The organism is Nocardia seriolae NBRC 15557 (genome assembly GCF_007990715.1).
GTDB classification, from domain to species: domain Bacteria; phylum Actinomycetota; class Actinomycetes; order Mycobacteriales; family Mycobacteriaceae; genus Nocardia; species Nocardia seriolae.
Genome location: NZ_BJWY01000022.1, coordinates 1 through 57,671, shown reverse-complemented (window position 1 = coordinate 57,671; position 57,671 = coordinate 1). Strand labels below are relative to the sequence as shown.

Genomic DNA, 57,671 nt, shown 5'->3' with positions numbered 1-57,671 from the left:
CGACACCGCCCGCATCGTCTACGAGGTCTCCGGCGACGCCGATGCCGCCGCCGACTCCCTGCGCATGATGCTGCACCCGCGGTGGCTCGAGATGAGCTCGGCTCTCCTGCCGCTGACCGAGGAGCAGTTCGCCCGCGAGTACCGCGCCGCGCTGCCCGGGGCGCGCATCATCCCGAATCTGATTCCCACGCTGAGTGCGGCGGTCTGGGACGCCGCCTGAGGGCGAGACCGGCACCGGAGAAGGACCGAGAGGACGAGCGATGAGTGTGCTGAACGTGCCGAGAGTGCATTTCGCCGGGGTCGCGGTGACGCGGCTGCCGACCGGGCCGCGGTCCGGTCTGCTCGACATGGCCGAGAACCGTCCCCTGATCGGCACCGGTCATTTCCCGCTCGATCGGCCCGCCGCCGATTACGCGGAATTCCTGGAAGCCGCGGGTGGACGATTCGACGCGTCCGGTGCCGCGACTCCGGACGGCCCGTTCCACACCGTGAAGGGCTGGAACTTCGGTGGCAACGGCCATTTCTGGATCGACGCGAAAGTCGTTTCCTGCGAGCGGATTTCCGGGATCGTCGATACCGCCGACCCGCTGGTCGGCCGGCAGGTCGACTTCTGGGGGCATTACTGCGAATACACCGCCGGCTCGGCCAACCGCGCCCGGATCTACGACGTGGACCCGGCGTCGAACTGGACGACGACGGTGATGGTCGGTCAGCTCGCGCTCGGCAGGCTCGGACGCTCCCATGAGGTCGGCTATCTGGTCACCGGTGAGGTGAACGGGTGCTGTCCGCCGCGCTGGCAGAACCGCGCCCATCTCCGCGACGTCGGGGACCACCCGCTCGCTTCGTGGTTGTCCCGCTCGGTGGTCTACCAGTTCGCGATCGGCGCAACCGAAGGGCTGCGATGGCTCGACCGTGCCGACGTCTCCCCGGCGCTGAACGCGCTACGGACACTGATCGACTCCGGTGGCGCCGACGGGATCACGGTCCAGTTCGCCCTGACCGACATGGCGATGCCGGCGGCGGCCGATCAACCGGACCGCTGGGCGCTGCGTGGAACGATCGGTCCTTGGCGGGCAACCGAATTGCGAACCTATCCTGCCGGTCGGCTGCTGACCGCGCAGTCGATTCGCGCCGCCGGCGCGGACGCGCGGCCGCACGTGGCGAGTGTGCGCGTGGCCGAGAACACGGTCGTCGCCAATTTGATCACCGCGATCCCGGCCCGGCACCGGGCCGAGTCCTCCGGTGCCGGCGCGGCTCCGCGGCCCGGTCCGTTCGTCGATCTCGGTGACCTCGAATTACGAACGGAGAGTGGTGATCTCGTTGCCGTGTTCCCGCGCGATTCCTACCTCGGCGAGCGATATCACCTGACTTCGGGAGTGCTCACGGTGCCGCGGCTCGATGGCGGGCACGGAAACCCGGACTCGCCGCTGTGCCTCACGGCGTCGGGCCGAGTACTGCTGGAGGAGACCGAAACGGTCGTACAGTCCGATGACGCCTGTCTGTTCCTCGAACATCCCAACCACCGTACCGGTGAGGATTTCGCCGTCGGCATCTCGCTGCGCTCCTATGTCCGAGGTGAGCCCGTGGCCGTCGAATCCATTCGGCTCCTCCAGTACTTCAACCCGCGTGCGCTGCCGCTCGATGCGACGGCCCAGGCGCCGGCCGCCCGGCCCGGCGATATCGCGATCGCGGGACTGCGCGGGCCCGGTTCCGCCGAGTACACCTCGGAGCTGACGATCGGAACCGGCCGCGACGGCCGCGCACGCGTGACGGTGCGCGGACTGCGTGCCGGAACCACCCGAATCCTGTTGCTGCCGGCGGGCGCCGCATCGCCAGCCCCGGAGAACGCCACGGCCGCATACGACAACGACGACGAACTCGGCTATTGGCCTGCGGCGGGCAGTATTTCGGTGCGGGTGCTGCCCGACTACTGGTATCTGGACGAACTGGCGGACGACGAGGTCGACTTCAAGGTGCTGTACCGCGACGTCCTCGCCTACTACGCGCTGCTGTATTCGTTCATGCATTCCGAGGTGTTCAGCCTGGCCGACGAGTTCAAGGTCGAGCCCTACGCGCGACTGATATGGCACGTCTGCGACCCGGCGCACCGCGATCGGACCTACTTCATGCCATCCACCCGCGACATCGGCGCACCCCAGTTACGGCTGCTGCTGCGCTATTTCCTGTCGAAGGAAGCACGGCGGCAGACACCGCCCGGGCAGGTGCCGGGCCGGTGCACGACGGGCACGATCACCACTCGCGAGCAGCTGTGCACGGCCCTGGACCAGGCGCTGTCGGTCGAGCTGGCCGTGATGATCCAGTATCTGTACGCCGCCTACTCGATACCGACCCATGACGCCGCGGAACGGTATGTGGCAGAGGGTGTCTGGAGTGCCGAACAGCTACGGCTGGCGTGCGGCGCGGGCCCCCGAACATTGGACAACGGATTCCGCGGTGCGCTGATGACCGTGGCCAGGGAGGAGATGATGCACTTCCTGGCGATCAACAACATCCGGATGGCGATCGGTCTGCCGTTCCGGGTGCCCGCGATCGACTTCGGCCGCCCGGGTCCGCAGCTGTGCCTGCCGCTGGAATTCTCCCTGGCTCCGTTCGGACTCGACGCGGCACAACGCTTCGCCGAACTGGAACGACCCCACGACCTGGTGCCCGGGATCGCCGGTGACACGTCGACGCCTCCCGATCCATACCGGTACGGCTCGCTGAGCGAGCTGTATGCCGCGATCCGGGACGGAATACAGCGGGTGCCCGGAGTTGTGATCGCCGAGCGTGGGCAGGGAGGCGGCGGGCACCACCTGTTCGTGCGGGAGTCGATCAACGCCGTCCACCCCGACTATCAGCTGGAAGTCGACGATGTCGCCAGCGCCGTGTTCGCCATCGATTTCGTGACCGAGCACGGTGAAGGCGGAAAGATCGCCTCCACCATGCCCGCCGAGGAGTCCCACTTCGACACCTTCGTGCGGGTGGCGGACCTCCTGGCCGGTGAGCGCACGAACAATCGGCGGCCGGACCGGGTTCCGTGGAATCCGGCCTATCCGGTCCTGCGCAACCCGACACTGGATGCCGCGCACCCGGCCCGGGACCTGGTGTCCCACCTGCCCGCGCGGCAGGCCATGCGGGTGTTCAATCGGTCGTACCAGCTGATGGCGCAGCTCATGGTGCAGCACTTCGGATCCAGCCCGACCGGGAATCTGCGGCGCTCACGCCTGATGAACTGGGCGCTGGACATCATGGTCGCGGTGCTGCGCCCGGTCGGCGAGTTGATCGTCGGCCTCCCCTCCGGGCGGCCCGGCCGCACGGCGGGGCCATCGTTCGAACTCGATCACGAGCCGCTGTACATCGCGCGCACCGGAATCGCCATGGAGCGCCTGGCTCGAGAAGCCTGTGAGACAGCGGAATTGGCCCGCCGATGCGACGGACTGACCGCGGCCGTGCCCGATCTGCTGGAGTTCCTCGCCACACAGTTCCGAGCCTACGGCGCCGGCGAACTCTGACTCACCAATCCAGGAGCATGCGATGACGGAAATCGATCGACAGCCGTGCCGGGAAGACGAATTCGAGCTCACCCGAGCACAAATGGAGCAATGGATGGCGCTGGATCCGGTCGACGGATCCGCCGGCAATGTCGCCCACTGTGTCGAACTGACCGGACCGATCGACTTCGCCCTGCTCGGACAGGCCTGTGTCCGCGAGTTCGGCGACTGTGGCGCGGGAACGATCAGATTCGGTGTGCGCGAAGGGGTTCCATACCAATGGCTGTCGGACTCCGCCGGGCCGCCGTTGCAGCCGGTGGATCTGACCGGCGCCCCGGACCCGGTGGCGGCCGCGTATCGATGGATGCGCGCCGACTACACGAAACCTCTTGCCATGAACGGCAATCCGTTGTCCTTCCAAGCCCTGCTCACCGTCGGGCCGGACCACCACTTCTGGTATGTGCGATCGCATCACGCGGTGCTGGACGGGTACGGCGGGTTCGCGGTCACGCTCCGAATCGCCGCACGGTATTCCGCGCTGGCGCAGGGACAGGAGCCCCCGCCCTACGGCGGGCTGTCGATGCGAGAACTCGTCGCGCTGGAACGGGACTATCTGATCTCCAGCGACCACGCCGCCGACCGTGGATTCTGGAACGGGCGAATCGCCGGTCTGGGCGCGGCCGTCCCGGCAGGCTCGGAGGACGGCGAGGCGTCGGAGCACGTGGCCTCGGGCCGGCTTCCGGCTGAACTGAGCGATCGGCTGGACGGCATTGCCGCGGCCGCCGGGACCAGCATCGTCCGGGTCCTGGTCGCGGCGATGTGCGGCTTCGAATCAGCGATGACCGGGCAGGAACGGGGCGTCATCGCGCTGGCGGTGAGCGGTCGCAGGACCACCGAGCTGAAGATGTCGGCCGGCATGCTGTCCAACGCGGTCCCGATCGGGCTCGACTGCGGATACCCCGCGACGCGCGACGTTCTGGTGCGCAGCGCGGCCGTCGAAGTCGCCACGGCACTCACGCATTCGCGTTACCGGTACGAGGACATGCGCCGCGACGCGGGGGTGGCGGGGGAAGGACGCCGGGCGTTCGGCCCGACGGTCAACTTCCTGTTCTTCGACACCACGATCAGCCTGGGCTCGACCGTCGGCAAGCATCGCGTCCTCACCTCGGGCAATACCGAAGTGCTGCACTACGACATCTACCGGACCGGAGTGAACTCGCCGATCTCGATCAATCTGATCGGAAACACCGCGTGCCATTCCCCCGGCGAGGTCGAGGAACTTCTCGGACGATTCCTGAACTATCTCGGCGAATTCCTCACCGTGCCGGGAGATACCCCCCTCGGGCGGATCGGATCGATCGACGACATCGAATCGACGCGGATATTGCGGTGGGGTGACGGGGGCGAACTCGATACCGCATACGGGATGGATACGCTCGCAACGCTTTTCGCCGAACGCGTGCGCACCTCCCCGGACGCGGTGATGGTCCGTTGGGCGGGCGAATCCTGGACCTACCGGGACTTCGCCGGACGGGTCAATCGGCTGGCCCGGTACCTCATCGCCTCGGGAGTGGGCCCCGAAACCGTGGTCGCGGTCGCGATACCCCGTTCGATCGACATGCTGATCGCCACCTACGCCGTGCTGATCGCCGGCGGCGCGTACCTGCCGATGGACTGCGGGCATCCGGCCGACCGGCTCACACACATGGCCGAGACGGCTGGGCCGCACTGCATTCTGTCGATCAGCGGCGGCGGTTCGCAGGCATCGGCGGCTGGCGCGAAGGTCGTGCACACGGATCGGCTCGAGCTGTCGATGTTCAGCGGCGACCCGGTCGGCGACGCGGACCGGATCCGCCCGCTGCGGCCGGAACATCTCGCATATGTCCTGTTCACCTCGGGCTCGACGGGGCGGCCCAAGGGGGTGATGGTCGACCATGCGGCGATCACCGCTCACTTGGCGTGGATGCAGTCGGCCTACGAACTCGGTCCGCATGACGTGGTGCTGCACAAGACACCCACCACCTTCGATGTGTCGGTCTGGGAACTGTTGTGGCCGATGCTGTCCGGGGCGCGGATGGTGATCGCGGCTCCCGATCGGCACACCGAGACCGGCTACCTCAGCACGCTGATCGCCGAAGAGCAGGTGACGACCGCGCATTTCGTGCCTTCGGTGCTGTCGATGTTCGCCGCGGAAACCGACATGTCGGCCTGCTCGAGCTTGCAGCGGATCCTCTCGTCCGGCGAGTCGCTGCCCGCCGGGCTGGCCGCCGGGGTCCGGGCGGCCGGGATCGAGGTGCACAACCTGTACGGACCGACCGAGACGGCCATCGACGTGACCGCGCACCGAGCCGCGGCCGCGGACCTGGTGTCGGTGCCGATCGGCAAGCCGGTCACCGGTACCCGGGTGTATGTCCTCGACGCGTGGCTGCGCGCGGTGCCGGTGGGCACCCCCGGCGAACTCTATGTCGCCGGAGTCCAATTGGCGCGCGGATACGCCGGACGGGCGGGCCTGACCGCGGACCGATTCGTGGCCTGCCCCTTCGAGGCCGGCGGGCGGATGTACCGCACCGGGGATCTGGTGCGCTGGAACGCGGACGGGGCGCTGGAGTATCTGGGCCGCACGGACTTCCAGGTGAAGGTGCACGGTGTGCGGATCGAACCCGGCGAGGTGGAGGCCGCGTTGCTGGCGCACGAGGCGGTCGAGCGCGCCGTGGTGGTGGTTCAGCACGATGATCGCACGAAGGATCCCCGTCTGATCGGGTATGTGCTGGCGGCCGACGATTTCGGGCCGGCCTGTGAGCAGTCCGCGGTCGGGCAGTGGCGGGCGGTGTACGACGAGCTGTATTCGGCTGCGCCGCAGCAGGATGCGAATATCGAGGAGATCGGATTCGGCGATGATTTCGCCGGTTGGATCAGCACCTACACCGGGCAGCCGATCCCCCTCGACCACATGCGGGAGTGGCGCGACACGACGGTGGATCGAATCCGTGCACTGGGCCCGCGGCGGGTGCTGGAGATCGGCGTCGGCTCCGGTCTGATCCTGTCGCGACTCGCACCCGGATGCGTGGAGTACCGGGGCTCGGATCTCTCCGCGGCCACCATCGAGCGACTGCGGAGGCAGCTGAACCGACAAGGCGGGGAATGGGTCCGGGACGTCTCGCTGTCCGTGCGTGGTGCCGACGACTTCAGCGGTTATCCCGATGGCTATTTCGACACCGTCGTGCTCAATTCCGTGGTGCAGTACTTTCCGAGCGCGGGATACCTGCGGCGTGTGATCGCCGGAGCGCTGCGTGTCGTCGCGCCGGGGGGCGCGGTGTTCATCGGTGACGTCCGCCATCTGGGGTACCTCGACGAACTCGAGACCGGGGTGCGGCTGGCCAGGGCGACCGACTCGGACATCGGCGCGTCACGAGGACGGGTCCGGCAGGGACCGGCCGATCAACACGAACTCCTGCTGGCGCCGGAGTTCTTCCTGCGGATCGCGGACGAGCAGTCCGAGCCGGTCCGGCACGAGATCCTGCTCAAGCGCGGGATCTCGATCAACGAACTGACCCGCTATCGATACGACGTTGTTCTGCATCGGAATCCGGAAAATGCGGTGACCGTGGGGGATTCCCTGCTCGTCGAATACCGCTGTGCGGACGATATCCGCACGCTGCTGGGACGAGGGGTGGAATGCGTTCGGGTGCTCGACATCCCACACGAAGGGTTGATCGGCGAGGTTCGTGCCGTGACGGCGAGCGCCGGCGCGGGTGCCGCCCGGGCGGATCGATGCGGGAACCCCGAATACCGGCTCGCCGACGGACGACGCCCCAGCGGCGGGCTGCTGCCCGACGATCTGTATTCGCTGGCGGCCGACCGCGGATATTCGGCGACCGTCACCTGGTCGATGCGATCGGGGCACATGGAGGCCGTTTTCGCCGCGGAGAACGGATCCGGCGATCGTCGGATCGTCGGGGGTTACGCTCCCGAATGGTGCGACACGGCCGCGACCGCCAATCGTCCCATGGCGGGGGCACTGGCCGAGAACGTCCGCGAGTTCGCGGCCACCAGGTTGCCCGGATACATGATGCCGTCACTGGTGATGGTCCTCGACGAGTGGCCGCTGAACGCCTCGGGCAAACTCGACCGGGCGGCCCTGCCCGCGTCGGCGGTGGAACTGGCCGACTACCGGGCGCCGACCGACGCGGTCGAGGAGTCGCTGTGCCGGATCTTCGCCGAGGTTCTCGGAGCGGAACGAGTCGGGCTGGACGACGACTTCTTCGCTCTCGGCGGGGACAGCATCCTCTCGGCGCGGGTGGTGGCGCGGGCCCGGAGCGGCGGCATCGCACTGACTCCCCGTGATGTACTCGACCACCGCACCGTCGCACGGCTCGCGCTTCGCGCGGCGACCGGGATCGAGGTGTCGTCGCCGGCGGAGATTCCGGGTGGCGATATCGGCGAAATGGTGTTGCCGCCGGTTGCCCAGTGGCTCATGGGACTCGGCGGGGCCGTCGACCGCTTCCACCTCTCGATGCTGATCCGATTGCCCGAACAGATCACCCGCGAGCAACTGGTATCCACGCTCGCCGCGGTCGTCGACCGGCACGCCCTGCTCCGAGCCCGGTTGTGCCGCACCGAGATCGGCGGTGACGCCGAATGGCGGTTGGTCGCCCGGGCGGCCGGATCGATCGATGTGCCCGCGTTGCTGCGCCGGGTGCCGGTGGACAGCGATACCGGCATCCCCGCGGACGTCTGGGAGGCCGCGGTGAGCGAGCTGGACCCGCGATCGGGGACCGTATTGCGCGCGATCTGGCTGGACCGGGGGCCCGATTGTGCGGGCAGGTTATTGCTGGTCGTCCATCACCTGGTCTTCGACGGGGTGTCCTCACGCATCGTGGTGGAGGATCTGGCCACCGCATGGCAGCGCGTGACGGCCGGGCAACCGGCCGCGCTCGAACCGACCGGCACATCCATGCGAACCTGGATGCACACGCTGCACGAGGAGGCCGTGGCCCGCACGCCGGAACTCGAACTGTGGCGGTCGATGATCGACGGCGCGGATTGCCTGCCCGGCGTCCGTGCGCTCGATCCCACGGTCGATGTCACGTCCACGATCGAACGCATCCAGGCCGGGCTCGATCCGGATACCACCTCCGCGATTCTCGGCCCGGTCCCGCACGCCCTGCATGCCCAGGTCGACGAGGTCCTGATGGCGGCCCTGGGGGTGGCGGTGGCGCAGTGGCAGCACGGCCGTGGCGGTGCGGTGTCCTCGGTGCTGCTGCGTCTGATCGGCCACGGGCGCGAAGACCTCGCGGGTGCGGACCTCTCGCAGACGGTCGGCTGGTTCAACTCGATGTACCCCCTGCGGATCGACCTGTCCGGGCTGGATCTCGGCGCTACGGCGGTCGGCGGTCCCGAATTGGAGACAGTCGTCGCGGCCGTGCGGGATACGGTGCGCACTATCCCGGAAAAAGGCATCGGCTACGGCCTGCTGCGGTACCTGAACAGCGATGCGGCACAACGGTTGCCGGGCCCCATGCCGGGCCGCATCTGCTTCAACTATCTGGGGCAAGTCCAGACGGGCGCGGACACCGCCGGCGCGTGGACGCCGATTGTCGAGGGCTTGTACGAATCGATGCCGGATCCACGCCTGCCCGCCGCGGCGGCACTGGACATCACCGTGGTCGTCATCGACGGCCGCATGATCGGCGATTTCGGCTTTCCCGGCACGCTGCTGCGACCGGAGGAGATCCGCGAGCTGGGAGAGCTGTGGACGGCGGCTCTGACCGCGTTGGCGAGCAGGTGTCCGTGATCGGCCGCGCACTATCGGCGAACGCCGATGATTCCGATGATGCGCGGAAATTCTGAGGGGCACCGCACAAGACGCTCTTGGCCTTCTCACAGTCGGATCGCCGATGCTGAGGTGTGGGGTGTGGGTGTGGAGGTGTTCGAATGTGGTCAGGACAAGAGGTCGTGGTGGAGAAGGTCGGACGGAATGCGACATCAGGGCGCCCGCTGCGGGGCCGTACCGAACACCTCGACCGCATAGACAGGAGTCTCGACACGGCGGCGGCCAGTCGGCGCTGCCGGATACTGCTGCTGGAATCTCCGGCGCGCAGCGGCAAGAGCCGACTCCTGCACGAGGCGACCCGGCATGCGGAACAGCGGGGCTACGCCGTGATCGACGGCGTCTGCGATCGGTCGAGACCCACCTCGACTGCCACGCCCGCGGCACGGCTGGAATCTCGCATCAACGACTTGCTGCGGCACAGCCCGGTACTGGTCGCCGTCGACGATCTGCAGTGGGTCGAACCGCAGACCATGGCGCTGATCGCAGGATTGGTGAGCAGGTTCGCGGGGGTTCCGCTGGTGTGGATGCTCACCGTGCCGTCGAACGAACTTGTCGCGCCACACAATCGGCTGCTCGAGCTGATCGGCCACGATGAACGAGCCGAATGGCTGCCGCCGTTGGGCGTGCTCCCGGAACCGGTGATCGCCGAGATCGTCGGCGATGTGCTTGCGGCCGAACCGGATACGGCACTGGTCTCGCTCTGCGGATGTCTCGATGCCTCGGCGGGGGCAGTGGTCGAATTGGCCGAGGGGCTCGCGGCGGACGCCGCGGTCCACATCGACAACGGTGTCGCGCGACTACGGGGCTACGGGTGTGCCGACGATTCGGTGGTGCCCGCGCCGGGTGAGGCGCTGTGGGTGCCCCGCCGCTTCCTCCGGTTGGTTTCGGACCGGCTCGCGGGGCTGTCCGCGGTCAGCAGGCAGACCGTACAGGTGGCTGCGATCCTGGGCAGAACCTTCTCGGCGCGCGACCTGTCCGACATGCTCGGATGCGCGCCCGCGGATCTGCTGGGTCCACTGTCGGAAGCCATGGCCGCGGGCCTCGTCGCCGACGAAGTCGAGGATTTCAGGTTCCGGCGCGCGGTTCTGTGGCAGGCCGTGCTCGCCACCGTGCCCGCCCCGCTGGTGTCGTTACTGCACCGCCAGGCCGCGACGATGCTGGTGGATCGTCAAGGCGCGCACACCGAAGCATCGGCGGTGCACCTGCTTTACTGCGCGCGTCCCGACGACGCCGCGGTCGTCGGAACCATCGCGCGCACTGCCTGCCGATTGCTGACCGCGGCACCCGAAACGGCTGCCGCGCTCGCGCTGCGGGGCATGCAGATCACACCCCGGCACAGTAGCGCGCATCTCACCTTGGCGGGGACGGCGATGACCGGACTGCTGCGTTCCGGGCGACTGGATCGCTCCGCCGAGATCGCCGAGCACATTATGGATTCGGCCGACGACCGGCCCGGTTTCGCCGTCGATCGGGCGCGGGCCGGTCTGGCGACGGTGATGGTGCTGCGTGGCGAGACGCGCAAAGCCCTCGACCTGGTCGCATCGCGTGAGATCTCGACCGTCGATGTGCGGCAACGCCTTTCGCCGCGCATCGAGCTGGTGCGGCTGGCGGTCTGTGCGTTGTCGCGCGTCGAGGAGGCCGAGGAGACAGCCGAGACGATTCTGGACGGTTCCGCACACCGGCCCGCTGACATGACCATGGCGGCGCTGTCATTGCGTGCGAGCTCCGCGTGGCGGCGAGGACGACTCGATGACGCCCTGTGCGCCATCGACCAGTCGGCCGCCCTGTACGCGCGAGACAGCGGTTATGCCCTGTCCTCCTATCCGCTCTGGCAGCAGGCATGGATGCTGATGCGCGTGCAGCGCCACGCTGCCGCCGAGGTCGTGATCGGCTCTGTCGCGGCGATCGTAGGAGCCGCCAAGAGCAAGGTGCTCACGCCGGTTCTGTTGTCCCTTCGTGGTTGGTTGCGACTCTCCAAGGGCGACTTGACCGGTGCGGAGGCCGACGCGATCGAAGCACTCGAGTCGTGCAGCCGATCCCGGATGCTGTTGCCGGTTCCGGTGTTGCACGCACTACTGGCCTTGACCGCACTTCGCCGTGGTGAGCTGGTCGCCGCTGCCGAGTGCGTGCGTACGTTGGACGAGTCGCTGCCCGACGACGAGCTGCATCCGCTGTGGTCGCTACGCTGCCTGGTCTCCGCGCAGGTACGGGCCGCCTCCGGCGAACCAGAGATCGCGCTCGAGATGCTGCTCGACGCGGGCGGTGCCGACCAGCTGCTGATCGCGGATCCCGTCTCCGCGGCATGGTGCGTGCGGCTGGCGCTGCGGACCGGCCGAGCGGCGCTGGCCGGGGAGGTACTGGACGCCGCCGTGGAGTTGAGTGAGGCCAACCCGGGTCAAGCTTGCCTCCGCACGATCGTCGCGCATTGCCGGGCGCTGGTGGAACACGATGCCGCGGCCGCCAAAACCGTTGCTGCCCTGTATGACGAGCCTTGGGTCGCGGCTTCGGCGGCCGAGGACACCGGTGTGCTGAGCATCGACGACAGAGATGCCGCGATATCGGCATTCGGGGCGGCAATGGCGGCATACGAGGCCATGGGCGCGGATTGGGACGCCGCGCGGATCCGCGGTCGCCTGCGCGATCTCGGTGTTCGCCGCCGACATTGGAGCCATATGTCGCGTCCGTCGACCGGATGGGCCAGCCTGACCGACACCGAGGAGAAGGTGGCCAGGCTTGTGGCCGCGGGCCTGACCAATCGGAAAGTCGCCCGTGAACTCTTCATATCCCCGCACACCGTCGGATTCCATCTGCGACAGATCTTTCGCAAGCTCCAAGTTCGCTCACGAGTCGAACTGGCGCGGCTGGCTCCGGCATCCATCGTGACCTCACCCGATATCCGAGACCGATCCGTTTGAGAGTGCCGGCCGCGCGGTCTCCGAGGCTCGCACGGGTCTGAAACGAATCAACTCCGCCCGGTTTCGGCAGGACATCCCGAACCCGCTCCCGTGCCACGGGTGGCACAAGTGCGTGTTCAAGTGGTGCGCGAGGCGGGACTTCAACACGTAAACCCGGTCCACGAGCCGGGGGCTCGTGTTCATGGGCACTGGAATACGCGAAATCGCAGGGCATCAGGTTCCCTTGGCGGAGCTCTGGTTACGGTGCGGGCGTGCTCCACAGTGTGCTGATGGGAAGGCATGCCAGTCGGTCGCCGAATGGGAGTTGCTGGTCGCCGCAGTAGAGGACGTAGCCTGCGTGGAAGCGATCGCCGAGGCGGCGTTGCAGGATACGGAGGGCGCGGAAGTCGTCGGTGCGCACGGTTTCGGCGGCTTTGACTTCGATGCCGATGATGCGCCCGGCGTTGTCCTCGAGGATGGCGTCGACCTCGTAGCCGTCGCGGTCGCGGTAGTGGTGCAATTGGGCCATGGTGTGGCTCCAGGTGAGTTGACGGGTGAGTTCGCCCAGGACGAAGGTTTCGACGAGGCTGCCGATCACGGCGTCGTTGGTGATGCCGGTCAGCAGATGTGCAGCAAGACCGGCGTCGGTGAAGACCAACTGATTCGACGACAATCTGCCGACAATCACGCCGATGATCTGCCGACATGCACGCCGATGATCTGCCGACAATGTCGTCGATGATCTGCTCCGACCTGTATCCCGATGTCACAGTTCCCGAGCACGCCGATCGATGGGTTGCGGCGACGCAGTATCGGATGTCGCGGGCAGGCGAACATCGCATCGCCTCAGCGATCGATCTCATCATCGCCGCGACTGCCGCACACCACGGGTTGACTGTGCTGCGCGACGACAACGACTTCGCGACCGTCGCACGCCACGCACCCGAGGCAAATCGCCCGCAGGAAGATCCTGATCTTCACGGCACCGCAGTAGCCACGGAAGACCGAATCCGCCGGAGAGCCTGAACCAGATGAGACGGCGAGCTCTCGCAGCCGAACCCGGACGGCACCGTCGACACCCAGCAGGTGATCGGTTCGGCATACAACGACAAGGGTGAACTGGTCCTGCCGCAAGGCAACGGGAAAGCGTTCAACCCAGCGACCGGCGAGCTCGGGACCATCACCGACAGGATGCTCGGGGACGCTACACATGCGGCACCGATGTACTCGGTACAGAGTGAACGGAGATCGCAGCCATGAGCGCGTGGTGTTGTTGATCGGCTGTTCATCGCGGGGCATTCGCCGTTGATGGGTGATTCTCATGGTCCGTCCATGACGAATTCGACCCCCCACCGCCGGCCGCCCTGCACGAACCGTGGGGGTGGGTCAAGCGGCCGCTGGTCCTGCTGGTAGCGGCGACGCCGGTCGTCATGTCGTCACCGGCCGGATTCCCGGTACCGGCCGGGAGTGGATGCCATCGTCCATGTCGTCGCCGAGCGTGCGGGTCGGCTGGGATCGGGTTGAAATCGAGCACATAAGATCGGGTGATCCCATGTTCCGCTGAGAGAAGCCGATGGATGTCGCTGAATTGAGTTTCAAGGTGCTGGGCCGTGTCACGGTTCGGCGCGGTGGCCTGACGTTGGCGTCGGGGCGTATGCGAACCCAGGCTGTGCTCGCCGCGTTGTTGTTCGCGGGCGGGAGACCGTTGACCGCGGCACAGCTGGTGGATGCGGTGTGGGGGGAAGAGCTGCCCGGCAACGCGGTCGGCTCGCTGCGGTCGCATGCGCTGCTGTTGCGGAAACTTGTTGAACCGGAGCGTATTCAGCGTGGTGCGGCTTCGGTGCTCGTCTCGGTCGGCGACGGATACGAGTTGCGGGTTCCGCGCGACTCGATCGATGCCTTCCAGGCGCACTCCCTCGCCACCGCTGCCGAGGATGCCAGGGCCGCAGGGGATTTCGAGCAGGCCCGGAAGCTGCTCGCCGAAGCGTTGTCGTTGTGGCAAGGGGAAGTGCTGGCCGGCGTGCCGGGTCCGCTGGCGGCGGATCAGCGGCGGCGCTTGTCGGAACTGCGAGCGGCGCTACTGGAGTCGCGGCTCGATGTCGACCTGCGACTGGGTCGTCATGAACAGGTGATAGACGAACTGTCCGCGGCCAGTGACGAGTTCCCCTTGCGGGAGCGCTTGCGGGGCTTGCGGATGACGGCGCTGTATCGCTGCGGGCGGCGTGGCGAGGCACTGGCGGTCTATGCCGACACCCGCCGCCTGCTGGTCGACGAGCTCGGCATCGACCCCGGCCCGGAGCGGGCCGAACTGCACCGGCGCATCCTCGAGGACGATCTGCCATCGCCCGTGGCGCGTCCCGTGTACAGCGTCGGCCGCCGCGAGGGTGTCCGACCGGCTCAATTGCCCAGGGGTATCGCCGATTTCACCGGCCGCGAGGCATTGGTGCGAGAACTGAGTGAGGCGTTGACGCCTGCCGAGCTCACCCCGCCCGTCGTGGTGATCACCGGTATGGGCGGTGTCGGCAAGACGACGCTGGCCACTCATGTCGCGCTCGAGATCAGGGACCGTTTCCCGGACGGTCAGCTCTACGCAGATCTGCACGGCGTGGATGAGCGACCTGCCGAGCCGGTCGGAGTCCTGGGCGCTCTCCTGCGGGCATTGGCGGTGGCGGACAGCGACATTCCACCCACCGAGCCCGAGCGGGCGGCACTGCTGCGCAGCCTGCTCGCCGACCGGCGCATGCTGATGGTGCTCGACAATGCGGGCACCCTGGATCAGGTGAGACCTTTGCTGCCGAGCGGGCCCGGCTGCGCGGTCCTGGTCACCAGCCGAGCGGTGCTGCCGCTACCGGACGCCGCGTACCACCGACTCGGCGTCCTGTCCGCCGCCGAAGCGCGAAACTTGCTGGGACGGATCATCGGTGCGCGGCGAACGGCCGCCGAACCCGAGGCCACCGACGCGGTGATCGCCGCCTGCGGCCGGCTGCCGCTCGCGATCAGGATCATCGGTGCCCGGCTGGTGACGCGCCCGCATTGGAGCATCGCCGCCGTGGCGCAGCGGCTGGCCGACGAACGGCATCGCCTCTCGGAGCTGCGTTGCGGCGACCTCGCCGTCGATGCCTGCTTCAACTTCGGGTACCGGAATCTTCCCGCTGTGACCGCACGAACGTTCGTGGCGCTGGCGGTCCCGGCGGTGCCGGACCTGTCGGTCACGGCGGCGGCTTCGATCCTGGGTGTCGATATCGCTGCGGCAGTGCAAGTCTGCGAGTCCCTGGTCGATCTCGGACTGCTGCAGTCCGTCGGAACCGATCGCTACAGTTACCACGACCTGCTGCGATTGTTCGCCCACACGATCGTCCCGGACATCGACCGGGAGCAAGTGCTGTCGCGGCTGCTGGACTACTACCTGGCGACGGCGAAAAACATAGTCCGCCAACGCTATCCGGGTCATCGACTCGACTATGTCCGGGCGACGACGCATCCCGGCGAAGCCATCGTCTCCGAGACCGACGCACACGCGTGGCTGGACGGCGAACGCACGACGCTGATCGCCCTGCATCGCCAGATCGCCGCGGACCATCCGGCATTGGTGTCGTCGAGCGTGGACGTGGCGATGCTGATCAGCGAGTGCATTGATCCCTCGGCCCAATCCGGGCAGTTGGCGGACGCTCTGCGGCGACTGCTGTCGGTTGCCCAACGATATGACGACCGGGATACGGAACTGCGGGCCCGTGCGACGCTCGGGCTGGTGTTCGCATTGGATCTGAGCCGCGGAGACGAGGCCGTCGCCGTGCTCGAACCGGCACGGAAGGCGTTGCGCCCGAGCGGAAACAGTCTGCTACTGGGCTTCGTCGAACACGTGCTGGGGGCCGCCGCGCTGAGCCTTGGTCGCGAACCCGAAGCGATCGCCCACATGGCCGCGGCAGTCGAGATCTTCCACGAACTGGACGACCCGGCGTGGGAGGGCTGGGCATGCGCGACCCTCGCCGATCGGTACGGCGACGCCGCGCAATGGGATCATGCCACCGAGGTCGCCGAGCGAGCCGTGCGATTGGCGGCACGGCTCGGTGGCGCGGCCTTCGACTCGCTGGCGCGTTGTCAGCTGGCCCGGGTCGTCCTGATGCGCGACGACGACCCCGAGCGGGCGGTGTCGATGTGTGAGGATGCGGTGCGAGCGGCCCGTGCACATGGGCGCCGGCTCCTGCTGGGGTGGGCCCTGTATCGGCTGGCGGAGATCAGCCTGTACTGCGGACGCCTCGATATCGCCGAATCGGCTGCGGCCGAAGCCGTCTCGGTCCTCACCGAGGCGGCGGACCCGTTTCGGCGTGAACAGGCGCTGCGTTGTCGGGCGAGCGCGCTGGCCGGACAGGGGCGCATCGAGGAGTCTCATCGGGTGCGCGCGCAGATCGACGAGTTGACCGCGCGAAGCGGGCGAGAACCCCAGCCGTCGAAAAGAATCGACGTCGTGTGCTCCACCCGAACCGCCACTGCGGGCAGGCCCGACCGGGTGTGACCCGAACCCGGGACGGCCCAGGCCATTACGCCAGGTCGGACGGGTCGTTCATTCGTGGCTCAACGATTGCTCGAGCAGCTCGCACAGGATCGAACGCGACACCACGTTCCACGGTCCGATCGGAGCAACACGCCATGACTCTCGCCTCCGTCCCCATTCCCGCCGTCACCGGCATCGAATCCGTTGACGTGATCGGGAATCCGTGCACGGCCGGGGGGCGAGGGCTGCGTACAGCGGTCACGGCAGCGCACCACCTCGCCGCCCGCGGTGTCCGGGTGCGGCGGCTGCGCGGCACCACCCCCGAGACGACGATCGAACTGGTGCGCCGACGCCTGAGCAGGCCCGACCGCCCGGACGCCATCGTCTGCGCGGGCGGCGACGAGCTGATATCGCTGGTGCTGCAAGCGATATCAGCCACCGGGGTGCCGCTCGGCATACTGCCGACCGGACAGCGTGACGACCTCGCCGCCGAACTCGGCATCCCGTTGGGCGACCCGCAGGCGGCCGCCGATGTCGTCCTGGCGGGGAACCGCCGCGAGATCGACGTGGGCGTTGTGGACACCGCACCGGGATCACGAGTCGCCACGGGCCGTACCTGGTTCGCCACGGTCTTGTATGCCGGCACCGATACCCGGATCGCCGACCGCACGAATCGGAGCTGGTTCCCCTCCCGCCATACCTCGCTGATCGAGCTCGCCAGCGGTACCGCTCGTCCATTCCGCATCGAATTGTCTTGCGGCGGAAACCTTTCCGCGCCGACAGTAATCGAAACGGAAGCGCTGATGGTGGCGGTCGGCAATACCCGTGTCTGCGGAGGCAAGTTGATCTGCCCGGACGCGCGGCTCGACGACGGTCTGCTCGACGTCACCGTGATCGGGGCCGTGAATCGTATGGAGGCGACCTGCCTGCTCACCATGCTGGCCGCCGGACGGGCGATCTCTCATCGCGCCGTCGCCTATTACCGGGCCGCGGTGGTATCGGTGCACTGCCCCGAGGTGCACGCGATCGTCAACGGTGCACCGCTGAGCGCACTGCCGGTGACCGTCCGGGCCGTTCCCGCGGGCCAGTCCATTCTGGTGCCCTGAGCCCGCACCGTTCACGAACACCGATCTCGTTCGAAATTCTTTGCCGTACAGGCGAAGCCATGCATCACAACCCGAAGGAGAAGAGCATGAGATTTCGGCTGGGCACCATCGACCGCAGTTTCGTGCCGACCAAACTCACCGTATCGTATGTGGCGATCTGCACCGGCGAGGTCGATGCCGACCTGCTGCGGCGGGCCTTCGCACTCACCTGCCGCCGATATCCGATGCTGAGCGGAAGAGTCGAATTCATCGACGGCGACTGTCATCTCCGCATTCCCGACCACGGCAACGACGCCACCGAGACAGTGCACGCCAGCGTGTCCGACTGGCTCGCCACCGGTCTCGGCGCATCGACCCCGCAGTACTCCTGGCGAAACTGGAGATCGTGCGCGACCACACGACCACAGCCGTCGCGCTGCACGTATCCCACGCCATCAATGACGCCCACATGGGATTCGAACTCCTGACCGAACTCTGGCGGACGGCAGCGACTCTCGGCGCGACCACCGCGATCCCCACTCCCGTGCCCGCCTTCCCACGCAGCCTGGAGGACCTGCTCGCCGAACGCGGCATCGCTGTCCCCGAGCCGGCCATGCCCGATCTGACCGGCCTGTACAGCTTCGCGCCGTCGGAAACGCACGGCCGACCGGGTCTGCGCGTGGCGCCCGACCAACGGATCGCGCTGTCCGACACCGACACCACCACACTGCTGCACCACGCGAGGGCGCAGGGAACGACGCTGTACGCACTGCTCAGCGCGGCGATCATCCGGGCCGAACGAGCCGTGATCGGTGAAACATCCGGCGCCGCAACCGCAGACGAGCTACCGATGGTCATCGGGCATGCCGTCGACTTGCGTCCGCACCTGCAGCCGCCCACACACCCCTCCGACACCACCAACGGCCTCGGATGCGCGCCCACCGTCACCCGCTGCGGACCCGACACCGATCTCCATATCTTCGCCAAAGAGGTGAAGGCCCAGATCGTGCACAGCATCGACAGCGGGACGGCGTTGACAACCATGCTGGCCGCCTCCCGGATCCCCGAGAACGGCGCGCGCGACTACGCGGCGAACATCATCACCAACTGGGGAGTGGTTCCGGCACTGGACTTCCCGAAAGGCATGCGAGTAGTGGACTTTCGCGGGTTCGTCACCGGCGACTCCCTGCCGGAGATCAGCTATTTCGTCTACACCTTCCAGGGCCGGCTGAACATCGAGTTCGCTTACTCCGAGTCCACCCATCAATACTCGCGGATCACCGAACTGCGCCGCACCATAGCGGCCAACCTGAAAATGCTGATCCATGGCCTTGCCCACCGGAGCTGACCGGACCCGGAGCTGATCGAACCCGGACGCCTGAGGGCGCCGGAATCGGAAGCACTCGACGAAGCGCTGCGATAACCACCTGAACCCGCACCGATCCGGTGTGATCCCGTGCCACGACACCACCGGTGGTTCAGCGTGTTCGGCGTCGGCGGCGCAGCGAGGCCACCGCGGTGATCCGCGGTGGCCTCGATCGACACGCAGCGGCGCCGCAGCACCGGGTGCGCGTCAGATCACGAAGAAGCCCACGACACAACCGATGACGGCACCGGCGACCAGTCCGATCACCGTGCCGACGACTCCGAAGAGGCCGGCGCCGACCGCGCCACCGGCGATGCAGCCGATGACGCCGATGTCCTTGAGTTGGGTCTGGGCGATCTCACGCACACCGTCGTTGTAGGTGGTCTCGCTGACCGGGCCGCGGCTGTCGGTCGGCCAGACGGTGAGGGTGCTGCCGTCCTCACCCACCTCGGCGCGCAGTCGCACCGGGTAGCCGCCGAGCTCGTAATCGGTCGGAATCTGCTCGACCACCGTGCCGTCCGGAGCCGAGACCGTCACCAGGGACTCGTCCGCCGACATCTCGAATTTGCCCGCGCTCAAATGCGTGACCACGCCCTGGTGGTCATCGGACAGCGTCGAGGTGTAGGCCAGCCCGTGATCCTGACCGCCCACCACCAGCGGCCGTTCCGCCTCACCATGGGCGGTGGCGGCCGTGACGACGGTGGCGGCGATGGTCAGCATCGACATCGCGGCAAATTTTCCTGAACTGCATGCGCACGCCTCTCATTCGGGATGGAGCGCCGACGCTTCCGCTCCGGCGCCTCCGTGAATCGGGGACACACACTCAGATCGGTAACTCGGCTATCGCTAGCACAAATCAAACCGATCGGTACCAAAACCTGGCGCGACGTACCGGAGTTTTCGGTGCTGTAGATCCGTACTCGGCCTGCGGTGTGATCAGTGTCCGATGGCCCCGATCAGAGAACCAGGTCGGTGAGTTGTTCCCAATCGATCTGGATTCGCACGGGCAGGTCGACAGCGAAACCGGTGCCGGGCTTGAGAGTTCGGGCGAGGCGGTAGTGACCGACGCTGTGGTCGAGGCCGTAGGTCTCGATGGAGGTCACTTCGGTATCGGACACGCTGACGAGCCAGTACCAGGGGATTCCGGCGGCGGCGTATTCGCTCATCTTCTCGAGCCGGTCGGTTTTGACGTGGCTGGATTCTATGCCCGCCGCGGCTGTGGCCGGCAGGCCGAGGCCGCGATGCCGCAGATCGGAAATCCTGTCGTGAGGCCGAACGCCCGGGACAGCGCGCCGAGACCATTGGGCGGATCGACGGGAGGCGCGGACCAACGGCGGGATGATCAGCGGCGGCGTCCTTTTCGTTTGCTGTGCCGACGGCTGGATCGAGGTGCCCGTGCCAGCGGATGCACCGCGGCATGACCGGGCCGTCGGTCGGTGAGCTGGGCGTCGGCCAGGGTATGCAGTTCGTCGAGGCCGATGCGGTCGGGATGGCCGGAGTCGAGCATCGCCGCCACCATGTCGCGCACCTGGTCCGCTGGGAGCTCGGCGAGGGCGCCGGTCACGGCGTCGGCGCCGCCGACCTCGAGCAGGGTGATGAACTGCTCGGCCATCGTGCGCAGTCCTTCCTCCGGGTCGAGCTCGCCGAGGCTGATCTCGCCGCTGTCGATCAGCATCAGCGTCGCGATCGGGCCGAGTTGCGTGTCCGCGCGTAACCGGTGCAGGAAGGCGGATCGGTCGGGAAGAGTTTGGGTCAGCACGTCGAGCATTGCGCCCGCGCGGGTGCGGAAAGGGCAGTCGCGCACTCCGTCCAGCAGCCGGGGCAGTCCGTGTTCCAGGCCGCCGTGCGCGGTCAGCCACCGACCGATTTCCGCTTCGGCCGCTTCGGCGCTGTAGTGCTCGGCGATCGTGCCCAGCAGTTGGGCGGGTTCGGCATGGGTCAGTTCGCCTACCAGCGGGGCGTGACGGCCTTCGCGGAGCATGCGGGCGCGCACCGCCCGGGTCGCCAGCGGCGTGAGCGAAATCAGCTCGACGTGTTCGGCGTCGGGGGCCAGCGCGGTGCGCAATCGGTCCTGGACGTCGGGCGGCAGTGACGCGGGGTCGTCGGGGTCAGGCTGCCGGTCGGGGTCCAGATCGGAAAGGAACATCGGATCGGGTCGGCCGACGGTCAGCTCGGCCGCGCCGAACTCGACCAGTTGGCCGAGCAGTCGCCGCAGATCCGCGCCTATTCCTTTGCGCCATCGCAGGGTGGCCTCGGGACCGAGTGCGTCGAGGTAGAACATGTGGGTGCAGGCCGACCAGACGCTTTCGGCCAGCCGGATCACCGGCATCGGCTCGGGCAGCCCGTATACGGTGTTGAGCACGTCGGGCAGCACCTGGTCGAGGACGCTGTCGAGCATCCGGGTGTGGTCGGGCGACCACGAGTTCGGTGCTATGAGGATGTCCGGGGTGGGCAGCGCGTCGAACGCGGCTGTCCACAGCGCGAGCCCGTCGCGCAGCAGTGGCGCGTTCTTGGCCACGCGTACCAACCTGTTCTTGACCACCCGGACGAGGCGGAGCGTCTTGGCCAGCTCGATCAGGCGAGTGAGGCCGACCAGTTCGGTGCTGCTCTTGGTGCGAAAGACCTGCTCGCCGATCCGAGGGTCGAAGGTGTCGCCGGAGTTCAGCAGGGTCGCCAGTTCGCGGGCGTCGGCGAGTTTGACGTTGCCGGTCGCGGTGAGCGCTCGACCGTCGCCAACCCAGTCGGTCAGCGCACGTAACCGACCGACTACCCGGGTGTGCTCGGCGGCCGCAGCGAGTTCGTCTTCGGCCGGAAGCGATACGGGAAGCTGGGGCATCGCACGGTCGGGCCGGTCCAGGCTCTCGCGGGCGTGGCGAGTGGCGATGTGGGTGAGAACTGCATCGTCATAGTCGATTCGGCCCGCGTCGGCGTCGTCGAGGAACCTCCCCATGGCGGCGCCGTCGGTGGGATCGACACCGTGACCGATGGCGGTCATCACCCAGAATTTGGCCGGACCGAAGTTGCGTTCGTCGGTCATGGCCGCAGGGAACTCGGCGGCGGCCTTCGTGATGGCGGCCTCGAGGTCGGTCAGCGGATCGCCGGTGGGATCGGCCAGCCCGGTCGCGCGCAGGTAGTCGAGGAGCAGGCGCAGGGTTTCCGGCAGCCCGGCCGCGTCCCGCGCACTGATCGACAGCGTCCGCGGCACGTACGACAGCAGGAATTCCGCGACCAAGTCGCTGGTCCAGTCACCCAGCCGCCCATCGATGCCGTGGTGGCGGAAGTCCAGGGCGGCGGCCATCGCGAACGGATCGAGCGAGTGACCCCGGTCGCTTGCCCGGGCCGTGCATCGTCGGATCAGCAGATCCTTGGCCACTTCGAACGCTTCGCCGTCCTCGGGCTCGAAGTAGGTGCGCATCAGTGGGTTCACAGTCCTTGTTGTCGGGAATGCGTGCAGGGCGATGCTAATCGAGTCGACGAGTATGACGAGCACACGCTCGAACGAGGGCGCCTCTGCGAACTCGCGTTGGATGAACCTGACCGGATCATCGCGCGCGGCCCGTAGCGGTGCCGCTGGATCGGTCGCGCCGTCCCGGCCAGAGACAAGGATTGCGACAGGTTAACTGAGTGATTCCCTCGGCAGCTCACCGAGCCCCTGCGCGCCCGCGTGCCGAGCGCAACCGCGCCTGAGGGCTCGAAGCGGCGGAAGTTGTTGCCTCACTGCTGATTTAGCAAGCTTGGTGGTGAAAGATGGTGCAGCACAACATCTTTGTGCGCGAGGCGGGACTTGAACCCGCACGTCCGAGGACACCAGAACCTAAATCTGGCGCGTATGCCAATTTCGCCACTCGCGCTAACGGTACGACCGTCCAAACTTTACCGGGTCTAACGGGGATCGCGAAGCACCGGGAGGGCGTGGCGTACTGGGCGGTAACCTTACCTGGTGTTATAACGATTTGATAACACACAACGTGAGGGGGGCTCACATTTCCTTCGCGGGTGCAACCGGACTCACCAGCGGGTTCAAACATGAGGGAGGGTCATGTTTCGGAACATTCTGGTACTGACGTACGGAAATACTCGGGGGTAGTGGGTTGGGCGAGGGGCAAACATGAGGAGAGCCTCATGATTTTGTGGAATCCTCGGCGTCTACCAGGGCCTGCGGGCCGAGGGGATACCTGCGCACCGTGAGCGCGGCCCAGTCCTGTGGATGAGGGTCGCCAGGAGAAGGAAGTCGATTGTCTTGACGATCAACGAGAGCACCGGGACCGGATCGAAGGCCAGGGCGGCGGGGAAGTCACGGGAGAGTGGGGTCAGGTCGTCGCTGCTGGACCGGTTGCTGGGGGGCGCGCCGTACGCTCTCGCATTCGGCGGGCAGGGCGCGCAGTGGCTCAGTGAGCTCGAGGAGATCGGGCGCGATTCGGCGCTCGAGCCGGAGCTGACCGCGCTGGTCAACGAGGCGGCCGCCAAGCTGGAGCCGGTCGCCTCCCAGCTGCTGGTCGTCCGGCCGGTCGGGTTCGACCCGGTCGCGTGGATGCTGGAAGAAGAGATCGCCGATCCGGAGCAGGGGGAGGTGTCGGGAGCGCCGTCAGCGCAGGTGTTGCGCTCCGCCGCCGTCTCCATGCCCGGTGTGTTCCTGACCCAGATCGCCGCGCTGCGCGCGCTGCGCCTGCAGGGGCTGGACATCGTCGCGCACGCGCCCGCCGCCGTCATCGGCCACTCGCAGGGCCGGATCGCCGCCACCGCCGCCGAGGAACACGGGCAGCGCGATGCCGAACTGCTCGCGGTGGCCCAATTGATCGGTGCTGCGGCCGGTTTGGTCGCGCGCCGCCGCGGTTTGCTGCCGGTGGGGGAGAAGTCCCCGATGGTCGCGGTCTCCAATGTCGACCCCGAGGCGCTGAAAGCCGTTGTCGCCGAGGTTATGAACGGTGTCGCCGCCGAGAAGGCCGCCGTGCTGTCCATCCGCAACGGCCGCCGTCGCGCCGTGCTGAGCGGCCCGGTCGCCCAGCTGGATCGCGTGCGCCAGCGCGCCGCCGAGATCAATGCCGAGCAGGCCAAGGAGCGCGAGGCCAAGAAGCGCGGCGGTTCGGTGTTCGCCCCGGTCTTCGAGGACATCCCGGTCGAGGTGGCCTTCCACCACCCGGCGCTGCAGGAGACCGTCGAGCTGGTCAAGGGCTGGGCCCAGCAGTGCGGCCTGGACGCCGAGCTGGCCGCCGCCCTCACCCAGGAAGTACTGGTCGACCCGATCGACTGGGTCGCCATCGTCGACGAGACCGTCGGCCAAGGCGCGCAGTGGATCCTGGACCTCGGTCCCGGAGACCTGCTGTCCCGCCTCACCTCCGGCTCGCTCAAGGGCACCGGCGTCGGCGTGCTCGCCGCCTCCACCCGCCCGGGCCAGCGCAGCCTGTTCACCCCCGGCGCGGCCCCCGAGGTCGCCCCGGCCTGGGGCGAGTTCGCCCCCAAGCCGATTCGCCTGCCCAACGGCCGCATCGTGGTCGAGACCGCGTTCACCAAGCTGACCGGCCGGTCGCCGATCCTGCTGGCGGGCATGACCCCCACCACGGTCGACGCGAAAATCGTTGCGGCCGCGGCCAATGCGGGCCACTGGGCCGAGCTGGCCGGTGGCGGCCAGGTCACCGAGCAGATCTTCGCCGACCGCGTCGAGGAGCTCAAGAGCCTGCTGCACCCGGGCCGCGCCGTGCAGTTCAACTCGCTGTTCCTGGACCCGTACCTGTGGAAGCTGCAGCTGGGTGGCAAGCGCATCGTGCAGAAGGCCCGCTCCGCCGGGGCCCCGCTGGACGGCGTCATCGTCACCGCCGGCATCCCGGAACTCGAAGAGGCCGTTGCCCTCATCGAGGAGCTGACCGAGGTCGGCATCAGCCACGTGGCCTTCAAGCCCGGCACCGTCGCGCAGATCCGCGCCGTGCTGCGCATCGCGGACTCGGTCCCCGGCTACCCGGTCATCATGCACATCGAGGGCGGCAAGGCCGGCGGCCACCACTCCTGGGAGGACCTCGACGACCTGCTGCTCGAGACCTACGCCGAGCTGCGCGGCCGCGACAATGTGATCGTCTGCGTCGGCGGCGGCATCGGCTCGCCCGAGCGCGCCACCGAATACCTGACCGGCGAATGGTCGCAGCAGCACGGCTACCCGGCCATGCCCCTCGACGGCGTGCTGGTCGGCACCGCCGCCATGGCCACCCTCGAGGCCACCACCGCCCCCGAGGTCAAACAGCTGCTCGTCGACACCCCCGGCACCCCCGACTGGGTCGGCGCGGGCACCGCGAGCGGCGGAATGGCTTCCGGCCGTAGCCAATTGGGCGCGGACATCCACGAGATCGACAATGCCGCCTCCCGCACCGGCCGCCTGCTGGACGAGGTCGCCGGAGACGCGGACGCCGTGGCCGAGCGTCGCGAGGAGATCATCGCCGCGCTCAATGGCACCGCCAAGCCCTACTTCGGCGACGCCGCCACCATGACCTACCTGGAGTGGCTGGAGCGCTACGTCGAGCTGGCAGCCTCTCTGCCCCAGACCCACCCTGATCTGGACCGCCGCAAGGACTTCGACTGCGGCGGCGACTTCTCCGATGCCATCGCCGACGCCACCCGCTCGGTGTGGCTCGACATCACCTGGCGCGACCGGTTCGCGGAAATGGTGCGCCGCACCGAATCCCGCCTCAACCCGGCCGACCGCGGCGAGATCGCAACGCTTTTCGCCGAGGACACCGCGTTCGAGACCCCGGTCAAGGCTATCTGCACCCTGAAGGAGCAGTACCCGACCGCCGCGAACACCGTCCTGCACCCCGCCGACGTCCCGTTCTTCGTGAGCCTGTGCAAGATCCCCGGCAAGCCGGTCAACTTCGTCCCGGTCGTCGACCAGGACGTGCGCCGCTGGTGGCGCTCGGATTCGCTGTGGCAGGCCCACGATCCGCGCTACACCGCCGACCAGGTGTGCATCATCCCCGGCACCGTCGCCGTCGCGGGCATCACCCGCGTGGACGAGCCGGTCGGTGAGCTCCTGGACCGCTTCGAGCAGAACACCGCCTTCTCCCTGGTGCGCGCGGGCATCGTCCCGGCCGCCGTGGACGGCCGCCGCCGCGCCGAGGTGGCCGACGGCCTGCTCGACATCGTGCTCGCCGCACCGGACGTGCAGTGGGCCGGACGCACCACCGTCAACCCCATCCACCGCCTGGGCAACCTGGACGAGTGGGAGATGAACGGCAAGGGCGCCAAGCACCCGCGCACCGGCGCGACCCTGTCCGCCACCGAGGGCACCGAAACCGATTCCGCCTACGTGGAATTGGCCGTCCCGTTGCTCGGCAAGGACGCCGTCAAGATCCGCATCACCGTCCCGGTCTCCGTGTACAACGGTGGCGCGCCGGTCATTACCGAGGACGACGCCTCCGCCGCGATGTCGGCGCTGCTGGCCGTCGCCGCGGGCAAGTCGCTGCCCGAGGTCAAGACCATCGACGGCGCGCAGGTCGCGCACGTCAACCTGGCCTGGAGCCCGGACCTCATCGCCGACCACGCCGGTGTCACCGGCTCCGGCCTGCCGGACTCGCTGTCCACCATCGGCCGCACCGTCCCCGACGTGCTCGTGGGCGCTTGCTGGCCCGCCGTTTTCGCGGTCCTGGGCGCGACCCGCACCGCCGATGAGCAGTCCGTCATCGAGGGCATGCTGGACCTGGTCCACCTGGATCACCAGATCGAGCTGCTGGGCGAGCTGCCCGCCGAGCACGCCGTGCTCGCGGTCCGCGCCGAATCCGCCGAGGTCCTCGACACCGATCTGGGCCGCGTGGTCGAGGTCAAGGTCGCCGTCGGTGTCATGCGCGACCACGGCCTGGACACCCCGCCCGTCGCGAAACTGGTGGAGCGCTTCGCCATTCGCGGCCGCACCGGTTCCGCCGAGCTGTCCGACCCGCCGCGCGCCGCCGGATCGCTGTCCGAGGATGCCTCCGATACCCCGCGTCGCCGCCGCCGCGACGTCGCCTTGGTCGCCCCGCGCGCCATGGGCGCCTTCGCGCAGGTCTCGGGCGACTTCAACCCGATCCACACCTCCGAGAATGCCGCGAAGCTGGCCGGTCTGGGCAACCCGATCGTGCACGGCATGTGGCTCTCGGCCGCCGCTCAGCACGCGGTCTCGGCCATCGACCTGAGCGACAAGGTGCCCCCGCGCACCATCACCGCCTGGACCACCCGCTTCCTGGGCATGGTCCGGCTGGGCTCGCCGGTCGACGTGCGCGTGGAACGCGTTGCGGTGGACCACGGTTCGGAGATCGTCGAGGTCTCCTGCCGCATCGACGGCAACCTGGTGATGACCGCCACCGGCCGCATCGCGCCGTCGAAGACGGTCTACGCCTTCCCCGGACAGGGCATTCAGGCCAAGGGGATGGGTCTGGACGCCCGCACTCGTTCCAAGGCCGCCAAGGACATCTGGGACCGTGCCGACAAGCACACCCGCGAGGCCCTGGGCTTCTCGATTCTGGCGGTGGTGCGCGACAACCCGACCTATCTGAAGGCGCGCGGCGTCGAATACCGCCACCCGCAGGGCGTGCTGCACCTGACCCAGTTCACCCAGGTCGCCATGGCGACTCTCGGTGTGGCTCAGGTCGCGGAGCTGCGTGAGGCCGGTGCCTTCATCGAGGGTGCGATGCTCGCGGGCCACTCGGTCGGTGAGTACAACGCGCTGTCCGCCGCCGCGGGCGTGCTGCCGCTGAACGCGGTGCTCGAGGTCGTGTTCCAGCGCGGTTCGGCCATGCACGAGCTGGTGCCCCGGGATGCCCAGGGCCGCAGCGACTATCGCATGTGCGCCATCCGCCCCTCGCAGATCGGCATTGCCGACGACCAGGTCATCGACTGGGTCAAGGGCATCGGCGAGCAGGCCGGGGAGTTCCTCGAGGTCGTCAACCTGAACCTGCGTGGCGCGCAGTACGCCATCGCGGGCACCGTGAAGGGCTGCGAGGCGCTCGAGACCGAAATCGAGCGGCTGCGGGCCGAAACCGGCGGCAAGCGCGCGTTCGTGCTCATTCCGGGCATCGACGTGCCGTTCCACTCCACCGTGCTGCGCGCCGGCGTGCCGGAGTTCCGCGGCAAGCTGCTGGATCTGCTGCCGCAGGACCTGGACCCGAGCCTGCTCATCGGCCGCTACATCCCGAACCTGGTGCCCCGCCTGTTCAACCTGGAGCGTGACTACATCCAGGAGATCGCGGACCTGGTGCCGTCCGAGCCCCTCGCGGAGGTGCTGGCCAACTGGGACGAGTGGGCCGCCAAGGAGGTCGAGCTGTGCCGCGTGGTCCTGGTCGAGCTGCTGGCCTGGCAGTTCGCCAGCCCGGTGCGCTGGATCGAGACCCAGGACCTGCTGTTCACCGATGTCGAGCACGGTGGCGTCGGCGTCGAGCGGTTCGTCGAAATCGGTTTGGCCGCCACGCCGACCGTGGCGAACCTGGCGTCGAACACGCTGAAGCTGCCGCAGTTCGGCAGCGCGGTGGTCGAGGTGCTCAACATCGAGCGTGAGCGCGGCATCGTCTACTCGACCGACACCGACCCCGCGCCGGTGGAGGAGCCGGAGGAGACTCCCGCCGAAACCGCAAGTGCCGCAACGGCCCCCGCCGCTGCCGCCGCCCCGGCCCCCGGGGCCGTGCCGACCGGTGGCCCCACCCCGGACGACATCTCGTTCTCCGCCGCCGACGCCACCCGCGTGCTCATCGCGCTGTGGACCAAGCTGCGCATGGACCAGATCGGCCCGGTGGACACCATCGAGGGCCTGTGCGACGGCGTCTCCTCGCGCCGCAACCAGCTGCTCGTCGACCTCGGCGCGGAGCTCTCGCTCGGTGCCATCGACGGTGCCGCCGACGCCGACATGGGCGCGCTGTCCGGCACGGTCGAGCGTCTGGCCCGCACCTACAAGCCGTTCGGCTCGGTGCTCTCCGACGCCATCGGCGACCACCTGCGCAAGGTCTTCGGCCCGTCGGGCAAGCGCCCGGCCGCCATCGGCGAGCGCGTCAAGAAGGTCTGGGGCCTGGGCGACGGCTGGGCCAGCCACGTCACCGCCGAAGTCTCCCTCGGCACCCGTGAGGGCGCTTCCGTTCGCGGCGGCGACCTGGGCGGCCTGGTCTCCGGCGGACTTTCGGACGCCGCGTCCGTGGACGCCGCCATCGATGCCGCCGTGCAGGCCGTGGCCGCGCGCCGCGGAGTCGCGGTCTCCATGCCCTCCGTCGGCGGCGGTGGCGGCGCGACCGTCGACGCGGCCGCGCTGGGCGAGTTCACCGAGCAGATCACCGGCCGCGACGGCGTGCTGGCGCAGGCCGCCCGCGTGATCCTGGAATCCCTCGGCCACGCCGAGCAGGCGTCCGCGCCGGAGGCCACCGAGGACACCCTGGTGGACCTGGTCTCGGCCGAATTGGGTTCGGACTGGCCGCGTCTCGTCGCGCCCGCCTTCGATGCCCGCAAGGCCGTGCTCATCGACGACCGGTGGGCAAGCGCCCGTGAGGATCTGGCCCGCCTGTGGTTCGGCAACGACGGCTCGCTGCCGGTCGAGCCCGAGGTGGACGGCTACTACGGTGCCGGTGAAGCCGTTGCGGCCCAGGCCAACTGGTGGCGCAACCGGGCCATGAAGGAGGCCCGCTCGGTGCTGGCCGGGGTCTACGGCGCGATCGCCGAGGCCGCCGTGTCCGCCGCGGAGCCGGGCATCTGGTCCTCCGACATCGCCGTGATCACCGGCGCCAGCAAGGGTTCCATCGCGGCGGCGGCCACCGGCCGACTGCTCGCGGGCGGTGCCACGGTCGTGGTCACCACCTCCAAGCTGGACGACGACCGCCTGGGCTTCTACAAGCAGCTCTACCGCGACAACGCCCGCAACGGCGCCGCCCTCTGGGTGGTCCCCGCGAACATGGCCTCCTACAGCGACATCGACGCCCTCATCGAGTGGGTCGGCAACGAGCAGGTCGACAATGCCGGTGGCGCGAAGGTTCTCGTCAAGGAGGCGATGACCCCCACGCTGCTGCTCCCGTTCGCCGCGCCCCGCGTGGCCGGTGACCTCTCCGACGCCGGCGCCCGCGCCGAAATGGAGATGCGGGTCCTGCTGTGGTCGGTGGAGCGCCTCATCGGCGGCCTGTCCAAGATCGGCGCGGACCACGACGTGGACGCGAAACTGCATGTGGTGCTGCCGGGTTCGCCCAACCGCGGCATGTTCGGCGGTGACGGCGCCTACGGCGAGTCCAAGGCCGCCCTGGATGCCATCGTCGCCAAGTGGCGCGCGGAGAAGTCCTGGTCGGAGCGGGTCACCCTGGTGCACGCGCTGATCGGCTGGGTGCGCGGCACCGGCCTCATGGGCGGCAACGACCCGCTGGTCGAGGCCGTCGAGAAGGCGGGCGTGCACACCTGGTCCACCCTGCAGATGGCCGACGAGCTGCTCAAGTGGTGCACCTCGCGGGCCCGCGTGGTGACCGCGGCCGGACCGCAGCAGATCGACCTGACCGGCGGCCTCGCCGGAGCCAAGCTGGATCTGCCGGAACTGGCCCGGGAGGCGCGCGAGCAGGCCGAGGCCGCCGCGGCCGAGGAGTCGGAAGGTGTTGACGCCAACACTATTTCGGCGCTGCCCGCCCCGCCGACCATGTCCTCCGAGCTGCCTACCCTCGAATGGGGTTCGGTCACCGCCGATCTCGACGACATGGTCGTCATCGTCGGCGCGGGCGAGCTCGGCCCCTACGGCTCGGCGCGCACCCGCTTCGAGATCGAGGTCTCCGATCAGCTCTCCGCCGCGGGCGTGCTCGAGCTGGCCTGGACCACCGGCCTGGTCACCTGGGAGAACGACCCCAAGCCCGGCTGGTACGACACCGAATCCGGTGAGTACGTCGAGGAATCCGAGCTGGCCGATCGTTACCACGACACCGTGGTGGAGCGCTGCGGCGTGCGCCGCTACGGCGACGACGGTGCCATGATCGACAACGCGGCCCCGCTGCTCACCTCGGTGTTCCTCGACGACGACCTCACCTTCGTGGTCAACAGCGAGGCCGAGGCGCGCGCCTTCTACTCCGCCAACCCGGAGCAGACGGTCGTCACCCCGATCGAGGGCACTGGCGACTGGCAGGTGATCCGCAAGGCGGGCACCGAGATTCGCGTGCCGCGCAAGGCCAGGCTGTCGCGCACCGTCGGCGGTCAGATCCCCACCGGCTGGGACCCCACCCGCTGGGGCATCTCCGCCGATATGGCGGGCTCCATCGACCGGGTGGCGCTGTGGAACATCGTCTGCACCGTGGACGCGTTCCTGAGCTCCGGCTTCAGCCCGGCCGAGCTGATGAGCTGGGTGCACCCGGCCATGGTGGCCAACACCCAGGGCACCGGTATGGGCGGCATGTCGTCGATGCGCTCGCTCTACATCGACAACCTGCTCGGCGAGTCGCGGCCCAACGACATCCTCCAGGAGGCGCTGCCCAACGTCGCGCTGGCGCACGTCGTGCAGAGCTACGTCGGCTCCTACGGCGGCATGATCCACCCGGTCGCGGCGTGTGCGACCGCGGCGGTCTCCGTCGAGGAGGGCGTGGACAAGATCAAGCTCGGCAAGGCCGATCTGGTGGTCGCCGGTGGCTACGACGATCTCGGCATCGAGGGCATCGTGGGCTTCGGCGACATGTCGGCCACCGCGGATTCGGCCGCCATGTACGCCAAGGGCATCAGCGACCGTTACTTCTCCCGCGCCAACGACCGTCGCCGCGGCGGCTTCGTTGAATCGCAGGGTGGCGGAACGGTTCTCCTCGCCCGCGGCTCGGTGGCGCTCGAGATGGGCCTGCCGGTGCTGGGTGTCGTCGCCTACGCGCAGTCCTTCGCCGACGGCGTGCACACCTCGATCCCGGCCCCCGGCCTGGGTGCCCTGGGTGCGGGTCGCGGTGGCCCGGAGTCCAAGCTGGCCAAGGAACTCCGCAAGCTCGGCGTCGCCCCCGACGAGATCGCGGTGGTGTCCAAGCACGACACCTCCACCGCCGCAAACGATCCCAACGAGTCCGAGCTGCACGAGCGCCTCGCCACCTCGCTGGGCCGCTCCGAAGGCGCTCCGCTGTTCGTGGTTTCGCAGAAGGCCCTCACCGGCCACGCCAAGGGCGGCGCGGCGGCCTTCCAGATGATCGGCCTGTGCCAGGTGCTGGCCCAGGGCGTGATTCCGCCCAACCGCAGCCTGGACTGCGTGGACGAGAAGATGGCGCAGTACCCGCACCTGGTGTGGCTGCGCGAGACGCTGAACGTGGGAGATCGCCTGCCGCTCAAGGCCGGTCTGGTCACCTCGCTCGGCTTCGGCCATGTGTCCGGTCTGGTCGCCATCGTGCACCCGCAGGCGTTCGTCGAGGCCATCGCCGACGCCGAGCAGCGGGAGGCGTACCAGCGCAAGGCCGAAGAGCGTCAGCTCGCGGGCCGCCAGCGCTTCGCCGAGGCCATGTGCGGCGGGGCCCCGCTCTACGAGCGGCCCGCCGACCGCCGCCTCGGTGGCGACGGCACCCCGGCCAAGAAGTCCCGGCAGCTCGAGGCCGATGTGCTGCTGTCGCAGCAGGCCCGCCTGGGCAGCGACGCGGTCTACGTCGCCGTGCCGAAAGGCCCTGCCTGCCAGTAAAGGGCTCTGCCTGCCCGTAATGAACGGGCCCGCCGGAATGTAGCCCCCGGCGGGTCAGACACAGCGGGCTCGCGTCGTGCGACGCGAGCCCGCTGTTCCATGCGCGGCGCCTACGGTGCCGTAGGTCCGCTGGTATGTTCGCAGCCAATTCGACTGCACCAACAAGGAATCTAGGAGTCCCGCACTGTGACGATCCTGGGTATCGGCCTGGACTTGGTTTCCATCTCCGAGTTCGCCGAGCAAATGGAACGCACCGGAACCACCATGCTCCGGGAGAGTTTCACCGCCGCGGAACGGCGCTATTGCCAAAGCAAGGGCACCGATCCGGCCCGGAGCTACGCCGTCCGCTGGGCCGCGAAGGAGGCGGTCATCAAGGCGTGGGCGTCGTCTCGCTTCGCTCGCAGCCCGCAGATCGGCGACAACCCCTACCCGCTCATCGAGGTCGTGAACGACGCCTGGGGACGGCCCAGCATCAAATTGCACGGGCTGACAGCGGAATTCCTGCCCCGGGTGCGGGTGCACCTGTCGCTCACCCACGATGGCGACACGGCCGCCGCGATGGTGGTGCTCGAGGACCCGGGCGAAATCGCCGATGTGATGCGCGACTGAGCCCGGGGTCTACTCCGGATCGAAGGTGGTCCGCTGCCCGCCGGAGCGCGATTCCTTCTCCGCGATCAGCAGATACGCCACCATGAGGCGCTTGAGCTCGGCGACGGCGTCCTCATGGGCCAGCCCGTCCTGCACCGAGAAGTTCAGCATCGAGTACACGACGTGCACCAGCACCTGCGCCATCATCGAGCGCCGCCCGCGCGGGGTGCGCGGCATGAGCGGGCGCAGCATCTGCGAAACCGCCTCGGCGAACTCCTTTTCGTGGATCGCCCCGGTCGCCCGGGTGGAGGGCGTGGACTGCATGGCCAGCCACACCTCGCGCCGCGACGGGTCGGTCATCCACAGATCCGCCAGGTGATCGACCAGCTGGGTCATGTGCCGCAGCCAGTCCATGGACGGGATCTCGCCGTGGAAGTCGGCCAGCTCCTGCGAAACCGCCACCAGGTCTTGGCGATTCAGCTCGCAGACGATGACGTACTTATTGGCGAAGAACTGGTAGAGGGTGCCGATCGGCACTTCCGCGCGGGCCGCGACCTCTTCGCAGGTGAACGATTCGAAGCCGACCTCGACCAACCACTCCCGGGAGGCCTGCAACAGGGCGTCGAACTTTCGTTTTGATCGTTCCTGCGTCGGGCGGCGACGGGGCATCAGCTCCTGGGGGTCGTCCTGCAGCTCCAACGCAGGGTCCGGTCGTCGCGTCGACCTGGTTCCCGTGCGTGCTTCCACGCTGAACAGCCTACGGGTAGCGACACGCGCATGACACGCTGCGGTACTTCGTGTGTCATCGCATAGCACCCATCCACGCCGCCTTCGGCGCCGAAGACCCATCGCAGCTGCGTCTCAGCTGCGGATCTCTGCTGAGAGGGGCCAGGCCCCTTTCGAACCCCGGATGAGGGGATCCCGGGGGCCGTGCCCCCGGACCCGCACTCGGGGGAGCTCGGCCCGAAGCCCGGCCCGAAGGGCTGGTGCCGAGCTCTGATTTCGCTCCGTAGTTCACATCGCCAGCACGTCGACGTTGGAAGGCTGATTGTGGTTGCTTCTGCTCCTGTTCGTTCTGCGGTGACCATCGGCGTCGCCACCGAGCGCGGCACCGTGCGCGCCGTGGCCCTCACCGACGCGGGTGACAAGTTGACCGAGCGCGTGGTGCTCGAGCGCGTCGCTCCGATCGCGGGAGACACCAAGGCCGACTTGGCCGTCGCGGTGGAGTCGGTGCTGGAGGACATCGCCGACCGGATCGGCGCGGATCGGGAGATCCTCGGCGCGGCCGTGGCCTACCGGGATGCCGCCGAGCGGCGGGCCATCGTGACCAAGCTGGCCGCGGGCCCGTGGCACGACGCCTCGCTGGTGTCGGCCAAGGCCGCGCATCTCGCGGTGGCGCGCGCCATGACCTGGGTCGACGAATTCGAGGACCTCGCCATCTGCGAGGTGGTGCCGGGCTTCCAGGCGTTCTCGCTCATCTCGCCGGACCGGGGCCGGGTGCTGGCCGCAGTGACGCTGGCCGGTGGCGGCAGCGCCGGGGAGACCATGCGCACCGAGGAGACCATGCGCACCGCGGTGACCGCTGCCTGGGATCAATTCGACGCGGCCGGGGTGAAGCCGGACGCGGTGGTGCTGATCGGTTCGGCCGCAACCGAATCCGCCGTGGTGGCGGCGCTGGAGTCGGGGTTCGGCGCGCCGGTCATCCCGTGCGGGGTCGCGGCGGCCGCACCGGCCATCGGCGCGGCGCTGGCGGCGCTGCCGGAGGCCGAGTTCGCGGGCGAGGCGGCCGAGCGCATCCGCCGGGCGCGGGGCACCGCGGCGCTGTTCGCGGCGGCGAGTGTGCTGGCGGGCGGTCTGGTGGCGGGCGGGGTGTACGCGGCGGGCAGCGATTCCAAGAAGGTGCCGCAGCCGATCCTCATCGATTCCCGGGTCTCGGCCGACGCACGCACCGGGGGCGAGCATCCGGTCGGCGATTCGGTCGCGCCCGAGAGCGGTTCGGCCGGTGCGGTTGTGGACGGGCTGCCCGGTCCGGTGCCGACCGACGCGGTCGCGCCGAGCACGGAACAGCCGCAGCCCGAATTGCAGCCGGGCGATGTGGTGACCATCGATCCCGCCACCCTCAACTGGGGTCCGCACTCCGAGCCCTCGCGCCACGGCACGCCCCCCCGGCCGCTGATCAAGTCGCAGCCCGAGCCGGAGGTGGCCGCGAGCCCGGAGTCGATCATCCCGGCCCCCACCCACGCGGTCGGTTCCCCGACCGAATCCGGCCTGTTCCCCGGCGAACTCGCGCCACCCCCATTAGGTAGCCCCGAGTTCTCCTCCTGGTGGGACAACCACTGGCGCATGATGCTCCAGTGGGCCGCGCAGCTGATGCCGAAGGTGTAGCGGTCGTCCCGACGCATGTCGCTCGAATCCCGGCCCCCGAATCAGGGCCGGGATTCCGCGTTTTCGGACCTCGGGAAGTTATGCCCCGGTCAGACCGACAGGTCGCGGCGGAGCTTGGCGACGTGGCCGGTGGCCTTCACGTTGTACTGGGCGACCTCGATCTTGCCGTTCTCGTCGACCAGGAAGGTGGAGCGGATGACGCCGGTGACCTTCTTGCCGTACATCATCTTCTCGCCGAAGGCCCCGTAGGCGCCGAGCACCTCCTTGTCCGGGTCGGACAGCAGCGGGAAGGTGAGCTGTTCGGTGTCGCGGAACTTGGCCAGCTTGACCGGCTTGTCGGGGGAGATTCCGACCACTTCGATGCCCGCGCCCTCGAGTTCGGCCAGGTTGTCGCGGAAGTCGCAGGCCTGCTTGGTGCAGCCGGGGGTGCTGGCGGCCGGGTAGAAGTAGACGATCACCTTGCGGCCGCGATAGTCCGACAGCGAGACGTCCTTGCCGTCGGCGTCGGGGAGCGTGAAGGCGGGTGCGGTGTCGCCGGGACTGAGTCGGTGATTCTCGGTCATGCCGCCACGCTAGTCGACGGGCTCGAGCCGGTGTTGGCGATACACTCCTGAGCAGGTCGGCTCGCCCGCTTCCCTGTCGTGTGCGCGGGAGGCGTCCGCGCGACCGACCCCGAGACGACAGCGCCGCCTTCCAGCGCGGCTACCAGAACAGGAGTGTGACGTGGCGAGAGACACCGAGGCGATCGAGCGCGAGATCGAGGCCGCCCGCAACCGGCTCGCAAGCACCCTCGACGAACTCGCGGTCCGCGCCGACCCGCAGCGCCTGGCCGACAATGCCAAGCACTCGGTGATGGCCAAGCTGAACGAACCGAAGATCAAGTACAGCCTCATCGGCGCGGGCGCACTGGTCGCCACCCTGATCGTCGTGAAGATCTTCCGCCGCTGAGTTTCCCGACTCTCGGGCAGGGGCAAGCCCCTGCACCCAAAGCCGAATGTGGCCCGGTCCGATAGGACCGGGCCACATTCGTATGAAATAAGAGGGCGGCCCCGGTCCGAGTGGACCGGGGCCGCCCTCATGCATCGGGGTTGCAGGGGCGAAGCCCCTGTCTATCAACTCCCTTTCGACCGAGTCGGCGCGTCAGCGTCGAATCAAACTGTCGGGCACGCCATGCCGGTGCCGTCGGGATCCAGGTGGGGGCTGTAGCCCGGCTGTCCGCGGAAGAGCGGGGCGACGCCGGCCGCGCGGGCCTGGTCGCAGTTGGCGTAGGTCGGTCCGCCGGCGGAGCCGGTCTGGGACAGACCCGCCGAACCGGTCGCGGCGGAGCCGGTGTCGATGGCGGAGGAACCGGTGCCCGAGGATCCGGTGGGGACGTCGGCGGAGGCGACGGCGGTTTGGGCTGCGATGGTCGTCAAGCCCGCGACGCTGGCGGTGACGAGAAGCCGGCGAACGTTCATGTATTCCTCAATGTCGGCGCAATAGGGTGGTAGCTGGCCCGCGGTCGCGGCGCGGTGACCGGTCCGGGCTCGGCGTCGAGTGTTCTGGCGCAACGTTGCATTGTCAACCGGATGGGCTATCCATCCAGGTTAATTAGGGGATTTGCCCCGAATGCCGGAACCTCTTCTGCCGGAATGTGTCTCATTCGTCCTGCCGGGCTGAGTACATCCACAAGCGTGTGCTCGCGCATTGATGATTTCCGTCAGAACTACGCAAATCGAACCGAAAGCACTGTACTTCACAGTGCCGCCGGAGGGTTGCCTCGAGCCGCCGTGAAGATCCTGTGGATCCATATGGTGTCCGTGTCAACTAAGCATCGATACTATGGAGGTCATGACGCGCTGGCTGACCGACGAGGAACAGACGACCTGGCAGTCCTTCATTCGCATGCGGCAACGCCTGGACGCCGCCATCGCCGCCGGACTGACCCGGGACGGCCTGTCCACCTCCGACTACGAGGTGCTGGTCGCGCTGTCCGCGGCCGGTGGTCAGCTGCGCGCCAAGGAACTGGGCGCGGAGATCTGCTGGGACAAGAGCCGCCTGTCGAAGCACCTGTCGCGCATGGCCGCCCGCGGCCTCGTCGACCGCTGTCAGGCCGTCGACGATGCGCGTGGCCGCGAGGTTCGCCTCACCGGCGCGGGCCGCGAGGCCCTCGAAGCCGCCGCGCCGAATCACGTCGAACTGGTGCGGCGGTTGTTCATCGACGATATGACCGCGGCCGAAGCCGCGGCCCTGCGCTCACTGGCAAAGCGCGTGGTCGCCGAGGTGGAACGCACCGATGTCGAAGGCATCGGCTGAGCCCGCGGACCCGCTCGGCGTTCAGTCCTTCTCGCGGTCGAACTGCGCGCGCTTCCAATCCCCGAACGGCTCATCGCGTTCGCGCACGGACTCGCGGAAACCGGCGGTGGCCGAACGCAATTGGAAGGCGTAGCCCTCGCGGGTGTGGCGGGAGATGCCGTCGAAGACCGTGCTGATCATGCCGGAGTTGAGCACGCCCTGATTGAGCAGTGCGCTGTTGAGGGCCAGTTTCGCCATGACCAGCTGGTTGATCGGGACCCGCGAAATGCGTTCCAGCAGTTCCTCTGTCCGCGCGTCCAGCTCGTCGGCGGGCGGGGCCTCGATGGCCAGCCCCCACTCCTGCGCCTGCTTGCCGCTGAGGCTGTCGCCGGTGAACAGCATCCGCTTGGCGCGCTGGTCACCGACCCGATGCGCCCACATGCCCGCGGCCGGAATGCCCCAGGTGCGGGTGGGCGGGTACCCGAAGCGGGCGTCCTCGGCGCAGACGATCTGATCGGCGAACAGCGCGATATCGGTGCCGCCCGCGATGGCGAACCCGTGCACCTTGGCCACGGTCGGCTTGTTGGCGTGCAGCAGACTGGAGAACCCGCGGTTGAACCGCGACATCATGGCGTAGTCGACCATGGGATCCCAAGTGCCCCAGGGATTGTGGTTGCGCGCCTGGACGACCGGATCCAGCACCGTGCCCTCGGTCGGCTGCGAGCCCTCGGCCGGGGCGAAACTGTTCTCGGCGAATATCGACAGGTCGTACCCGCCGCAGAACCCCTTGCCGCGCCCGCTCGCCACCATCACGTGCACGCGCGGATCCAGATCGGCCCGCTCCACCGCGGCTGCCAGTTCGATCGGCGTATCCGCGGTGATCGCATTCCCGCGCTCCGGCCGATTGAAGGTGATCCGCGCGATGCGCCCGGTCACCTCGTAGGTCAGCGTGCGTCCGGTGTATTCGTTCACCGGCTCGGGACGTCCCGCGAACAGCGAGTCGTCCCCGCCGGTCAGATCGTCACGCCAGGCGGCCGGTCGCGTCCCCGAATGGTTCTCGTAGTCAGGTCCCACCCAAGGAGTGAACACTCATTCACTTCTTGCTGTCAAGAGCCCACTGCCCGATCGGGGCCTCGCTCGGCGGCGCCTATTCCCAGGGTTTGACCGGTGGTTTGACCCAGAGGATCTTCTCGTCGCGCCGCTCGCGGCGGGCGGCGGGGTGGTCGGGGTGGCGGGTTGCCCAGGCGTCCTTGTCGGCGAGCAGGCGGGCCACCACCTGCCAGGTTTCCTCGGTGCTGGGTGGGTTGGTGTCGGCGGCGCGCGCCAGTTTGCGGCGTTGGGCGGTGGGCATGGCCAGCAGCTCGTCCCCGCTGATCCCGCGGTCCCACACGTAGGCGGCCAGCCGCCGGGCCTTCTCTTCGCGGCTGCGGCTGGCGTGATCGGAGTGCGCGTAGTCGGCCATTTCTCGCAACCCCGCTGCTGGTCGGCAATGTCTTTGCCCGACCCTACCGGAGGGGCGGGTTATGGTTGCCGGGCAGTTGGATGGCCGCTCCATCGACCGAAGGGAACCACCGTGACCGCGCCGATCGCGCTCAGCTGCGTCACCATCGACTCCGCCGATCCGCGCCGGCTCGCCGAGTTCTACAGTGCCCTGCTGGATTGGCGAATCATGCACTCCGAGGACGGATATGCGCTGATCACCGATGGAAAGTCGGTGCTGTGCTTCGGTTTCGTGGAGGGGCACACGGCCGCGCCCTGGCCCGACAGCCCGCTGCACCCGAAACGGGTGCACGTGGACCTGAACGTGGTCGATATCGACCAGGCCACCGATCTCGCCGTCGCGCTGGGCGCGACGATTCCCGAATTCCAGCCCGGCCTCAATCCGGATTGGGACAACCAGCTGCCGTGGGGCATCGTGCTGGACCCCGAGGGGCACCCCCATCTGCCTGAATCTCAGGGAGTAGCAGAGCTTTTGCGGCTACGGTGGTGGCATGCCGGATGCCGTGCGTCTCGATGATCTCGTCATTGCTCGCGCCACGCCGGCGGAATGGGCCACCGTGGTGGGGTGGGCCGCCGCCGAAGGCTGGAATCCGGGGGCGCGGGATGTCACCGCGTTCTTCGCGCAGGATCCGGACGGGTTCCTGCTGGGGCGGGTGAACGGGGAGCCCGCCACCGCGGTGTCGGTGGTCAACCACGGCGGCGACTTCGCCTTCCTGGGGTTCTATCTCGTGCGAAAAGACCTGCGCGGGTACGGATTCGGCCTGGCCACCTGGGAGGCCGGGATGAAGCACGCGGGCGACCGGGTCGTCGGACTCGACGGGGTGCCCGACCAGCAGGACAACTATCGCCGCAGCGGATTCGAACTCGCCTACAACAGTGCACGATTCACCGGCATCCCGCGCCTGCCGCTGCCCGATGACTCGGTAACCGCCCTCTCGCCAACGGATTTCGCCGCCCTGCAGCCCTACGACTCCGCCTGCCACCCGGCGGACCGTCCGGATTTCCTGACCGCCTGGCTCAATGAGCCGGGTCACCGGACCTTCGCGCGCATTGTCGACGGCACCGTCACCGGTTACGCCACCCTGCGCCCGGCTCGCGATTCACTGCGGGTGGGCCCGCTGTTCGCCGACACTCCCGCCGACGCGCGCCAGTTGCTGGCCGCGCTCGCCGCCCACGCGGCCGGAATGCCACTGGCGGTGGATGTCCCGCTCGTGAACGAGGCCGCGGTGCGCCTGATGGAGGAGGCCGGTCTGCGGCCGAGTTTCGAGACGGCCCGGATGTACACCGGTCCCGTTCGCCCCCACCGCCGCGAGCGCGTCTTCGGGGTGACCACCCTCGAACTCGGCTGAGCGGCGGCCGGATTCACCACGCGGAGGGTCTCACCCGGCCGGGTATGACGACCCGCGCGAGCGTATTGCGTAGTTCGACCGTGGCCGCCGGTCCGAGCGTCGCCAGCCACCGCTCGGTGAACCGCGCGGCCGCGGCGTCGGCGGCACGGGTGCACGCCCAACCGCGCTCGGTCAGCGTGATGAGTTTGGCGCGGGCATCGGAGGGGTGCGGATTGCGCTGGGCGTAGCCCTTTTTCACGAGTTCGTCGACCAGCTGGCTGGCGGCCTGCTTGGTCACGCTCAGGTGTTCGGCGAGCTCGCCGACCGTCGCGCCGTTGGGCGCCATGCGCACGAACGCGAAGCCGTGGCTGGGCCGGATATCGGTGAATCCGGCCGCGACCGTGCCGTGGTGGATGGCGTCGGTCACCTCCGCGGCGGCCGCGAGCAGCAGCAGCGGCAGGTCCTGTGCGTATCCGGGCATGCCTGGAATCTTGGCACTTGACAGAAAAGTCAACAAGCTTGACTATATTAGTCAAGCAGATTGACTAAAAGGAGAAGGCGCATGCCTGTCATTCACGCCGCCGATGTCCAGTCCCACGAAATGCACGGCTCCCGCTTCACCCCGCTGGTCCGCCCCGCCACCGGCAGCAGTGAACTGTGCGTGTGGCGGCTGGAGATCGCGCCCGGGACCGAGGGCGTCCCGCACCGGATCCACCGCGAGGAGGCGTTCGTCGTCCTCGCGGGCGGTATCACCATGACCATCGAGGGCGAATCCGCGCGGTTGGCCGCCGGTGATGCGGCGGTGGCCCCGGCCGGATCGGTCATCCGCCTGGACAATCCGTCCGACGCCGTGGCCGAAGTGCTGGTCAATGCGCCCGTCGGCTTCACCGGCGAACTCCTCGACGGCACCGTCGTCAACCCGCCCTGGGTGAACTGACGGCGGACCGGCCCCGCCCCTCACCTTCCTGAAACATGTTCTAGTCTGGAAGATCATCGGAAGGGTAGGGGAGAGAGTATGGTCGCGTTCTTCACCGAGGCGAACGGTCGCTACACCGCGGCCCCGATGGCGGTCAGCGCCTGGTCCGACGCCCAACTGGCGGGCACCGCGGTGTGCGGCCTGCTGGCGCACCAGCTCGAAACCCACAGCCCCGGGCCGGGTTTCCTCCCGGCCCGGTTCACCGTCGATATGTTCCGCCCGGTCCTCAACGAGCCGATCGAGCTCGTCAGTGCGATCGTCCGCGACGGCAACCGAATCCGGGTGGCCGACGCCTCGATCATCCAGCGCGGCGAGGTCCGCGCCCGCGCCAGCGTCCACTACCTGGCCGTGGCCGACGAGCCGCCGGGCGAGGTCTGGCAGCCCACTCTCGACTACCTGCCCGTCCCCGATCAGCGGCTCGACGGCCCCCATGGCAGCCCGCCGCTGTTCAAGTCCGGAATCCACGACTGGACCCACGATTTCGCCTCCGGGGTCAACCCGCACCGGAAGTCGGCGTGGAACAACGTGCCGTGCCTGATCGAGGGCCGTCCCATCACTCCGTTCGAGCGAGCGGCCTTCGTCGGCGACACCGCCAACCTGGTCTGCAACTGGGGCACCCAGGGCGTCGGCTACATCAATTCCGATGTCACCCTCACGCTCACCCGGCTGCCCGAAGCGCCCGAGGTCGGCCTGGTCGCGCAGAACCATATCGCCGCCAATGGCATTGCCGTGGCCACCGCTGTTCTCTACGACCGCAGCGGTCCCCTCGGCACCACCACGATCACGGCCCTGGCCAATGCCATGCGCCTGATCGACATGGCCGAATTCGCCGCCGCCCGGGCGATTCCGGGGTCGAACGGCCGCTGACACCCTCGCGATAGCGCCCGGTTCCTGATCACGATTCGGCAACTCGACCTACTGGGCGCAAGGTCATCTCGTACCGTCTTGGGCTATTCACCCGAGCATCGACGCGAGGACCCATATCGTGAAACTGAAGCACTGCCTGTCCACTATTGCGATCGTCGCCGCCGGGACGCTCGTCGGCATCGCCCCCGCCGGGGCGAGCGGCACGAAGTATGTGGCACTGGGGGATTCGTACGCGGCCGGTATCGGCATCTCGAACATTCTCGACACCACCTGCTCGCGCTCCGATCGCAACTACGCGCATCTGTTCGCGGCGCAGCGCGGGTACAGCCTCACCGATGTCACCTGCGGCGGCGCGACCACCGACAGCGTGACCGCCACCCAGCTCTCGGCGGTCACCTCCGACACCGCCCTGGTCACCCTCGGCGTCGGCGGCAATGACATCGGCTTCGGCGACATCGTCAAGGACTGCGTGATGGCCGGGACCCTCGGCACCGGGTCCGGGACGGGCAGCGCAGTGCTCCAGGATCTCGGCACCGGAAGCACCAGCGGCAGCGCCGAACTGCTGCTGGGCTGCAAGCACAAGTACGACGCGTCCATGCCGACCCGGCTCTCGCAGACCTCGGCCAAGGTCGCGAAGCTGGTGTCCGACATCAAGAGTCGAGCGCCGCAGGCCCGGGTCGTGCTGGTCGGCTACCCGCACATCCTGCCCGACAATGCCGCCCTGTGCGCCGGGCGGCAGCCGGTGCTGCCCGGTGATGTCGACTGGGCGCGCGACACCGTCGTCGGCGGGTTGAACACCATGCTGCGCTCGCAGGCCGGCACCGAATACTTCAGCACCTACGAGATCTACAACGGTCACGACGCCTGCGAGGCCATCCCGGACCGCTGGGTCAACGGCACCTCGGTCGACAATGGCGAGGGCGCGAGGTTCCATCCGAACCAGTACGGCCACGCCGCCACCGCGCAGCAGATGGTCGCCACCCTCTGATTCCTACTCCCGCGCGGTCTCGCGGTATTCGAGACAGCTGCGCACGAATTCCCGCACCACCGGGTCGGCGTCCTCGGACGGCCGCCAGGCGACGCCGACCCGGGTGGGACTCACGCCCTCGACCGGTCGGTAGACGATGCCGGGCCGGGCGAAGTAGCGCGACGCCGATTCCGGCGCGAGTGCGATGCCGTAGCCGTTGGCGATGGCGATCAGCCAGTCGTCGGGGCGATCGGTGACCGCGCCGATCCGCACCGGATGGCCGTCGCCATCGTCACCGCCGCCATCAACGGCGGCATGGCCGCCGCCGACTTCGCCCGGGCGGATTCCGTGCTCGCGAGCACGGGCAGAGGGGTCCTCAGGCTGCGGCGGTGATTTCGAGCCCGCGTGGCGTGCGGACCGGCCAGCGCCGGTGATCGGCGTCGATGACGTAGGCGTGGGTGTGGCGGTAGTACCGGTCGTCCACCAGTTCGGCGGCCTCGCCCAGCCGGTCGGTGTCGATGCTGCCGACCGCGTGCAGGTGGGTGATCACCTCGGGATCGCGGCGCGGCCAGGCGCGCAGCGCCACCGTGATGCCGATCGCGGCGAAGGCCGCCAGCGTCACCCAGGTGGTGGTGAAACCGGCTGTGGTGGTGAGCCATCCGGTCACCGGGTAGGTGAGCAGCCAGGCCAGGTGCGAGAGGGAGAACTGGGCCGCGAACAACGCGGGCCGATCCGCGGCGTGCGAGGACTGCCGCAGCACCTGCCCGGTCGGCGTCAGGATGGCCGCGGTGCCCGCACCGGTCAGCGCCCAGATCGCGATGGCAGCGGCCCACCGCCAGTCACCCGAATCCGCCGGCGACAGCGCGATAGCGGTGCCGAGCCCGCCGAGCAGGGTGGCCGCACCGGCCAGCATCACCGGCCGCGCACCGCCGCGATCGAGTACCCGGGGGACGGCCAGGGCGACGAGCATGGTGCCGAAGCCATTGGCGGCCAGCAGCATTGCGACACCCGACTGGGTTCCGCCGAGGGTGTCCCGCACGTAGTTCACGGTATTGACCATGACCACCGAACCGGCCGCGGCGACCACCAGGTTCAGCCCGAGCAGGCCGCGCAGCCGCGGTGTCGCGGCGAAGATGCGGATGCCGGCGGTGATCCGCTCGCGGAACGAATCACCCGTGGTGACAGTCGCGTTCGGAATCCGGGTGGCGACCACGAGTCCCGCCGATACGGCGAATCCGATCGCGGTGCCGACGAACAGCCAGTGGAAGCTCATGACCGTCAACGCCGCCGCGGCCAGCATCGGGCTCAGCAGCGTCTCCATGGTGGCGGCCAACTGCGCCGCCGACACTGCACGGGTGTACTCGCGCTCGTCGGGCAGAATGTCGGGGATGACGGCCTGATAGGTGGGAGTGTATGCGGCGGAAGCTGTTTGGAGCACCGCGATCAGCACGTAGATCTGCCAGATCTGATCGCTGAACGGCAGCGCCAGTACGACACCGGCCCGAATCAGGTGCAGCGCGGTCAGAAACGTGCGCCGCGGCAGCCGCCCGGCATACGCGGCCACCACGGGCGCGACCGTCACATAAACCAGCATCTTGATGGTGAGCGCGGTACCGAGCACGGCCGCGGCGGCGCCGCCCGCGAGGTCGTAGGCGAGCAGCCCCAGCGCGACGGTGGTCAGTCCGGTACCGAACAGCCCCGACACCTGAGCGGTGAACAGTCGAAGGTAGTCGCGGTTACGGAAAAGGGAATTGATCGCAGGAGCGGCAGACATCGGATTCACTTCCTGAAAGTGGTCGGGGCGGTTGCAGATAGCTGAGACACCGGCACTCGCACATCCCGCGCCCTCCTTTCCGATTTCGTCCTGCTCGACACCGAGAAACCTAATACCCCCAGGGGGTATATGCAACCGATGTGCATGTGACGCGACCCACGCCCGCCGAGGCTCTCCGGGATCGAGCGGTCGGCATCCCCGGCATTGCGCCTACCGGATCATGAGGTGACCATCAGCCCCCGTACGGGCCGGGGAGGTAGGGGGTCGGGGTCGGGGCTGGGTGGAAGGACGCGCTGGATTGGTTGAGCCACAACAGGATTACGGTGGCGAGGCCGACGAGCCAGGTCAGGATTGTGAATGCTATCGAGATTGCGGGGCTGTTTCCGATGGCACCGGTCAGCGCCAGGCTGGCGGTGTAGAGGCCGAAGAAGACGGTTGAGGTGACGCGGGCCCAGTTTCGGCCGGCGCGGTTTTTGTAGGCCATCCAGATCCAGAGGCCGACGGAGATCAGCCCGGCCACGATGCCGACGACGAACGAGACCTCGACGATCATGTCGAGCTCGCGGTCGGTGAGGTTGCCGTTTCCGGCGCGAAGGGCCCGCTCCCGGGTTTGCGAGTACTGGGTGAGGCCGTACAACACCCCGGCCAGGGTCAACGCGGCCCCGGCCAGCATGAGGTAGAAGGCGTAGATCACCGTCTGTGGCGGCGTCGGCTTGCCGCCCTGCGGCTGACCGGGCCCGAACGGCTCGTATCGACCCGAACCCGGATAGGGCTCGAACTGCTCGTTCGACATATCGGCACTCTCCAATCCCTGGGTATCCGGGGGTCGTTCATTTCATCACCGATGAATCGCCAGAACGGATCGCACCGAAACATCGAAGCACCGATGGTCACCCGGCCGCTCGGGGTGTCCAGATACTACGATTTCGTATAATCTGAAATCGTGATAACCGATTCGCCGGTGCTGCTGGCGCTGCAGCGTGCCACGCATGCCACCCTGCAGCTCATCACCGCCGAACTGGCCGATCTGGATCTCACCGCGGCCGAGATCAATGCGCTGGCCAACCTCGCGGATGGCAAGGGGTGCACCGTTTCCGAGCTGGGCGCCGCGATCGGCACCCGCCCGACCACCCTGACCAGCGTGCTGGATCGCCTGGAGCGACGCGAATGCATCAGCCGCACTGCGCATCCCACCGATCGCCGGGCGGTACTGATCGAGCTGACCGACCGGGGTCGAACCACCGCATCGGCGATCAGCGAGGGCTTCGCGCGCGTGGAGTCGCGCGCGCTGGAACACGTCGACGCGGCCGCGATCGCCGGATTCCACACCGTGGTCGAGGCACTCCGGGAGGCCGGGCGATGACCACCGAATTCGACGCGCTGATGAGCGAGGCAATGGCGAATTCCGCCCGAGTGGTGTGACGAACTGCATAGCGGGCGAAAGGGGCTTGTGCACAGTGTGATTCGGCGGCCCGGATGGCGCTGGTTGTCGCGCTCCCCGGTGGCGGGGGTGAAACGCTGCTAGAAATTCATCGTGCTCAATGTAATTTCGAGATCGGTTGTCGCGCTGTCGTTCGCCTCTGCTCTCGTCGCACCCGTCAGCGCGCTGGCCGAACCGGTGCCGGCCTCGTGTGGTCCGGTGCTGTCGTCCGCCGCGAGCGCCGAGGTCGCCGAGCTGTCCGATACGAGCACCATCGGCGGTGCGGACGGGCTCGCGAAGTTGGAGGAGGCCGTCGCCCGGCACCATCGGATCACCGAGCTGTTCGAGCAGCGGGGGGATCGCCGGGGTGCGTTCGCGACCGGGCTGGATGTCGTCGAGGGTGCCGCGGTCATGCCTCTGCAGCGCGATCCGCAGGCGTTCGCCGACCCCGATTACGCGCACCGGCTCAGCTACGACCTACTGCGCAGATTCCTCGACAATGTGCACGCCGAATTCACCGGCGGAACTCCGGAACCGCACTGGGCCAACTACTTCACCCTGGCCGCCGATTGTTCGGCGTCGCCCGCGCGGGTCGCGCTCGCCGGATACAACGCGCACCTCGTGATCGACCTGCCCCGCACGGTCGCCGCCACCGGGTCCACCCCGGCGGACGCGGGCGACTACTTCAAGATCGTCGCCAGTATCGCCGCGACCGGTGACCTCATCACCGAGCGCACCGACCGGATCTACCAGGCGAAAATGGGTCCGCTGTGGCGCTTCTACTTCGTGGGTGAGGGTCTGGACAGCGTGCTCGGCAAGGGCGTGGCCACCACGCCGATGCTGGTCGTCGGCGACCTCGCCGCCAACACCACGATCTTCGCCAACGGCCTCGCCCTCGCGAATCCCGCACTGGCACCGGCGATCAGCGCGGAAATCGAATTCGAACGCCAAACCGCCGAACGCGCCTTCGACATCCTGGCTCAACTGAACGGGATCTGACCACCCACCCGAGTGGCATTGACGCCGCGTGGCGGGGCGACTTAGGTTCGGTCCATGCCGGTTGACAGCGACGCCCGTGGGGATCGCGGCAGTGCTGGGTCCGCCGATCGGGTGCGGCGCGCAATGGTGGAAGCCTTGGAGTCGTTCGGTCGGCGAGTCGTCGAGGCCGATGATCGCAAGCCTGCGGCGGTGCTGATAGCGATAGTCGATCGCGATGGGGCGCAGGGCATTTGGCTGACCGAGCGGGCGCTGGGGCTCCGGGCCCATGCCGGGCAGCTGGCGCTGCCGGGCGGCCGCCTGGATCCGGGGGAGGATCCGGAAGCGGCGGCGCTGCGTGAGCTGCACGAGGAGCTGGGCGTCGACCTGCCCCGATCGGCCGTCTTGGGGCTGCTCGACGACTACCCGACTCGCTCCGGCTATGTGATGACTCCGGTGGTGGCCTGGGTCGGCAACGCCCCCGACCTCACCCCAAACCCCGCCGAAGTGGCTGCGGTGCACTGGATTCCACTGGCGGAGCTCGACGTGGAACCGCGCCTGGTCCCGGTTCCGGGCTCCGATCGACCCACCATCCAGCTGCCCATGCTCGGTGGACACCTGCACGCCCCCACCGCCGCGATCCTCTACCAGTTCCGCGAGGTCGCTCTGCACCGTCGCCCCACTCGCGTCGACCACATGGACCAACCCCGCTTCGCGTGGGAATGACCGCCCGGCAGACCGCGGTGTCGCCTAGTATTGGTCATGTGACCAGCTTGAGGGCGGTGCGGTCCGGAAGGCGGGCCGCGTGAACGCTCGAATCGATATGCCGATCATCCCGCCCACGGTCCTGAGCGGGGTCGCGGAGATCGGCCGCCGTGAAGGGATCGAGGTCGACGCCTGGTTCGTCGGCACCGGGCTCGATGCCGCGCACCTGCTGGCCCCCGACCCGGTGAAGGTGTCGTTCCGCCAGGCGGCGGCGGTGCTGCGGCGGGCCGTGCGGGATATGCCCGGCAAGCCGCTCGGCCTGCTGGTGGGCGGCCGGGACATGCTGCTGTCGATGGGAATGCTCGGGGTCGCCATGCGCTCCTGCGCCACGGTGAGCGAGGCGGTGTCGGTGGCGCTCGATCTGCATCTGGCCTCGGGCAGCCTCGTCGACGTGGATCTCGAGCACTTCGACGACGAGGTCGCGTTGCGCTTCCGGGAGCGCCGACCCGAGCCCGAGCTGCGCCGGTTCCTCGTCGAAGAGGCGCTGTCCACCCTGATGGTGTTCGCGCGCACGGTCATCGGCGGGGACTGGTCGCCGTCCCGGGTGGAGCTGACCTACCCGCCCCCGCCGTACGCCGCCGAGTACGCGCGTTTCCTGCGCTGCCGGGTGGAATTCGGCGCCGACGCCGACCGCGCCTTCTTCCCGGCGCGGGCGCTCGATATCGCCTTCCCGACCCACCACGAACCCACCCGGGCACTCGCGGTCGACGCGTGCCGGCGATTGCTGGGCATCGGCCGTGAGGAGTCCGATGTGGTGGCCGCGGTCGAGGTCGCGCTCGAACGGGACCTGAGTCGTCCGCTCTCGGCGGCCGACGTCGCGGGTCATCTACATATGTCCGAACGCACCCTGCGCCGTCAACTGGCCGTGGCCGAGCAGAGTTTCAGTGCCATCCGAGACCGGGTGCGACAGCGGCACGCGATCCTGCTGCTTCGCGAATCCAGCCTGCCGGTCGCGGTCGTCGCGCGCGAGGTCGGCTACAGCGATATCCGGGACTTCCGGCGCGCCTACATCCGCTGGACGGGACACCCGCCCAGCGCCGAGCGGCGGCTCGCGGGCTGACGGGGGATTTCCGGCCATTGTGGGGGTGCGTACGGTCAGCGTGCGGCCACCGCGTGTGACGGCGTTCACCCGGTCTTAGATTTCTGCCCAGCCGCTGGTCACCTTGCCGACATCGAGCAGTGCGGTCCTGCGGCGTCGAATCCCGGCGCGAACGCGACGAATCAACGAAGGATCCACCATGCGGAACACTGCACGTACCCGGATGACTCTGGCGGTCGCCACGGCGGCCTTGGTCGCGCTCGGCGCGGAAGCCGCGACAGCCAATGCCGCGCCCGCGGTGGCCTCGGATCCGGCCCCCGTCCAGGCCGCGCCCGCCGCTCTGGTTCCGGCTGTGGGCGATGCGATTTCGCCCGTTCAGTCGGCGACGCCCATCGACGCCCAGGCCGATATCAACAATGCGTTGAACCAGGCCGGAAATGAATTCATGCTCGGCGCCACGGTCGGCAGCATGGCCGGTGGTGTGATCGGGTTGGTCGCGGGCTGTGCGATCGGAGCCGTCGTCGGCGCGATCGGCGGATGCATCCCCGGGCTGGGCATCGGCGCGGCGATCGGCCCGATCATCGGCGGTGTCGTGGTCGGCGTGCCCGCCGGTCTGGCCGCACTCGGTCAGGCCTACGGCACCCTGCACGCGGCGGGCGAGATCAGCGCGCCGCTGCCCGCCACGCCCTGACCGCCGAGTCTGTCGGCGCTGACCGGAGAGTCGGTGTGGGCCGTCGACCGGCGGTCCACACCTTCCGCGTCCACGGCTATCGAAAATCGGGAGACAACCGTGCAGAACCGCGCCGAATTCATCGGTCTGGCAGGCGCTTACGCCGCCCAGGGGCTCGGGTACGCGGCACTCGTGACCGTGCTTCCGCAACTCGAAACGCGGCTGCGCATCGGTGAGACGACGGTGTCGTTGTTGCTGCTGGGTGTGTGCGTCGCGGCGGCGACGGGCTCGGCGCTGGCCGACCTGGTGGCGGTGCGCTGGGGGAGTCGGCAGGCGCTGTGCTCGGGGCTGGTCCTGGAAGCGGTGGCGCTGGGCGCGATCGCGGGACTCACCGACTTCGGCGTCTTCGTCTTGGCCTTGGCCGCTTACGGAATCGGCCTGGGTATGGTCGACGCCGCGTCCAACATGCAGGGCGTCCTCGCGCAAAAGCGCAGCGGCGCTTCGCTGTTGGGGCGGTTGTACGCCTCGTACACCGCGGCGGCGGTGGGCGGCGCATTGCTGGTCTCGGCCTGCCTCGCGACGACCTCGTCGCTGCTTCCGCTCCTGCTGACCGCGGCCGGGCAGCTGGCCGTCGCATTCGCCGGTATCCGGTTGTTCGATCGGGCGCGCGCCGCCCACCGGCCACACGACGACGGCGCGCGGCGAGACCCGTTGCCGCGGAGCGGAATCTGGTTCGTCGGATTGCTGGTGCTGGCGGCTTTCACCGTCGATTCGGCGGTTTCGGCCTGGGGCACGGTGTATCTGGCGGATGGTCTCCATGTCGCGAGTGCGGCCGCGCCGCTGGGGTATGCCGCCTATCAGGCTGCGGTGTTCCTGGCTCGGCTCGCCGTGGATCCGGCGGTGCGGCGCTTCGGCCGTGCGCGCCTGGCCACCGCGGCCACGGCGGTCGGGGTGGCCGGATGCGGTGTCGTCGCGGTCGTTCCCACCCTCGGCGGCGCGGTCGCCGGGTTCGCCGCCGCGGGTGTGTGCACCGGAATCCTGGTGCCGATCGCGTTCGGGGCGGCGGGCGATCTGCGGCCCGATCGAAGCGACGAAGTGATCGCCCGGGTCAACCTGTTCAACTACGCCGGAGCCGTCGCCGGCGCGGTGGCACTGGGCCTGGTCGCGGCCGGTCCCGCCCTCGGCTACGCGTTCACGATCCCCGCCGTCGTCCTGCTCGCCGCCACGCCCGCGCTGCGGCGACTGGGCCGGGAACGCCACCGTCCATCGGACGCGGTGACCGCTCGACTCTGACCGCCGAGCCCGAGCCTCGATCCGATTCGTTCTTCTCCCAACCGATCTCCCGAAGGACTCCCTCGTTGAGTGTTCGAATGACGTCGACAAGAAACGCGGTCCGCCGCCCGGGCGCGGTCGGCGGCCGACCGGGAAAGGCGCGGTAATCCGATGTCGCACACGGAATTCGACGAAGCTCGCACGGAGGTGGCCGCAGCGGCTCGCAGGCTGGCCGCGGCCGGGCTGCTGATCGGCACCGCGGGCAATGTGAGCCGCAAGGTCGGCGATCACGTGGCCGTGACCGCGACCGGGGTGCGTCTCGCGGATGCCGGACCCGGGATGTCACCGTCGTGGACGCGGCCGGGCGGGTGCTCGCCGGTGGGCTCGTGCCCACCTCGGAACTGGAACTGCATCTGGGCGTGTACGCGCGGTTCGACGCGGGCGCGGTGGTGCACACCCATGCGGTCGAGTCCACCGCGCTGTCGCTGGTCGTGGACGAGATCCCGTGCGTGCACTATCAGCAGCTGCTGCTCGGCGGTGTGATCCGGGTGGCTCCGTTCGCCACCTTCGGCACCCCCGAACTGGCTGCCCACGTGCTCGCCGCGCTGGACGGCAAGCGCGCCGCGCTGATGGCCAACCACGGCGCGGTCGCCCTCGGGTCGAGCCTGGACGACGCGGTGGAGAACACGCTGCTGCTGGAGTGGCTGTGCGAGATCTACCGCAAGGCAACGGTTTCGGGCGCGGTGCGCACGCTCGGCGAAGAACAGCAGCTGGCCGTGATCGAGGCGGCGCTGCGCCGCGGCTACGGCACCACCCATCGTTTGGAAGAACAGGACACGTAGTGAGCCAATCGATAATCTGCCTGGGAGCGCACGTGTTCGACGTGCAGGTGCGGCCGGTGCAGGCGATCCCGGACGGGCAGGGCGCGACCCTGGTCGAGCAGATCCGGTTCAGCCCGGCGGGCACCGCCGGCGGGACGGCCCTCACCCTGGCGAAACTCGGTGCGACCGTCCGCTGCGCGGGCGCGATCGGCACCGACCCGATCGGTGATCTGCTGCTCGCCATGCTCGGCGCGCGCGGCATCGACACCTCGCTGCTGTTGCGGCGCAAGGAAGTTCAGACCTCGGCTTCGGTGCTGCCCATCCGGCCCGACGGCAGCCGTCCCGCCTTCCACGTGCCCGGCGCCAACCTGACCTACAGCCCGGCCGACGCTCCGCACGAGGAGATCGCCGGCGCCACCCACCTGCATCTGGGCGGACCGGAGTTGATGGGCGGGGAGGCGGCGGCGCAGATCCTCGAACCCGCCCGCGCCGCCGGTGTCGTCACGTCGGCCGATCTGCTCGCCACGGGCGACCCGGGCGTGCTGGCCTGGATCGCCCCGGCGCTGCCGCACCTGGACTATCTGCTGCCCAACGACGATCAGGTGCTCGGCTGCACCGGTGCCGCCACCCTCGAACAGGGCTGCCGCGAACTGGTGGACCGCGGCGTGGGCTGTGTCGTGGCGACCCGTGGCGCGCAGGGCGCGCTGGTGGTCACCGCCACCGAGACGTTCGCGGTACCGGCCTTCGCCACCGACGTCGTGGACACCACCGGGTGCGGGGACGCGTTCTCGGCCGGTTTCCTGCGCGGTATCGCACTGGGTCGCGATCTGCGCGCCGCCGCTGTATTGGGTTGCGCGGCAGCCGCTCTCGTGGCGCAGGGGCTCGGCAGCGATCACGGCGACTTCGATCTGGACGCCGCCGACATCTACGCGGAAGGGACCGCCACGCTGTGAGCGAGAAAACGGACGTCATCGTCGTGGGCGCGGGGCTGGCCGGCCTGACCGCCGCCCGCGAACTGGTGGCCGAAGGACTGAATGTCACTGTCCTGGAAGCCCGTTCGCGGGTCGGCGGGCGCACCCTCAATCACGACCTCGGCGACGGCCGGGTGGTCGAGGCGGGCGGCCAGTTCGTCGGCCCCACACAGGATCACATCCTCGGGCTGGCCCGCGACCTCGACGTGCAGACCTTCCCCGCCTATACCGAAGGCGCCGGCGTGTACGTGCGCGGCGATTCCGCACGTCGTTTCACCGGGGACATCCCGCCGGACGTGCTGGCGCTGCCGGATCTGGGTGTCGCCATGCACCGGATCAACACCCTGGCCCGCACCATCCCGCTGGACAAGCCCTGGCGCGCGGACCACGCCCACAAGTGGGACGGCATGACCTTCGAGAGCTGGCTGCGCGGCACCACGCTCACCGACGGCGCGCTGGACCTGATGAACGTCTTCCTCGGTTCCGCCTACGGCGGGTCGGCCGCCGACGCCTCGCTGCTGTTCAGCCTGTGGTACATAGCCGGTTTCGGCAACGAGACCACACCCGGCACCATCGACCGCGGCATCGGGGTCACCGGCGGAGCCCAGGAGTCCCGTTTCATCGGTGGCTCGCAACGCATTTCGGAGCTCATGGCCGAGCAGCTGGACGGCCGGGTGGTGCTGGATTCCCCGGTGCGGCTGATCGAGCAGGACGCGCACGGCGTGCGCGTGACCGCCGACTCCGGCGTCCACCGCGCGTCGCGGGTGATCGTGGCGATACCGCCCGCTCTCGCCGCCCGCATCGCGTGGCGTCCGCTGCTGCCGCCGCAGCAGGACGCACTGTTCTCCCGCTCGGCCTTCGGCACCTTGATGAAATGCGAAGCGGTGTACCCGGAACCGTTCTGGCGGGCCGACGGACTCAACGGCCAGGGCGTGTTCCGTGCCGATTCCCCCGTCTGTTCCATGTTCGACAACACCCCGCCGGACGCCGGACCGGGTGTGCTGATGGGTTTCGTCGGCGGCGCGCAGTGGCGCAAATGGGCGCACCGGCCGCCGCGGGAACGCCGTGGCGCGGTGCTGCGCGAGTTCGCGAAGGTCGTGGGCCGCGACGCGTTGCGGCCGCTCGACGATTTCGAAATGGACTGGACCACAGAGGAATGGACCCGTGGCGGGCCGACCTCGGTGCCCGGCACCGGCGTCCTGTCGAGTCTGGGCTCCTGGCGCGACACCCCGTTCGGCCTGGTGCACTGGGCGGGCGCCGAGCACGCCGACCACTGGAACGGATTCATGGACGGTGCGGTGCGCTCCGGTCGCGACACCGCCCGCGGCGTCCTCGCACAACTCTGACGAAAGGATATCCATGCCAGTGCATTTCGAGATCTCGGAACGCGCGGTAATCCCCGCGCCGGTCGAACGAGTATGGGAAGTCGTCTCCGACACCGCCCGCTACGCCGAATGGGTGGCCGCGGTACTGGAAGTGACCGACCACCACGGCACCGCCGAGATCGGCAAGACCTACGCCGAACGCAACCGTACCCTCGGCCCCCTGACCACCCGCTCCCTCTGGACGGTCCGCGAAATCGACCCGCTCCGCCGCCGCGTCGACACCGGCATCGGATTCGAGCCACTGCGAGAAATGACCAACATTTTCGACTTCCGCCCCGTCGACGGCGGAACGGAAATGACCTATGCGGTCCACTACCGAATCGCCCCCGCCCCCTTCGGCCGCCTACTCCACCGCATCGTGCAACCCGGGACCCGTCAGGGCATGCAATCCTCGATGTCCAACCTGACCGACCTGATCATCGCCGAAGGCTGACCCCGCCACCGCGAACTGTCGCGGTCGCGTCACCGCGTCAGGGTTTGCCGTAGCGCTTCGACGGCGGGTTTGGGGCGCAGTTCGGTATCCCACGGGAGTTCGTCACCGGGGCGGAGTGGGTAGGTGCCCGCGGTGGCGGTGCACCCGTAGCGGTCGCCGACACCCCAGATGCCGAAGGATGCAAGGTGGGGCGGGACAGGCAGACGGAAAGGGCATCGGCCAACTGTTCGGCTTGTTCGTCCGGATCCTCGCCGTGTACATCGATTTCCGAGACACGCGAACGCAGACCGAGTGCGGCGAGGGCGTCGATGTGGCGGGCGAAGACTCGTTCGTCGATCCGATCGCTCTCCTCGTGAATGTGGGCCTGGAAGCCGACGCCATCGAGTGGGACGCCACTGCGGACGAGACGGGTTACCAAGGCCAGCAACGCATCCCAACGCGGACCGTCGGCTTCGGCGCCGAATTCGTTCAGATACAGCCGAGCCTGGGGATCGGCGGAGCGGGCCGCGCGAAAGGCGGTGTCGATGTAGTCCTCGCCCATCGCCTGCTGCCACATATGTTGTCGCAGAGCGGGTTTGCCGTCCGCATAGTCGGCGTCCTCGACCGAGAGTGGTTCGTTGACCACGTCCCACTCGGCGACTCTGCCACGGAAATGGGCGGCCACGGTAGTGACATGGTCGATCATCGTCTGCCGCAGTCCGGCTGCCGGTATCGCACGCATCCATGGCGGCAGCGCTTCGCCGAAGACAAGGGTGTGCCCGTGCACCGTCATCCGGTTGGCGTCGGCGAATTCGACCAGCGCATCGGACTCGGTGAAGTCGTACACCGCGGGCTGCGGGTGGAGGAACCGCGGTTTCATGTCGTTCTCGGGTGTGAGCATCGAGAATTGGTTCACCACCAGATTCCGATATCGCTGGTCGCTGAACAGCGGGGCGGACGCCACCGCCGCCCCGACCGCCAGGTGGTGGCCGGCACGTACGGCCAGTGAGCCCAGCCCGTCGCCGGAAGCGCCATCGGGGACGAGTGCGTCGGATACGCGCGCCGAACCACCGGGAAGTGAGGTGGCACGCAATGCGGTCAGGTCCCAGCCGTCGCCCACTGCGGCATCGGCACCGAACCGGATTTGCCCGGAACCGAAGACGGCTTGTTCGGCGATCGTCCCCAACAGCACGCCATCGCAACGGAATTCGAGGTCATCGCCGACACGTCGGACCGACAGCTCGACCTCCGGCGGCAGTGGATGCACCCACCGGGAAGTGCCCGGAGTCGCGGCGGAACCATCCCACAGCGCGACTTCGACTCCACCGGTATCGACACCGATGCGAACACTGCGGCGTTCCTGCCGCCATTCGTCATAGATCACCGGTACCTCGCCGTAGAGCTGCAAGTAGGCAGGCCGTTCCCCGACACCACGGATACGAGCCTGAATGTCGAAGTCGCCGTGCACGTCCAAGCGCGGGCCGCGCAGATTCACCGGTGGATTCGGCTGCCCGCCCGAGCCGTCCTGCGCGACGATCACCCTGCCCAGACCGCTGACGTGGACACCGGCATCGGTGACCTGGGCACCGGCGAAATGCGCCCAATCACGACCCTTCAACAGTTCGACGCCGCCCGCCCCCACCCCATCCGACGCCTCGGAGCCACCGCATCCCGCCGCGAAACCGCACACCAGAGCCGCCACCACCCAGGCCACCAGCCCGCGCACAACCATCCCCGTCCACCTTCTCGATCCGCCGGAAAACCCACACCCGGACAACCGACTCCGCCACGTCGAACACGCGAGACCGAACGGTAGACAACCGATCATGAGAATGCCGTGAAGCGGACCTGTGCGGTTGTGCGCGGTCGCTCGATCAGTCGGGTCTTTTCGTGAGATTGAGGTTGTACCAACCGTCTTGGCACGATGGGTCGGGTGGCGAGAACTGTTCGTCGTGCATCGCGGGCAGTGCGGCCTCTTGGAATTGGTTGGCTGGCGTGGCGACCATGCGTACCTGATATTGCGGGGTGAAGCATGCGATCACGACGCGCCATTCGTCGATGTGCGGCGCAGCATCGCCAAGCCCACCGAGATCGCCTACTGCCTCTGCTACGGTCCGGCCACCGCCCGCCTGGTCGATCTGGCCTGGACAGCCGGGTCGCGCTGGCACGTGGAGGAAGCGTTCCAGCAGGCCAAAGGCGAAGCCGGGCTCGATCACTACCAGGTCCGCGCCTGGCGCGCCTGGTATGCCCACATCACCCTGTCGATGCTCGCCCCGGCCTGGCTGGCAGCCTCGAAAACCATTGCCGCAAAGGGGGACTCGCCGATCCTGACGAAGACATGATCGCTCTCACGCTACCGGAGATCCGCCGCCTGCTCATCGCCTTCGTCCTCACCCGCCACCACCGCCCCGACCATATCTGGACCTGGTCACGCTGGCGACGCCGCCGACAACACCAAGCCCGCCTCTCCCACTACCGCCGCCGCGGCCACCCACTCACCTGAACACAAGTGTCGTTGCAGTATTAG

At 68.5% G+C, this 57,671-nt stretch carries 44 protein-coding genes, 1 tRNA gene and 2 pseudogenes (1 of these 47 running past the window's edge); 32 read left to right on the top strand and 15 right to left on the bottom strand.

Annotated elements, in window-relative coordinates; genetic code table 11:
• From NS2_RS10155 to NS2_RS10140, 4 genes are all read left to right on the top strand, one after another.
• A protein-coding gene (locus NS2_RS10155) for a class I SAM-dependent methyltransferase (RefSeq protein ID WP_052086244.1) crosses the window boundary here: on the top strand, positions 1-220 show its 3' end. Its footprint begins 494 nt before the window's first position; only the last 220 of its 714 coding nucleotides appear in the window; its start codon lies off the left edge, out of view; it ends in the stop codon at positions 218-220.
• Positions 221-260: 40 nt separating this feature from the next.
• Complete coding sequence (locus NS2_RS10150) at positions 261-3,512, top strand: ferritin-like domain-containing protein (RefSeq protein ID WP_033087209.1); 3,252 nt, start codon at positions 261-263, stop codon at positions 3,510-3,512.
• Between the two features lie 22 nt (positions 3,513-3,534).
• A complete protein-coding gene (locus NS2_RS10145; RefSeq protein ID WP_081985808.1) occupies positions 3,535-9,285 on the top strand; it encodes a non-ribosomal peptide synthetase in 5,751 nt (1,916 codons plus the stop codon).
• A gap of 140 nt (positions 9,286-9,425) precedes the next feature.
• Complete coding sequence (locus tag NS2_RS10140; protein WP_081985807.1) at positions 9,426-12,239, top strand: helix-turn-helix transcriptional regulator; 2,814 nt, start codon at positions 9,426-9,428, stop codon at positions 12,237-12,239.
• A gap of 238 nt (positions 12,240-12,477) precedes the next feature.
• Here NS2_RS10140 and NS2_RS10135 read toward each other — a convergent pair whose 3' ends face one another.
• On the bottom strand, positions 12,478-12,891 hold the full coding sequence (locus tag NS2_RS10135) for a DUF4143 domain-containing protein (protein ID WP_200885914.1): 414 nt from the start codon (positions 12,889-12,891) through the stop codon (positions 12,478-12,480).
• Positions 12,892-12,923: 32 nt separating this feature from the next.
• Between NS2_RS10135 and NS2_RS35935 the strand changes: the two genes are divergently transcribed.
• From NS2_RS35935 to NS2_RS10110, 5 genes are all read left to right on the top strand, one after another.
• Positions 12,924-13,244: a PIN domain-containing protein gene (locus NS2_RS35935; protein WP_177327140.1), complete on the top strand. Its 321-nt coding sequence runs from the start codon at positions 12,924-12,926 to the stop codon at positions 13,242-13,244.
• 628 nt (positions 13,245-13,872) lie between these two features.
• Positions 13,873-16,731 (top strand): AfsR/SARP family transcriptional regulator, encoded by a 2,859-nt coding sequence (locus NS2_RS10125; protein WP_158543957.1) that lies wholly within the window; start codon positions 13,873-13,875, stop codon positions 16,729-16,731.
• A gap of 134 nt (positions 16,732-16,865) precedes the next feature.
• Positions 16,866-17,816 carry a diacylglycerol/lipid kinase family protein gene (locus tag NS2_RS10120; RefSeq protein WP_052086241.1) on the top strand — a complete coding sequence of 317 codons (951 nt, stop codon included), beginning with the start codon at positions 16,866-16,868 and terminating at the stop codon, positions 17,814-17,816.
• Between the two features lie 86 nt (positions 17,817-17,902).
• Positions 17,903-18,283, top strand: a complete 381-nt coding sequence (locus NS2_RS10115; protein WP_143161210.1) for a hypothetical protein — start codon at positions 17,903-17,905, stop codon at positions 18,281-18,283.
• Complete coding sequence (locus NS2_RS10110) at positions 18,202-19,143, top strand: phthiocerol/phthiodiolone dimycocerosyl transferase family protein (protein ID WP_143161211.1); 942 nt, start codon at positions 18,202-18,204, stop codon at positions 19,141-19,143. The genes NS2_RS10115 and NS2_RS10110 overlap by 82 nt, the downstream gene beginning before the upstream one ends.
• Positions 19,144-19,368: 225 nt before the next feature.
• Here NS2_RS10110 and NS2_RS10105 read toward each other — a convergent pair whose 3' ends face one another.
• From NS2_RS10105 to NS2_RS10090, 4 genes are all read right to left on the bottom strand, one after another.
• Positions 19,369-19,887, bottom strand: a complete 519-nt coding sequence (locus NS2_RS10105) for a DUF8020 domain-containing protein (protein ID WP_033087204.1) — start codon at positions 19,885-19,887, stop codon at positions 19,369-19,371.
• A 230-nt stretch (positions 19,888-20,117) separates the two neighbouring features.
• A complete protein-coding gene (locus NS2_RS38195) occupies positions 20,118-20,327 on the bottom strand; it encodes a PDDEXK family nuclease (protein ID WP_033087203.1) in 210 nt (69 codons plus the stop codon).
• Positions 20,328-20,503: 176 nt separating this feature from the next.
• Positions 20,504-22,651 carry a hypothetical protein gene (locus NS2_RS10095; protein ID WP_222594866.1) on the bottom strand — a complete coding sequence of 716 codons (2,148 nt, stop codon included), beginning with the start codon at positions 22,649-22,651 and terminating at the stop codon, positions 20,504-20,506.
• 279 nt (positions 22,652-22,930) lie between these two features.
• Positions 22,931-23,012, bottom strand: a tRNA-Leu gene (locus NS2_RS10090).
• A gap of 389 nt (positions 23,013-23,401) precedes the next feature.
• Between NS2_RS10090 and NS2_RS10085 the strand changes: the two genes are divergently transcribed.
• Positions 23,402-32,755: a type I polyketide synthase gene (locus NS2_RS10085; protein WP_071811665.1), complete on the top strand. Its 9,354-nt coding sequence runs from the start codon at positions 23,402-23,404 to the stop codon at positions 32,753-32,755.
• A 186-nt stretch (positions 32,756-32,941) separates the two neighbouring features.
• Entirely contained in the window at positions 32,942-33,364 is a 423-nt protein-coding gene (gene acpS / locus NS2_RS10080; protein ID WP_036545390.1) for a holo-ACP synthase AcpS, read from the top strand.
• Positions 33,365-33,373: 9 nt separating this feature from the next.
• Here the strand turns inward: acpS and NS2_RS10075 are convergent, their stop codons facing one another.
• Positions 33,374-34,012 (bottom strand): TetR/AcrR family transcriptional regulator, encoded by a 639-nt coding sequence (locus tag NS2_RS10075; RefSeq protein ID WP_228102965.1) that lies wholly within the window; start codon positions 34,010-34,012, stop codon positions 33,374-33,376.
• A 411-nt stretch (positions 34,013-34,423) separates the two neighbouring features.
• Here NS2_RS10075 and NS2_RS10070 point away from each other — a divergent pair, with 411 nt between their 5' ends.
• On the top strand, positions 34,424-35,728 hold the full coding sequence (locus NS2_RS10070) for a DUF7159 family protein (protein WP_033087198.1): 1,305 nt from the start codon (positions 34,424-34,426) through the stop codon (positions 35,726-35,728).
• Between the two features lie 89 nt (positions 35,729-35,817).
• Here NS2_RS10070 and bcp read toward each other — a convergent pair whose 3' ends face one another.
• Positions 35,818-36,291, bottom strand: coding sequence for a thioredoxin-dependent thiol peroxidase (gene bcp, locus NS2_RS10065; RefSeq protein ID WP_033087197.1), 474 nt, complete (start codon positions 36,289-36,291; stop codon positions 35,818-35,820).
• Positions 36,292-36,451: 160 nt separating this feature from the next.
• Between bcp and NS2_RS10060 the strand changes: the two genes are divergently transcribed.
• Complete coding sequence (locus NS2_RS10060) at positions 36,452-36,676, top strand: DUF3618 domain-containing protein (RefSeq protein ID WP_033087196.1); 225 nt, start codon at positions 36,452-36,454, stop codon at positions 36,674-36,676.
• Between the two features lie 203 nt (positions 36,677-36,879).
• Here NS2_RS10060 and NS2_RS10055 read toward each other — a convergent pair whose 3' ends face one another.
• Positions 36,880-37,143, bottom strand: coding sequence for an excalibur calcium-binding domain-containing protein (locus NS2_RS10055; protein ID WP_228102496.1), 264 nt, complete (start codon positions 37,141-37,143; stop codon positions 36,880-36,882).
• A gap of 415 nt (positions 37,144-37,558) precedes the next feature.
• On the opposite strand from NS2_RS10055, the gene NS2_RS10050 reads away from it, so the two are divergent.
• Positions 37,559-38,023 carry a MarR family winged helix-turn-helix transcriptional regulator gene (locus tag NS2_RS10050; protein ID WP_052086247.1) on the top strand — a complete coding sequence of 155 codons (465 nt, stop codon included), beginning with the start codon at positions 37,559-37,561 and terminating at the stop codon, positions 38,021-38,023.
• A 21-nt stretch (positions 38,024-38,044) separates the two neighbouring features.
• Here NS2_RS10050 and NS2_RS10045 read toward each other — a convergent pair whose 3' ends face one another.
• Positions 38,045-39,076, bottom strand: coding sequence for a crotonase/enoyl-CoA hydratase family protein (locus NS2_RS10045; protein ID WP_033087221.1), 1,032 nt, complete (start codon positions 39,074-39,076; stop codon positions 38,045-38,047).
• 73 nt (positions 39,077-39,149) lie between these two features.
• The gene (locus NS2_RS10040) at positions 39,150-39,464 is read right to left on the bottom strand and encodes a hypothetical protein (RefSeq protein WP_033087193.1); all 315 of its coding nucleotides are present in this window, start codon (positions 39,462-39,464) and stop codon (positions 39,150-39,152) included.
• A gap of 111 nt (positions 39,465-39,575) precedes the next feature.
• Between NS2_RS10040 and NS2_RS10035 the strand changes: the two genes are divergently transcribed.
• Positions 39,576-40,019, top strand: a complete 444-nt coding sequence (locus NS2_RS10035) for a VOC family protein (protein ID WP_222594865.1) — start codon at positions 39,576-39,578, stop codon at positions 40,017-40,019.
• Positions 39,994-40,851 carry a GNAT family N-acetyltransferase gene (locus tag NS2_RS10030; protein WP_033087192.1) on the top strand — a complete coding sequence of 286 codons (858 nt, stop codon included), beginning with the start codon at positions 39,994-39,996 and terminating at the stop codon, positions 40,849-40,851. Before NS2_RS10035 ends, NS2_RS10030 begins: the two co-directional genes overlap by 26 nt.
• A gap of 13 nt (positions 40,852-40,864) precedes the next feature.
• Here NS2_RS10030 and NS2_RS10025 read toward each other — a convergent pair whose 3' ends face one another.
• Positions 40,865-41,311, bottom strand: coding sequence for a MarR family winged helix-turn-helix transcriptional regulator (locus tag NS2_RS10025; protein ID WP_033087191.1), 447 nt, complete (start codon positions 41,309-41,311; stop codon positions 40,865-40,867).
• 81 nt (positions 41,312-41,392) lie between these two features.
• On the opposite strand from NS2_RS10025, the gene NS2_RS10020 reads away from it, so the two are divergent.
• From NS2_RS10020 to NS2_RS10010, 3 genes are all read left to right on the top strand, one after another.
• Positions 41,393-41,767: a cupin domain-containing protein gene (locus NS2_RS10020; RefSeq protein ID WP_033087190.1), complete on the top strand. Its 375-nt coding sequence runs from the start codon at positions 41,393-41,395 to the stop codon at positions 41,765-41,767.
• Positions 41,768-41,845: 78 nt separating this feature from the next.
• The gene (locus tag NS2_RS10015) at positions 41,846-42,673 is read left to right on the top strand and encodes an acyl-CoA thioesterase domain-containing protein (protein WP_045436938.1); all 828 of its coding nucleotides are present in this window, start codon (positions 41,846-41,848) and stop codon (positions 42,671-42,673) included.
• A gap of 118 nt (positions 42,674-42,791) precedes the next feature.
• Positions 42,792-43,661, top strand: a complete 870-nt coding sequence (locus tag NS2_RS10010) for an SGNH/GDSL hydrolase family protein (protein ID WP_052086239.1) — start codon at positions 42,792-42,794, stop codon at positions 43,659-43,661.
• Positions 43,662-43,664: 3 nt separating this feature from the next.
• Here the strand turns inward: NS2_RS10010 and NS2_RS10005 are convergent, their stop codons facing one another.
• The 3 genes from NS2_RS10005 to NS2_RS09995 all read right to left on the bottom strand — a co-directional run bounded on the left by NS2_RS10005 (position 43,665) and on the right by NS2_RS09995 (position 46,207).
• Positions 43,665-44,075, bottom strand: coding sequence for a LysR substrate-binding domain-containing protein (locus tag NS2_RS10005; RefSeq protein WP_081985805.1), 411 nt, complete (start codon positions 44,073-44,075; stop codon positions 43,665-43,667).
• Positions 44,017-45,414 carry an MFS transporter gene (locus NS2_RS10000; RefSeq protein WP_033087219.1) on the bottom strand — a complete coding sequence of 466 codons (1,398 nt, stop codon included), beginning with the start codon at positions 45,412-45,414 and terminating at the stop codon, positions 44,017-44,019. The genes NS2_RS10005 and NS2_RS10000 overlap by 59 nt, the downstream gene beginning before the upstream one ends.
• Before the next feature lie 232 nt (positions 45,415-45,646).
• Entirely contained in the window at positions 45,647-46,207 is a 561-nt protein-coding gene (locus NS2_RS09995; protein WP_143161212.1) for a hypothetical protein, read from the bottom strand.
• A gap of 150 nt (positions 46,208-46,357) precedes the next feature.
• On the opposite strand from NS2_RS09995, the gene NS2_RS09990 reads away from it, so the two are divergent.
• From NS2_RS09990 to NS2_RS09945, 11 genes and pseudogenes are all read left to right on the top strand, one after another.
• A complete protein-coding gene (locus tag NS2_RS09990) occupies positions 46,358-46,777 on the top strand; it encodes a MarR family winged helix-turn-helix transcriptional regulator (RefSeq protein ID WP_228102495.1) in 420 nt (139 codons plus the stop codon).
• Between the two features lie 171 nt (positions 46,778-46,948).
• Positions 46,949-47,833 (top strand): DUF5995 family protein, encoded by an 885-nt coding sequence (locus NS2_RS09985; RefSeq protein WP_228102494.1) that lies wholly within the window; start codon positions 46,949-46,951, stop codon positions 47,831-47,833.
• 54 nt (positions 47,834-47,887) lie between these two features.
• Positions 47,888-48,535, top strand: a complete 648-nt coding sequence (locus NS2_RS09980; RefSeq protein WP_063864954.1) for an NUDIX hydrolase — start codon at positions 47,888-47,890, stop codon at positions 48,533-48,535.
• 79 nt (positions 48,536-48,614) lie between these two features.
• Entirely contained in the window at positions 48,615-49,634 is a 1,020-nt protein-coding gene (locus NS2_RS09975) for an AraC family transcriptional regulator (protein ID WP_143161213.1), read from the top strand.
• Positions 49,635-49,812: 178 nt separating this feature from the next.
• Positions 49,813-50,304, top strand: a complete 492-nt coding sequence (locus tag NS2_RS09970; protein ID WP_143161214.1) for a hypothetical protein — start codon at positions 49,813-49,815, stop codon at positions 50,302-50,304.
• A 99-nt stretch (positions 50,305-50,403) separates the two neighbouring features.
• A complete protein-coding gene (locus NS2_RS09965) occupies positions 50,404-51,576 on the top strand; it encodes an MFS transporter (RefSeq protein WP_158543959.1) in 1,173 nt (390 codons plus the stop codon).
• Positions 51,577-51,726: 150 nt separating this feature from the next.
• Positions 51,727-51,825 (top strand): annotated as a pseudogene (locus tag NS2_RS38375) (class II aldolase/adducin family protein); the annotation flags it as partial.
• A gap of 80 nt (positions 51,826-51,905) precedes the next feature.
• Positions 51,906-52,397, top strand: a complete 492-nt coding sequence (locus NS2_RS09960; protein WP_306455120.1) for a class II aldolase/adducin family protein — start codon at positions 51,906-51,908, stop codon at positions 52,395-52,397.
• Positions 52,397-53,329, top strand: a complete 933-nt coding sequence (locus NS2_RS09955) for a carbohydrate kinase family protein (protein WP_036545405.1) — start codon at positions 52,397-52,399, stop codon at positions 53,327-53,329. The genes NS2_RS09960 and NS2_RS09955 overlap by 1 nt, the downstream gene beginning before the upstream one ends.
• On the top strand, positions 53,326-54,693 hold the full coding sequence (locus tag NS2_RS09950; RefSeq protein WP_033087183.1) for a flavin monoamine oxidase family protein: 1,368 nt from the start codon (positions 53,326-53,328) through the stop codon (positions 54,691-54,693). The genes NS2_RS09955 and NS2_RS09950 overlap by 4 nt, the downstream gene beginning before the upstream one ends.
• Before the next feature lie 13 nt (positions 54,694-54,706).
• Positions 54,707-55,165, top strand: coding sequence for an SRPBCC family protein (locus NS2_RS09945; protein WP_033087182.1), 459 nt, complete (start codon positions 54,707-54,709; stop codon positions 55,163-55,165).
• A 37-nt stretch (positions 55,166-55,202) separates the two neighbouring features.
• Here NS2_RS09945 and NS2_RS09940 read toward each other — a convergent pair whose 3' ends face one another.
• The gene (locus tag NS2_RS09940; protein WP_158543961.1) at positions 55,203-56,876 is read right to left on the bottom strand and encodes an endo-1,4-beta-xylanase; all 1,674 of its coding nucleotides are present in this window, start codon (positions 56,874-56,876) and stop codon (positions 55,203-55,205) included.
• A 331-nt stretch (positions 56,877-57,207) separates the two neighbouring features.
• Between NS2_RS09940 and NS2_RS09935 the strand changes: the two are divergent.
• Positions 57,208-57,486, top strand: a pseudogene (locus NS2_RS09935) (IS701 family transposase); the annotation flags it as partial.
• Complete coding sequence (locus NS2_RS35930) at positions 57,483-57,647, top strand: hypothetical protein (protein ID WP_162836605.1); 165 nt, start codon at positions 57,483-57,485, stop codon at positions 57,645-57,647. The pseudogene NS2_RS09935 and the gene NS2_RS35930, both read left to right, overlap by 4 nt.
• Positions 57,648-57,671: the final 24 nt, after the last annotated feature.

Coding starts and splice junctions, on each gene's coding strand:
- bcp (WP_033087197.1), bottom strand. CDS start 36,291: ATGACCGAGAATCACCGACTCAGTCCCGGCGACACCGCACCCGCCTTC.
- NS2_RS09970 (WP_143161214.1), top strand. CDS start 49,813: ATGCGGAACACTGCACGTACCCGGATGACTCTGGCGGTCGCCACGGCG.
- NS2_RS10125 (WP_158543957.1), top strand. CDS start 13,873: ATGCGAACCCAGGCTGTGCTCGCCGCGTTGTTGTTCGCGGGCGGGAGA.
- NS2_RS10050 (WP_052086247.1), top strand. CDS start 37,559: ATGACGCGCTGGCTGACCGACGAGGAACAGACGACCTGGCAGTCCTTC.
- NS2_RS10000 (WP_033087219.1), bottom strand. CDS start 45,414: ATGTCTGCCGCTCCTGCGATCAATTCCCTTTTCCGTAACCGCGACTAC.
- NS2_RS09945 (WP_033087182.1), top strand. CDS start 54,707: ATGCCAGTGCATTTCGAGATCTCGGAACGCGCGGTAATCCCCGCGCCG.
- NS2_RS09980 (WP_063864954.1), top strand. CDS start 47,888: ATGCCGGTTGACAGCGACGCCCGTGGGGATCGCGGCAGTGCTGGGTCC.
- NS2_RS35935 (WP_177327140.1), top strand. CDS start 12,924: ATGCACGCCGATGATCTGCCGACAATGTCGTCGATGATCTGCTCCGAC.
- NS2_RS35930 (WP_162836605.1), top strand. CDS start 57,483: ATGATCGCTCTCACGCTACCGGAGATCCGCCGCCTGCTCATCGCCTTC.
- NS2_RS10140 (WP_081985807.1), top strand. CDS start 9,426: ATGTGGTCAGGACAAGAGGTCGTGGTGGAGAAGGTCGGACGGAATGCG.
- NS2_RS10025 (WP_033087191.1), bottom strand. CDS start 41,311: ATGCCCGGATACGCACAGGACCTGCCGCTGCTGCTGCTCGCGGCCGCC.
- NS2_RS10020 (WP_033087190.1), top strand. CDS start 41,393: ATGCCTGTCATTCACGCCGCCGATGTCCAGTCCCACGAAATGCACGGC.
- NS2_RS09995 (WP_143161212.1), bottom strand. CDS start 46,207: ATGTCGAACGAGCAGTTCGAGCCCTATCCGGGTTCGGGTCGATACGAG.
- NS2_RS10105 (WP_033087204.1), bottom strand. CDS start 19,887: ATGTCGATGCTGACCATCGCCGCCACCGTCGTCACGGCCGCCACCGCC.
- NS2_RS10040 (WP_033087193.1), bottom strand. CDS start 39,464: ATGGCCGACTACGCGCACTCCGATCACGCCAGCCGCAGCCGCGAAGAG.
- NS2_RS10030 (WP_033087192.1), top strand. CDS start 39,994: ATGCCGGATGCCGTGCGTCTCGATGATCTCGTCATTGCTCGCGCCACG.
- NS2_RS10150 (WP_033087209.1), top strand. CDS start 261: ATGAGTGTGCTGAACGTGCCGAGAGTGCATTTCGCCGGGGTCGCGGTG.
- NS2_RS09940 (WP_158543961.1), bottom strand. CDS start 56,876: ATGGTTGTGCGCGGGCTGGTGGCCTGGGTGGTGGCGGCTCTGGTGTGC.
- NS2_RS10115 (WP_143161210.1), top strand. CDS start 17,903: ATGAGATTTCGGCTGGGCACCATCGACCGCAGTTTCGTGCCGACCAAA.
- NS2_RS38195 (WP_033087203.1), bottom strand. CDS start 20,327: ATGAGCGAATACGCCGCCGCCGGAATCCCCTGGTACTGGCTCGTCAGC.
- NS2_RS10075 (WP_228102965.1), bottom strand. CDS start 34,012: ATGCCCCGTCGCCGCCCGACGCAGGAACGATCAAAACGAAAGTTCGAC.
- NS2_RS10015 (WP_045436938.1), top strand. CDS start 41,846: ATGGTCGCGTTCTTCACCGAGGCGAACGGTCGCTACACCGCGGCCCCG.
- NS2_RS10145 (WP_081985808.1), top strand. CDS start 3,535: ATGACGGAAATCGATCGACAGCCGTGCCGGGAAGACGAATTCGAGCTC.
- NS2_RS10120 (WP_052086241.1), top strand. CDS start 16,866: ATGACTCTCGCCTCCGTCCCCATTCCCGCCGTCACCGGCATCGAATCC.